The sequence below is a fragment of the Bacillus sp. HU-1818 genome (assembly GCF_022695965.1).
GTDB lineage: Bacteria > Bacillota > Bacilli > Bacillales > Bacillaceae > Bacillus > Bacillus atrophaeus.
Genome location: NZ_JAAPBE010000003.1, coordinates 288,358 through 346,028 on the forward strand (window position 1 = coordinate 288,358; position 57,671 = coordinate 346,028).

Annotated in this window: 58 protein-coding genes, 1 other RNA gene, 1 pseudogene and 1 other annotated feature (2 of these 61 only partly in view); of the genes and pseudogenes, 48 read left to right on the forward strand and 12 right to left on the reverse strand. The window is 44.7% G+C overall.

From position 1 onward, the window contains the following. Window positions 1–401, reverse strand: the 5' portion of a protein-coding gene (locus GXP75_RS11870; protein WP_061572679.1) for a hypothetical protein. 250 nt of this gene lie to the left of the window's left edge; 401 of the gene's 651 nt are visible here — the first part of the coding sequence; it begins with the start codon at window positions 399–401; its stop codon lies beyond the left edge, outside the window. 276 nt (window positions 402–677) lie between these two features. Here GXP75_RS11870 and GXP75_RS11875 point away from each other — a divergent pair. The 8 genes and pseudogenes from GXP75_RS11875 to yajC form a co-directional block, all read left to right on the forward strand. Next, window positions 678–986 (forward strand): annotated as a pseudogene (locus tag GXP75_RS11875) (MFS transporter); the annotation flags it as partial. Window positions 987–1,075: 89 nt separating this feature from the next. Further along, a complete protein-coding gene (locus tag GXP75_RS11880) occupies window positions 1,076–1,558 on the forward strand; it encodes a BofC C-terminal domain-containing protein (protein WP_373687805.1) in 483 nt (160 codons plus the stop codon). A gap of 146 nt (window positions 1,559–1,704) precedes the next feature. Beyond that, window positions 1,705–2,310, forward strand: a complete 606-nt coding sequence (ruvA, locus tag GXP75_RS11885) for a Holliday junction branch migration protein RuvA (protein ID WP_010789345.1) — start codon at window positions 1,705–1,707, stop codon at window positions 2,308–2,310. A 10-nt stretch (window positions 2,311–2,320) separates the two neighbouring features. Next, on the forward strand, window positions 2,321–3,325 hold the full coding sequence (gene ruvB, locus GXP75_RS11890; protein WP_106044035.1) for a Holliday junction branch migration DNA helicase RuvB: 1,005 nt from the start codon (window positions 2,321–2,323) through the stop codon (window positions 3,323–3,325). Continuing rightward, window positions 3,318–3,518 (forward strand): DUF2905 domain-containing protein, encoded by a 201-nt coding sequence (locus GXP75_RS11895; RefSeq protein ID WP_242556876.1) that lies wholly within the window; start codon window positions 3,318–3,320, stop codon window positions 3,516–3,518. The genes ruvB and GXP75_RS11895 overlap by 8 nt, the downstream gene beginning before the upstream one ends. Before the next feature lie 32 nt (window positions 3,519–3,550). Continuing rightward, entirely contained in the window at window positions 3,551–4,579 is a 1,029-nt protein-coding gene (gene queA / locus GXP75_RS11900) for a tRNA preQ1(34) S-adenosylmethionine ribosyltransferase-isomerase QueA (RefSeq protein WP_242556877.1), read from the forward strand. A gap of 27 nt (window positions 4,580–4,606) precedes the next feature. Beyond that, window positions 4,607–5,752, forward strand: coding sequence for a tRNA guanosine(34) transglycosylase Tgt (tgt, locus tag GXP75_RS11905; protein WP_061572682.1), 1,146 nt, complete (start codon window positions 4,607–4,609; stop codon window positions 5,750–5,752). A gap of 44 nt (window positions 5,753–5,796) precedes the next feature. Further along, window positions 5,797–6,060 carry a preprotein translocase subunit YajC gene (gene yajC, locus GXP75_RS11910; protein WP_003325287.1) on the forward strand — a complete coding sequence of 88 codons (264 nt, stop codon included), beginning with the start codon at window positions 5,797–5,799 and terminating at the stop codon, window positions 6,058–6,060. 52 nt (window positions 6,061–6,112) lie between these two features. Here yajC and GXP75_RS11915 read toward each other — a convergent pair whose 3' ends face one another. After that, complete coding sequence (locus GXP75_RS11915) at window positions 6,113–6,499, reverse strand: TIGR04086 family membrane protein (RefSeq protein ID WP_242556878.1); 387 nt, start codon at window positions 6,497–6,499, stop codon at window positions 6,113–6,115. 206 nt (window positions 6,500–6,705) lie between these two features. On the opposite strand from GXP75_RS11915, the gene GXP75_RS11920 reads away from it, so the two are divergent. Then, window positions 6,706–7,365, forward strand: coding sequence for a DUF421 domain-containing protein (locus GXP75_RS11920; protein WP_242556879.1), 660 nt, complete (start codon window positions 6,706–6,708; stop codon window positions 7,363–7,365). Between the two features lie 3 nt (window positions 7,366–7,368). Here GXP75_RS11920 and spoVB read toward each other — a convergent pair whose 3' ends face one another. Continuing rightward, window positions 7,369–8,925 carry a stage V sporulation protein B gene (gene spoVB, locus GXP75_RS11925; RefSeq protein WP_242556880.1) on the reverse strand — a complete coding sequence of 519 codons (1,557 nt, stop codon included), beginning with the start codon at window positions 8,923–8,925 and terminating at the stop codon, window positions 7,369–7,371. A 113-nt stretch (window positions 8,926–9,038) separates the two neighbouring features. On the opposite strand from spoVB, the gene GXP75_RS11930 reads away from it, so the two are divergent. The 8 genes from GXP75_RS11930 to dtd all read left to right on the forward strand — a co-directional run bounded on the left by GXP75_RS11930 (window position 9,039) and on the right by dtd (window position 18,478). Beyond that, on the forward strand, window positions 9,039–9,335 hold the full coding sequence (locus GXP75_RS11930; RefSeq protein ID WP_003325291.1) for a post-transcriptional regulator: 297 nt from the start codon (window positions 9,039–9,041) through the stop codon (window positions 9,333–9,335). A gap of 38 nt (window positions 9,336–9,373) precedes the next feature. After that, complete coding sequence (secDF, locus tag GXP75_RS11935; RefSeq protein WP_242556881.1) at window positions 9,374–11,593, forward strand: protein translocase subunit SecDF; 2,220 nt, start codon at window positions 9,374–9,376, stop codon at window positions 11,591–11,593. A gap of 197 nt (window positions 11,594–11,790) precedes the next feature. Beyond that, on the forward strand, window positions 11,791–12,288 hold the full coding sequence (locus GXP75_RS11940) for a cation:proton antiporter regulatory subunit (protein ID WP_003325293.1): 498 nt from the start codon (window positions 11,791–11,793) through the stop codon (window positions 12,286–12,288). Between the two features lie 76 nt (window positions 12,289–12,364). Next, complete coding sequence (locus GXP75_RS11945; RefSeq protein ID WP_242556882.1) at window positions 12,365–12,703, forward strand: LapA family protein; 339 nt, start codon at window positions 12,365–12,367, stop codon at window positions 12,701–12,703. A 67-nt stretch (window positions 12,704–12,770) separates the two neighbouring features. After that, window positions 12,771–15,131, forward strand: coding sequence for a single-stranded-DNA-specific exonuclease RecJ (gene recJ / locus GXP75_RS11950; RefSeq protein ID WP_242556883.1), 2,361 nt, complete (start codon window positions 12,771–12,773; stop codon window positions 15,129–15,131). Between the two features lie 5 nt (window positions 15,132–15,136). Next, window positions 15,137–15,649: an adenine phosphoribosyltransferase gene (locus GXP75_RS11955; RefSeq protein ID WP_003325297.1), complete on the forward strand. Its 513-nt coding sequence runs from the start codon at window positions 15,137–15,139 to the stop codon at window positions 15,647–15,649. 168 nt (window positions 15,650–15,817) lie between these two features. Then, the gene (relA, locus tag GXP75_RS11960) at window positions 15,818–18,022 is read left to right on the forward strand and encodes a GTP diphosphokinase (RefSeq protein WP_003325298.1); all 2,205 of its coding nucleotides are present in this window, start codon (window positions 15,818–15,820) and stop codon (window positions 18,020–18,022) included. A 12-nt stretch (window positions 18,023–18,034) separates the two neighbouring features. Beyond that, complete coding sequence (dtd, locus tag GXP75_RS11965; protein WP_061572688.1) at window positions 18,035–18,478, forward strand: D-aminoacyl-tRNA deacylase; 444 nt, start codon at window positions 18,035–18,037, stop codon at window positions 18,476–18,478. A gap of 32 nt (window positions 18,479–18,510) precedes the next feature. Here dtd and GXP75_RS11970 read toward each other — a convergent pair whose 3' ends face one another. Beyond that, the gene (locus GXP75_RS11970) at window positions 18,511–20,067 is read right to left on the reverse strand and encodes an N-acetylmuramoyl-L-alanine amidase family protein (protein WP_242556884.1); all 1,557 of its coding nucleotides are present in this window, start codon (window positions 20,065–20,067) and stop codon (window positions 18,511–18,513) included. Between the two features lie 135 nt (window positions 20,068–20,202). Here GXP75_RS11970 and GXP75_RS11975 point away from each other — a divergent pair, with 135 nt between their 5' ends. From GXP75_RS11975 to GXP75_RS11995, 5 genes are all read left to right on the forward strand, one after another. Beyond that, on the forward strand, window positions 20,203–20,373 hold the full coding sequence (locus GXP75_RS11975) for a YrzK family protein (RefSeq protein ID WP_003325301.1): 171 nt from the start codon (window positions 20,203–20,205) through the stop codon (window positions 20,371–20,373). A 58-nt stretch (window positions 20,374–20,431) separates the two neighbouring features. Continuing rightward, window positions 20,432–20,673: a binding site (T-box leader), on the forward strand. Between the two features lie 91 nt (window positions 20,674–20,764). Next, window positions 20,765–22,039: a histidine--tRNA ligase gene (gene hisS, locus GXP75_RS11980; protein ID WP_061572690.1), complete on the forward strand. Its 1,275-nt coding sequence runs from the start codon at window positions 20,765–20,767 to the stop codon at window positions 22,037–22,039. Window positions 22,040–22,053: 14 nt separating this feature from the next. After that, window positions 22,054–23,832, forward strand: coding sequence for an aspartate--tRNA ligase (aspS, locus tag GXP75_RS11985; RefSeq protein WP_242556885.1), 1,779 nt, complete (start codon window positions 22,054–22,056; stop codon window positions 23,830–23,832). 69 nt (window positions 23,833–23,901) lie between these two features. Beyond that, window positions 23,902–24,094: non-coding RNA, 6S RNA (gene ssrS, locus GXP75_RS11990), on the forward strand. A 79-nt stretch (window positions 24,095–24,173) separates the two neighbouring features. Continuing rightward, window positions 24,174–24,938, forward strand: coding sequence for a tRNA threonylcarbamoyladenosine dehydratase (locus GXP75_RS11995; RefSeq protein WP_003325305.1), 765 nt, complete (start codon window positions 24,174–24,176; stop codon window positions 24,936–24,938). A 240-nt stretch (window positions 24,939–25,178) separates the two neighbouring features. Here GXP75_RS11995 and GXP75_RS12000 read toward each other — a convergent pair whose 3' ends face one another. Further along, window positions 25,179–26,447: a replication-associated recombination protein A gene (locus tag GXP75_RS12000; protein ID WP_242556886.1), complete on the reverse strand. Its 1,269-nt coding sequence runs from the start codon at window positions 26,445–26,447 to the stop codon at window positions 25,179–25,181. A gap of 201 nt (window positions 26,448–26,648) precedes the next feature. Here GXP75_RS12000 and cymR point away from each other — a divergent pair, with 201 nt between their 5' ends. The 8 genes from cymR to GXP75_RS12040 all read left to right on the forward strand — a co-directional run bounded on the left by cymR (window position 26,649) and on the right by GXP75_RS12040 (window position 33,453). Beyond that, a complete protein-coding gene (gene cymR / locus GXP75_RS12005) occupies window positions 26,649–27,065 on the forward strand; it encodes a cysteine metabolism transcriptional regulator CymR (protein WP_106044046.1) in 417 nt (138 codons plus the stop codon). Between the two features lie 18 nt (window positions 27,066–27,083). Continuing rightward, the gene (locus GXP75_RS12010; RefSeq protein ID WP_242556887.1) at window positions 27,084–28,226 is read left to right on the forward strand and encodes a cysteine desulfurase family protein; all 1,143 of its coding nucleotides are present in this window, start codon (window positions 27,084–27,086) and stop codon (window positions 28,224–28,226) included. 33 nt (window positions 28,227–28,259) lie between these two features. Next, window positions 28,260–29,375, forward strand: coding sequence for a tRNA 2-thiouridine(34) synthase MnmA (mnmA, locus tag GXP75_RS12015; protein ID WP_061572694.1), 1,116 nt, complete (start codon window positions 28,260–28,262; stop codon window positions 29,373–29,375). Window positions 29,376–29,465: 90 nt separating this feature from the next. Then, window positions 29,466–30,086 carry a tetratricopeptide repeat protein gene (locus GXP75_RS12020; RefSeq protein ID WP_106044388.1) on the forward strand — a complete coding sequence of 207 codons (621 nt, stop codon included), beginning with the start codon at window positions 29,466–29,468 and terminating at the stop codon, window positions 30,084–30,086. A gap of 33 nt (window positions 30,087–30,119) precedes the next feature. After that, window positions 30,120–32,513 (forward strand): SF1B family DNA helicase RecD2, encoded by a 2,394-nt coding sequence (recD2, locus tag GXP75_RS12025; protein WP_242556888.1) that lies wholly within the window; start codon window positions 30,120–30,122, stop codon window positions 32,511–32,513. 115 nt (window positions 32,514–32,628) lie between these two features. Next, complete coding sequence (locus tag GXP75_RS12030; RefSeq protein ID WP_061572696.1) at window positions 32,629–33,093, forward strand: PRC-barrel domain-containing protein; 465 nt, start codon at window positions 32,629–32,631, stop codon at window positions 33,091–33,093. A 12-nt stretch (window positions 33,094–33,105) separates the two neighbouring features. Next, complete coding sequence (locus GXP75_RS12035) at window positions 33,106–33,297, forward strand: hypothetical protein (protein WP_003325314.1); 192 nt, start codon at window positions 33,106–33,108, stop codon at window positions 33,295–33,297. Between the two features lie 24 nt (window positions 33,298–33,321). Then, on the forward strand, window positions 33,322–33,453 hold the full coding sequence (locus GXP75_RS12040) for a YrzQ family protein (protein ID WP_003325315.1): 132 nt from the start codon (window positions 33,322–33,324) through the stop codon (window positions 33,451–33,453). A gap of 37 nt (window positions 33,454–33,490) precedes the next feature. Here GXP75_RS12040 and GXP75_RS12045 read toward each other — a convergent pair whose 3' ends face one another. From GXP75_RS12045 to GXP75_RS12060, 4 genes are all read right to left on the reverse strand, one after another. Further along, the gene (locus tag GXP75_RS12045; protein WP_061572697.1) at window positions 33,491–34,147 is read right to left on the reverse strand and encodes an amino acid ABC transporter permease; all 657 of its coding nucleotides are present in this window, start codon (window positions 34,145–34,147) and stop codon (window positions 33,491–33,493) included. 18 nt (window positions 34,148–34,165) lie between these two features. Beyond that, the gene (locus GXP75_RS12050) at window positions 34,166–34,816 is read right to left on the reverse strand and encodes an amino acid ABC transporter permease (RefSeq protein WP_061572698.1); all 651 of its coding nucleotides are present in this window, start codon (window positions 34,814–34,816) and stop codon (window positions 34,166–34,168) included. A 61-nt stretch (window positions 34,817–34,877) separates the two neighbouring features. After that, window positions 34,878–35,705 (reverse strand): transporter substrate-binding domain-containing protein, encoded by an 828-nt coding sequence (locus GXP75_RS12055; RefSeq protein ID WP_277990736.1) that lies wholly within the window; start codon window positions 35,703–35,705, stop codon window positions 34,878–34,880. Between the two features lie 22 nt (window positions 35,706–35,727). Beyond that, window positions 35,728–36,456 (reverse strand): amino acid ABC transporter ATP-binding protein, encoded by a 729-nt coding sequence (locus tag GXP75_RS12060; RefSeq protein WP_242556889.1) that lies wholly within the window; start codon window positions 36,454–36,456, stop codon window positions 35,728–35,730. Between the two features lie 235 nt (window positions 36,457–36,691). Between GXP75_RS12060 and GXP75_RS12065 the strand changes: the two genes are divergently transcribed. The 13 genes from GXP75_RS12065 to GXP75_RS12125 all read left to right on the forward strand — a co-directional run bounded on the left by GXP75_RS12065 (window position 36,692) and on the right by GXP75_RS12125 (window position 50,015). Then, window positions 36,692–37,753: an AI-2E family transporter gene (locus GXP75_RS12065; protein ID WP_242556890.1), complete on the forward strand. Its 1,062-nt coding sequence runs from the start codon at window positions 36,692–36,694 to the stop codon at window positions 37,751–37,753. A 337-nt stretch (window positions 37,754–38,090) separates the two neighbouring features. Further along, on the forward strand, window positions 38,091–40,727 hold the full coding sequence (gene alaS, locus GXP75_RS12070; RefSeq protein WP_242556891.1) for an alanine--tRNA ligase: 2,637 nt from the start codon (window positions 38,091–38,093) through the stop codon (window positions 40,725–40,727). 83 nt (window positions 40,728–40,810) lie between these two features. Then, complete coding sequence (locus tag GXP75_RS12075) at window positions 40,811–41,077, forward strand: IreB family regulatory phosphoprotein (protein ID WP_003225903.1); 267 nt, start codon at window positions 40,811–40,813, stop codon at window positions 41,075–41,077. 7 nt (window positions 41,078–41,084) lie between these two features. Continuing rightward, window positions 41,085–41,501, forward strand: coding sequence for a Holliday junction resolvase RuvX (ruvX, locus tag GXP75_RS12080; RefSeq protein WP_003325323.1), 417 nt, complete (start codon window positions 41,085–41,087; stop codon window positions 41,499–41,501). Window positions 41,502–41,513: 12 nt separating this feature from the next. Further along, a complete protein-coding gene (locus GXP75_RS12085) occupies window positions 41,514–41,795 on the forward strand; it encodes a DUF1292 domain-containing protein (protein WP_003325324.1) in 282 nt (93 codons plus the stop codon). Between the two features lie 151 nt (window positions 41,796–41,946). Next, the gene (gene mltG, locus GXP75_RS12090) at window positions 41,947–43,050 is read left to right on the forward strand and encodes an endolytic transglycosylase MltG (protein WP_242556892.1); all 1,104 of its coding nucleotides are present in this window, start codon (window positions 41,947–41,949) and stop codon (window positions 43,048–43,050) included. A gap of 151 nt (window positions 43,051–43,201) precedes the next feature. Beyond that, entirely contained in the window at window positions 43,202–43,855 is a 654-nt protein-coding gene (locus GXP75_RS12095) for an O-methyltransferase (protein WP_242556893.1), read from the forward strand. Between the two features lie 5 nt (window positions 43,856–43,860). After that, entirely contained in the window at window positions 43,861–44,790 is a 930-nt protein-coding gene (locus GXP75_RS12100) for a peptidase U32 family protein (RefSeq protein ID WP_061669881.1), read from the forward strand. Between the two features lie 17 nt (window positions 44,791–44,807). Beyond that, window positions 44,808–46,076, forward strand: a complete 1,269-nt coding sequence (locus GXP75_RS12105) for a peptidase U32 family protein (protein WP_242556894.1) — start codon at window positions 44,808–44,810, stop codon at window positions 46,074–46,076. Between the two features lie 6 nt (window positions 46,077–46,082). After that, a complete protein-coding gene (gene udk / locus GXP75_RS12110; protein ID WP_003325330.1) occupies window positions 46,083–46,718 on the forward strand; it encodes a uridine kinase in 636 nt (211 codons plus the stop codon). Between the two features lie 248 nt (window positions 46,719–46,966). Further along, on the forward strand, window positions 46,967–47,443 hold the full coding sequence (gene greA / locus GXP75_RS12115) for a transcription elongation factor GreA (protein WP_003325331.1): 477 nt from the start codon (window positions 46,967–46,969) through the stop codon (window positions 47,441–47,443). Between the two features lie 52 nt (window positions 47,444–47,495). Continuing rightward, window positions 47,496–49,244, forward strand: coding sequence for a peptidoglycan D,D-transpeptidase FtsI family protein (locus GXP75_RS12120; protein ID WP_242556895.1), 1,749 nt, complete (start codon window positions 47,496–47,498; stop codon window positions 49,242–49,244). Between the two features lie 72 nt (window positions 49,245–49,316). Next, complete coding sequence (locus tag GXP75_RS12125; RefSeq protein ID WP_242556896.1) at window positions 49,317–50,015, forward strand: YrrS family protein; 699 nt, start codon at window positions 49,317–49,319, stop codon at window positions 50,013–50,015. A 49-nt stretch (window positions 50,016–50,064) separates the two neighbouring features. Here the strand turns inward: GXP75_RS12125 and GXP75_RS12130 are convergent, their stop codons facing one another. Further along, window positions 50,065–50,268: a YrzA family protein gene (locus tag GXP75_RS12130; RefSeq protein WP_003325334.1), complete on the reverse strand. Its 204-nt coding sequence runs from the start codon at window positions 50,266–50,268 to the stop codon at window positions 50,065–50,067. A 195-nt stretch (window positions 50,269–50,463) separates the two neighbouring features. Here GXP75_RS12130 and GXP75_RS12135 point away from each other — a divergent pair, with 195 nt between their 5' ends. From GXP75_RS12135 to GXP75_RS12155, 5 genes are all read left to right on the forward strand, one after another. After that, window positions 50,464–51,105: a class I SAM-dependent DNA methyltransferase gene (locus GXP75_RS12135; RefSeq protein WP_106044058.1), complete on the forward strand. Its 642-nt coding sequence runs from the start codon at window positions 50,464–50,466 to the stop codon at window positions 51,103–51,105. Between the two features lie 19 nt (window positions 51,106–51,124). After that, window positions 51,125–51,820, forward strand: coding sequence for a 5'-methylthioadenosine/S-adenosylhomocysteine nucleosidase (mtnN, locus tag GXP75_RS12140; protein WP_010789313.1), 696 nt, complete (start codon window positions 51,125–51,127; stop codon window positions 51,818–51,820). 62 nt (window positions 51,821–51,882) lie between these two features. Then, window positions 51,883–52,806 carry an O-acetylserine dependent cystathionine beta-synthase gene (locus tag GXP75_RS12145; protein ID WP_242556897.1) on the forward strand — a complete coding sequence of 308 codons (924 nt, stop codon included), beginning with the start codon at window positions 51,883–51,885 and terminating at the stop codon, window positions 52,804–52,806. 1 nt (window position 52,807) lies between these two features. Next, the gene (locus GXP75_RS12150; protein WP_242556898.1) at window positions 52,808–53,947 is read left to right on the forward strand and encodes a bifunctional cystathionine gamma-lyase/homocysteine desulfhydrase; all 1,140 of its coding nucleotides are present in this window, start codon (window positions 52,808–52,810) and stop codon (window positions 53,945–53,947) included. An 87-nt stretch (window positions 53,948–54,034) separates the two neighbouring features. Further along, complete coding sequence (locus GXP75_RS12155) at window positions 54,035–54,265, forward strand: YrhC family protein (protein ID WP_003325340.1); 231 nt, start codon at window positions 54,035–54,037, stop codon at window positions 54,263–54,265. A gap of 41 nt (window positions 54,266–54,306) precedes the next feature. Here the strand turns inward: GXP75_RS12155 and GXP75_RS12160 are convergent, their stop codons facing one another. Further along, on the reverse strand, window positions 54,307–54,786 hold the full coding sequence (locus GXP75_RS12160; RefSeq protein ID WP_003325341.1) for a helical membrane plugin domain-containing protein: 480 nt from the start codon (window positions 54,784–54,786) through the stop codon (window positions 54,307–54,309). A gap of 20 nt (window positions 54,787–54,806) precedes the next feature. After that, window positions 54,807–57,671, reverse strand: partial view of a formate dehydrogenase subunit alpha gene (gene fdhF, locus GXP75_RS12165; RefSeq protein ID WP_242556899.1) — the 3' portion only. The gene runs 78 nt beyond the window's last position; only the last 2,865 of its 2,943 coding nucleotides appear in the window; its start codon lies off the right edge, out of view; its stop codon occupies window positions 54,807–54,809.

Consider the following 57,671-nt stretch of genomic DNA (forward strand, 5'->3'; position numbering starts at 1 on the left):
GACGGATTCAGCCCCGCAGCCCTTGCTTCGCTGAGAGCGTCTTCCACTTGCTGTATCATGCCATCATTTATTGAAATCCCTTTTGTCAGGCAATTATAGAAAGTATAGCCTTTAATATATTCCATTAATATAAATGTATCGCCGGTTTCATAAATGTCAGGATAGTAAGGTGATCCGGACAGTTTTTCATATATCTTCGCTTCTTTTAGTGCAGTCGCTTGAAATTCAGGAAAAAACACTTTGAGAGCCTTTTGTTTATCACCATCTGTGAAAGCAAACACATAAGCGCTTCTTCCTTTTCCGATTAAGGTTAATTCATCGGGTTTTTCTTTGAGTTTATCCATTCTGCTGTTTGAGTGGTATATAACTGAATGAGCCAGTGCCGCAGCTTTTGTAAGCATTTCATTCACCTTCTTTGCTCTATTTTATGCAGTTGTCTATAGGAAAATCCTTAACTGTTAAGGAAAAGAGCTATTTATAGTGTATCTGGTCTTGGGGGCGATGGCTATATATATGCATTGATTGTCATCAAAGCGAAATAGTGAAGTGAATATTTGCCAGCATCGATTCAAAAGCGCTTATGTAAAGCACTTATAACCCTGAAATTAAGCGCTTTCTAAAAAGGAAGCCAAGGGGGAAAGAGATAAAGTTGCTGGAATCATTGGGCCTGGCGAATCGGAGCGTGTCTTGCCGGTTATATTCCGCTAAGTGCTCTTATGCCGACTCTTGCCCCTTATAATAAAGGGGCGGCGATGTCTGTGTTAAATCTCGGTTCAGGTTTATGTGCTTTTATCGCACCCGGCATCGTCAGTCTTTATATCGGTCCGTTAGGTGCGGGCGGCGTGATTTGGATTTTTGCAGTTTTATATTTTTTCAGCGCATTTCTTACACAATTTCTGAAGCTGCTGTCCGGTGCTGTCCATACGGAGAAAAGGGCGGTCAGCAGGGTGGTGAAAACAAATTTCAAGAAAATGGTTAAGTCGTAATGCCTTTGGTCAAACTAGGCGTAAAGCTGATTTGATCTAGTGTATATAAAGAGGTGTTAATGGTGAAACAAATTTTCAGCGTGCGTCTTATGATGGCGGTTTTCTGTGCAGCCGCGGCTTTGCTGTTGTGTACATCTTCCGTATTTGCTGCTGAAGTTGAGCACTATGAACCGCTGCAGCTTCATGTGCAGCTTGAAAAAGTGTATTTGGACGGAGATGTAAGCATTGAGCATAAGCACGAGACGGTTCTTGCCATGGAGGATTTCTGGGCGGCATATGCCGGGTGGACACTCGTTGAACAAAAAAAAGGATTTGTCCTTTTTCGGAAACAAGTGGATGATATTTCTCCCCTCAGCAAGGTAAACGGTTATATCGGGATAACGGACGACGGGGTAATTTCCACCTTTCACGGACGCCCTGATTCCGTAGCTGAACCGATTCAATCTTTTTTTCAAATTGATTTAGAAAGATTGGAGAGCCGGATCCAAAAAAACTTGCAAAACGGCATTCCATTTCGCACAAAAGCCGAATTTGAACACGTCATCGAGAATATAAAGACATACAGCGGATGACCCGTGCTGCTTGACGTTTTAAGACATGCTCCCATGTCTTTTTTTTCGTGAAAAGATCGATTCGAAAGGGAACATACGTTAACATTTCTATAAGACTTTGTCTGTTTTTATGGTACAATGAAGAACAGTCAAAGAGGTGAATATGGGTGATTGAATTTGTTAAAGGGACGATTGATTATGTATCTCCCCAATATATTGTGATAGAAAACGGCGGAATCGGCTATCAGATTTTTACGCCGAATCCGTTCATATACAAGGAGAGAAATCAAGAAACAATCTTTACGTACCATCATATCAGAGAGGACGCTTTTTCTTTGTACGGCTTTTCCACGCGGGAAGAAAAAGCGCTTTTTACGAAGCTTTTAAATGTGACGGGCATCGGGCCTAAAGGCGCCCTTGCCATTCTTGCGTCCGGTGACCCTGGGGCTGTCATTGAAGCCATTGAACAGGAAGATGAAGCTTTTTTGGTGAAATTCCCAGGCGTCGGCAAGAAGACGGCGCGCCAGATTATTCTCGATCTAAAAGGGAAGCTCGCCGATGTTGTGCCTGAAATGATTGAAAATCTGTTTAACCATGAGGACAGAATCGAAAAGCATACGGCTGAGACGGCTCTTGATGAGGCGCTTGAAGCATTGCGTGTCCTCGGCTATGCGGAAAAAGAAATTAAAAAGGTGCTTCCTCATCTAAAAGAGGACACAACGCTTACCACTGATCAATATGTGAAAAAAGCATTACAAAAACTATTAAAGTAAGGTGATGTTCATGGATGAACGGCTTGTCTCAAGTGAAGCAGACAACCATGAATCAGCGATAGAGCAAAGCCTGCGGCCGCAAAGTCTGGTTCAATATATCGGCCAAAAAAAGGTGAAAGAAAATCTGCGCGTATTCATTGACGCGGCAAAAATGAGAGAAGAGACGCTTGATCATGTCCTTCTTTACGGGCCTCCGGGACTTGGGAAAACGACGCTTGCTTCCATCGTTGCCAATGAAATGGGTGTGGAAATGCGGACCACCTCAGGGCCGGCGATTGAAAGGCCGGGAGATCTGGCAGCCATTTTAACGGCTCTGGAACCCGGAGATGTGTTATTTATTGATGAGATTCACAGGCTCCACAGGTCGATTGAAGAAGTGCTGTATCCTGCTATGGAGGATTTTTGTCTTGATATTGTGATCGGAAAAGGACCTTCCGCCCGTTCCGTCCGCCTTGATCTTCCGCCCTTTACGCTCGTCGGCGCAACGACAAGGGTAGGTCTGTTGACGGCGCCTTTAAGGGACCGGTTCGGCGTCTTGTCACGTCTTGAATATTATACACAGGAAGAGCTGTCCGATATTGTCGTGAGAACGGCTGATTTGTTCGAAGTGGAAATCGACAAACCGTCAGCGCTCGAAATTGCGAGACGTTCAAGAGGAACGCCGCGGGTTGCCAACCGGCTTCTCAGGAGGGTTCGCGATTTTGCCCAAGTGTTAGGCGACAGCCGCATTACGGACGATATTGCCCAGGATGCGCTGGAGCGGCTTCAGGTTGACAGGCTTGGACTGGATCATATTGATCACAAGCTGCTGAGGGGCATGATCGAAAAATTCAGCGGCGGTCCGGTCGGCCTTGATACCATTTCCGCGACAATTGGCGAAGAACCTCATACAATTGAAGATGTATATGAGCCGTATCTTCTGCAGATCGGGTTTATTCAAAGAACGCCGCGCGGACGTATCGTAACGCCGGCTGTATATCATCATTTTAATATGGAGGCTCCCCGGCATGATTGAATTTCCTAAGATATTAATGATTCTTGGGGCTGTTTTGCTGATTGCCGGTGCAGTGATCCACTTTGTCGGAAAGGTGCCGGGGGATATTTTTGTTAAAAAAGGGAATGTTACTTTTTTCTTTCCGGTTGTGACTTGTATTATCATTAGTGTGGTATTATCAATTTTAATCAACCTTTTCGGCAGAATGAAATAATTAAAGACTACTGACAGAATAAAGGTGAAATTATGAAAGTCGAGTTATTTGATTTTGAACTTCCAGAACGTTTAATTGCCCAAGTGCCTCTTGAACAGCGTGATGCTTCAAGGCTTATGGTGCTTGATAAACATACAGGCGGGCTGTCAGACAGCTCGTTTAAGGAAATTGTCAGCTTTTTCAAGGAAGGGGATTGTCTTGTTCTGAACAATACCCGCGTTTTGCCTGCCCGTTTATTCGGAGTAAAAGAGGATACGGGCGCCAAAGTTGAACTGCTTTTATTAAAGCAGGAAACAGGTGACAGATGGGAAACCCTTGTCAAGCCGGCGAAACGCGTGAAAAAAGGAACCGTTCTGACTTTCGGCGACGGCTTGTTACAGGCAGTGTGCACAGAAGAGCTGGAACACGGCGGGAGAAAAGTTGAATTCCGCTATGACGGGATCTTTTATGAAGTGCTGGAATCCCTCGGAGAAATGCCGCTTCCTCCGTATATTAAAGAGCAGCTCGATGACAGAGAGCGGTACCAAACGGTGTTTTCTAAAGAAATTGGGTCTGCTGCTGCACCGACAGCGGGACTCCATTTTACGGAAGAGATATTAGGTGAATTAAAGGAAAAAGGCGTTCGGATCGAGTTTATTACTCTGCATGTCGGACTTGGCACGTTTCGTCCTGTCAGTGCCGATGAAGTAGAGGAGCACAATATGCACGCGGAGTTTTATGAAATGTCTGCAGAAACAGCCGATGCTTTAAATCATGTAAGGGAAACGGGCGGACGGATTGTGTCGGTCGGTACGACATCAACGCGCACGCTTGAAACCATTGCCGGGGAGAATAACGGTACCTTTAAAGCTTCGAGCGGATGGACGTCTATTTTTATTTACCCCGGATATGAATTTAAAGCGATTGATGGAATGATTACGAATTTTCATCTGCCGAAATCATCGCTTATTATGCTTGTCAGCGCACTTGCTGGGAGAGAACATGTACTTCGCGCGTACAACCATGCGGTGGAAAAGGAATATCGCTTTTTCAGCTTCGGTGATGCGATGCTGATTATCTAATTTGAAAGACAGGAGGCCTCATATAAAGTGGCTGAACAACCAATACGCTATGAATTTATAAAAGAATGTAAACAAACGGGAGCACGTTTGGGAAGAGTGCATACTCCGCACGGCTCCTTTGAAACACCTGTTTTTATGCCGGTCGGCACACTGGCGACAGTCAAAACGATGTCGCCTGACGAACTGAAGGCAATGGACGCGGGAATTATTTTGAGCAATACCTACCATCTTTGGCTGAGACCCGGCCAAGACATCGTCAAGGAAGCGGGCGGCCTTCACAAATTTATGAACTGGGACCGTGCAATTTTAACGGATTCAGGCGGTTTTCAGGTCTTTTCGTTAAGTAAGTTTCGTAATATAGAAGAGGAAGGCGTTCATTTCCGCAATCACTTAAACGGAGATAAGCTGTTCCTTTCACCCGAAAAAGCAATGGAGATCCAAAATGCGCTCGGATCCGATATTATGATGGCGTTTGATGAATGCCCGCCATATCCGGCTGAATACGATTATATGAAACGGTCTGTTGAGCGGACGAGCCGCTGGGCGGAGCGCTGCCTTGAAGCCCACAGCCGTTCAGACGAACAGGGTCTGTTTGGCATCGTGCAAGGCGGAGAATATGAAGAATTACGGACACAAAGCGCGAAGGACTTGATTTCTCTTGATTTTCCGGGCTATGCTATAGGCGGACTGTCTGTCGGCGAACCGAAAGATGTCATGAACCGGGTGCTTGAGTTCACAACGCCTCTTTTACCGAAAGATAAGCCGAGATACCTGATGGGTGTCGGATCTCCTGATGCTTTGATTGACGGGGCGTTGCGCGGGGTTGACATGTTCGACTGTGTGCTGCCGACCCGTATTGCGAGAAACGGAACCGTGTTTACGGCTGAAGGGCGTCTCAATATGAAAAATGCAAAATTCGAAAGAGATTTCCGCCCGATTGATGAAGAGTGCGATTGCCATACTTGTAAAAATTACTCACGTGCTTACATCAGACATTTAATTCGCTGTAATGAAACATTCGGTATCCGATTAACAACTTATCATAATCTTCATTTTCTGTTAAACTTAATGGAGCAAGTAAGACAGGCCATTCGCGAGGATCGCCTGGGTGATTTCAGAGAAGAGTTCTTTGAGCGTTACGGCTATAACAAGCCAAATGCGAAAAGCTTCTAAATAAAAAGCCTCATGGCTATTTTGTTTCGAAAGGGGTGAAACAGATGACAGGTACATTAGGCACTTTGGTTCCTATTATTTTAATGTTCGCGGTTCTTTATTTCCTATTAATTCGTCCGCAGCAAAAGCAGCAAAAAGCTGTGAAAAGAATGCAGGAAGAACTGAAAAAAGGCGATGCGGTTGTGACAATCGGCGGATTGCACGGCACCGTTGATTCGATCGACGAGAGTAAAGTCGTGATTAAGACTGGTGAAAATACCCGCCTTACATTCGACCGGCGCGCGATCAGAGAAGCTTCCGCTGAATAACAGCGAAGCTTATACATAACGAAAAAAAGAGCGGATTTCCGCTCTTTTTTTGTTATGACAATCTGCTGCCCCGCAAATTCACTCCAAAAATGCCGCCGAGCATACAAATTCCTAAAAAGCCGAGATGAAAGAGAAGCTGTTCGCCGGTAAATGTTTTCCCAAACCCCAAATACTGAAATAACAAAATGATCAATGAAAAACATATAGAGGTCAATGCGCCGATCATCCAGCCTTTTTCCTTTGCTTTTCCTCCTGAAATAAACCCGCCGATAAATAAAGAAAGGAACGAAAGGGCGGTGACGAGCCAGTTGAACGATGACTCTTGCAGCGAAGTAGCTGTAAGTAAAAGTGAAATGGCCAAACTTGTGGCAAGCATTGCCGCAAAAATAACAATCAGGCCGTAAAGAATGCCTTTTCCTACTTGTTTTGTTTCCTCCATGAGTGAGTGTCTCCTCTCTGCCTTCCAGCCCAAAGGCTGTCTGGTTCTTTCTTCAACTCACCGCCATACAAGCAGACGGCTCGTCTTTTTAAAAATGTATTCTCTTAAGAGGAGAATTAGACTTGAAAAAAGCATAATTATCACATTGCTTTTTCTTACATAAATCAATGAATTTGATGCAGGCTATGATGAGATGGAGGTGCGCTATGGAAGAAATTTTCATTATTGCGTTTCGGACAATCCTGCTGTATTTTGTGATTCTCATTATTTTCCGTTTAATGGGAAAGCGGGAAATCGGTGAACTCAGTATTTTGGATCTGGTCGTTTTTATCATGATTGCGGAAATTGCGGTTTTGGCGATTGAAGATGTAGAAGATCACCTCTCTCATACGATTGTGCCTATGGTCGTTTTAATGATCATACAAGTATCGTTAGCGTACTTGTCTTTAAAAAGCCAGAAAGTGCGCCAGATACTTGACGGCAAGCCGACCATCATCATTGAACACGGAAAAATTGATGAACGCGCAATGAGATCTCAGCGCTATAATTTTGATGACCTAATGGTTCAGCTCAGAGAAAATAACATTGACAGGATTGCCGATGTGTCGTTTGCTATTCTTGAGCCGTCAGGCAAACTGACGGTCGTCCAAAAAGAGCCTAATGAAAAACATAAACAGCTTGAAACCCCGCTTATTGTGGATGGCGTCATTCAAAAAGAACATGTAGACAGGATAGGAAAAGACGAACAATGGCTTATAAAGATGCTTTCAAAAAGAGGTTATCATAACATTTCTGACATATCGTTTTGCAGCTTTACGGACGGTGCATTTTATGTTGACCTGAAAGACGAGCAAGTCCGGCCTTAACGTTTATCGGGCAACAAACCGACCGATGACGGGAATGCGGCTGAGCTCGTCTTTTTTTATTAAGCGGAACAACAGAAGTAAAATGATATACAGCGCCGCGCTTAATGTGACCCATCCGACGAGATTCACAGCTTCAGACCCGGAGAACCGAATGTAATGTTTCATGATGGAGCTGAGGTAACCGCTGACGAAAATAATGGCGATGCACATTGCGTATTCTTTTATTTTTATGCTGATCGGCAGGACCTTGCTCACAGTAGCCGCATGTAAAAGCGTAACAAGCACCATGCCGGTTACAATAGCCAAGGCCGCTCCCATAATGCCGAGAGACGGTCTGGTTGCAAGGGCGAAGATAAGGCCTGTTTTCACGACCGCTCCTATTAAACTGTTCATCATGGCAGCCCCCGCCAGATTAAGCGCCTGCAACACAGCCTGTAGCGGGCCTTGAAAGTAATAGAGCAGAAAAAAAGGCGCCATAACTTTTATAAATACAGCTGCTCCAGATGAGCCATACATCACGCTCATCAGTTCCTCTGCAAACGTAAATAAAATAACAACAGATATTCCTCCGCTAAGAAGACAAAGCCTCATGGCTTGTTCCAGCCGGTATTCCACCACCTGCAGCTTTTTTTGCTCCATCCCTTCGCTAATCGCAGGAACCAGCGCTGTCGATAAAGAATACGTAATAAAGCTGGGAAGTGTTAAAACCGTCATTGCAAGTCCTGTCAGCTCTCCGTACTGGCTTGTTGCCGCGGCTGTTGCGACCCCGGCGATAGCGAGGCTCTGAGCGACAACGATCGGTTCGAAAAACCAAGACAGGTTGCCGATAAACCGGCTTCCTGTCGTAGGAAGCGACACACTCATTAATTGAGAAAACGTATCTTTACCGGTTTTAATCGAGTGGAAAAACTGTTTTCTGATTCTGATTTTCTTTTTAAATTTAAAAGCAATGAATAAATAGACCAGTGATGCAAGCTCACCGATAACAGAGGATATCATCGCTCCGGCTGCTGCGTATTCAATTCCGTATGGAAGGAAGATCGTGGTGCAGACGGCGACAAGAGAAATGCGCACAATTTGTTCAAGGACCTGCGAAACAGCGAGCGGGTTCATATTTTGTTTTCCTTGAAAATATCCTCTCAGCACGCTGGAAATCGCTATAATCGGCACAACCGGCGTAATCGCCAGCAGCGGGTAAACCGTTCTGCCGTCTGTCAGCATCGTTTCCGCCATTACCGGAGCAAATAATAAGAACAGCGGGGTAAAGATAAGACTGAGCACCCCGGTAATCGTAAGCGACATGACTAAAATATTCTTTGTTTTTTGATGGTCTCCCCGCGCGCTGGCTTCAGCGACAAGCTTGCTGATGGCAACGGGAAGCCCGAATTGCGTCAGCGTTGTGGCCAAGAAAAAAGTGGGAGCCGCCATCATATAAAGCCCGACTCCTTCTTCACCGATAAACCGGGCGATAACCACCCGGTTGACAAAGCCGAGCATCCTTGTAATCATCCCCGCAGCGATGAGAATAAGTGTGCCTTTTAAAAACGTCTGTTTCGTCATTTTGACCCCCTGCCTTCTCAAACAACCTGTAATCATATACAATAAAGATATGCGTATATATCGTCCAAGCATGACAAGTCTTCTTGAAAAACAAAAAAAGGAGCGTGCAGTTCGTGGATAAACATCCCGCCGGCATATATAAAGACCACTTGAGGCCTTTTCTTTACAGTAAGCTGGAAGAGTTCAAAATCCTCGGGTACGATGATGTTGAGCTTGACAGTTTATGGTCATACTTATTAAATAAAAAGTGGAAAAAGAAAACAGAAAAACAGATTTATGAATTGGCAAGCGATATTTTATCGGTGAAAATTGGCGAATTTATGAACTATGCAACTGTAGAATCATTTAAAACGTCTAATTGGCTGGGCAGTGAAGAAGGTCAAGAAGTTTTGGACGAGCTGCTGAAATAGCACTGTCTGATTTACGTAGGTTAAGGAGGATATACATAATGAAAAAGGGGCGCTTGATTGCGTTTTTCCTAATCGTATTATTAATCGGCACCGGGCTTGGATATTTCACAAAGCCGGCAGCTGAGAATATTACGCTGGGATTAGATTTACAAGGCGGATTTGAGGTTCTGTACGATGTGAAACCCGTCAAAAAAGGTGATAAAATCACAAAAGATGTTCTCGTCAGCACGGTTGAAGCGTTAAACCGCAGGGCCAATGTGCTTGGGGTCAGTGAGCCGAACATCCAGATTGAAGGCAATAACCGGATTCGCGTTCAGCTTGCGGGTGTTACCAACCAAAACAGGGCGCGCGAAATCTTATCTACAGAAGCTCAGCTCTCATTCAGAGATACAAATGATAAAGAGCTTCTGGACGGCTCTGATCTTGTTGAAAATGGCGCGAAACAAACTTATGACGGAACTACAAATGAACCGATTGTCAGTGTGAAACTCAAAGACGCTGATAAATTCGGAGAAGTGACAAAAAAAGTCTTGGAAATGGCGCCGAACAACCAGCTGGTCATTTGGATGGATTACGAAAAAGGCGATTCTTTTAAAAAAGAAGTCCAAAAAGAGAATCCTAAATTTGTATCTGCTCCGAATGTCAGCAAAGAATTAAACACAAAAGACGTGACAATTGAAGGCAATTTTAAAGTTCAGGAAGCTAAAGATTTAGCCAGTATTTTAAATGCCGGGGCGCTGCCGGTGAAACTGACTGAAAAATATTCTACTTCAGTAGGTGCGCAATTTGGGCAGCAGGCGCTGAATGAAACAGTTTACGCGGGTATTATCGGTATTGCTCTTATTTTCTTGTTTATGCTGCTTTACTACCGTTTGCCTGGGCTGATTGCCGTTATTACTCTGTCAGTTTATGTGTATATCACCCTGCAGGTCTTTGACTGGATGAATGCAGTCCTGACGCTGCCGGGAATCGCCGCGCTTATATTAGGTGTCGGGATGGCGGTGGATGCGAATATCATCACCTATGAACGAATTAAAGAGGAACTGAAACTCGGTAAATCTGTCCGTTCGGCGTTCCGTTCGGGGAACCGGCGGTCATTTGCGACGATACTTGACGCAAATATCACTACTATCATCGCTGCCGTTGTGCTCTTTATTTTCGGGACAAGTTCTGTCAAGGGATTCGCTACAATGCTGATCCTGTCGATTCTGACCAGTTTTATTACAGCTGTTTTCCTATCAAGGTTCCTGCTGTCGCTGCTTGTGGAAAGCAGATGGCTTGACCGGAAAAAAGGCTGGTTCGGCGTTAAGAAGAAACATATTATGGACATTCAGAAGACGGACGAATATACAGAGCCGCACACTCCATTTGAAAAATGGGATTTTACAAGCAAACGAAAATTTTTCTTTATTTTCTCAAGTGCTGTAACCATTGCCGGGATTATTTTACTGCTGGTATTTAAGCTGAATCTCGGTATTGACTTTGCAAGCGGTGCGCGGATTGAAGTACAGAGTGATCATAAGCTGACCACCCAGCAGGTTGAGAAAGATTTCACTTCACTTGGCATGAAGCCTGATACTATTGTATTGTCGGGAGAAAAAAGCAATATCGGGGTTGCGAGGTTTGTAGGCGTCCCTGATAAAGAAACAGTTGCCAAGGTGAAAGATTACTTTAAAGATAAGTACGGATCTGAGCCTAATGTCAGCACAGTCTCGCCGACAGTCGGGAAGGAACTGGCGCGAAACGCTTTATATGCAGTGGCTATCGCTTCTATCGGCATTATTATTTACGTGTCCATCCGGTTCGAATACAAAATGGCGATAGCAGCTATTGTTTCATTGCTGTATGACGCTTTCTTTATCGTCGCATTTTTCAGCGTGACAAGGCTAGAAGTAGATGTTACGTTCATTGCGGCGGTTCTGACGATTATTGGTTATTCGATAAACGACACCATCGTAACCTTTGACAGAGTTCGGGAGCATATGAAAAAGCGCAAGCCTAAAACGTTTGCTGATTTAAACCATATTGTAAACCTGAGCTTGCAGCAGACATTTACCCGTTCGGTCAACACTGTCCTTACGGTAGTGATTGTTGTTGTCGTTCTTTTGCTGTTAGGATCAATATCAATTACAAACTTCTCATTAGCGTTATTGATCGGTTTGTTGACAGGTGTCTATTCTTCTCTGTACATTGCAGCGCAAATTTGGCTCGTGTGGAAAGGGAAAGAATTTAAAAAGGATAAACGTATTGAAGAATAGTGAATAAAATCTCAGGCTGTCCGTTTTTCGGGCAGCCTGTTTTTTTATCCTTAACGCTTTTCCAGTATTTTTCTTTACGTTTCATTGAACTTGAAATAGACATTTGCTATAATGACATACGCTTACAATAAAACATATAAATGGTGTCAAGATCATTTTGGTATAAACAGGTTGTAACATGATGTAGGAGGGTTTTTATGAAGGTTCGTGAGTCGGAGCTTCCGGGAATAGGGCAAAAAGTTGAGATTCTGACCAGAAATCAGGATAAAATTTGCATTATTATCCATGATGACGGCAGAAGAGAGCTGTATTATTTTGATGAGAATGATCACGAAGAATGTGTAACATCCGTGCAGTTTAACGACGCAGAAGCGAGACAGCTGTCCGCTATTCTGGGAGGAATGGCGTATAAACCGAAGGCTCTTGAATCTGTTGAGGTGGCGCTTGATGATTTGATCATTGAATGGTTCAAAGTAGAGGCAAAAGCCCCTGCTGTTCAACTGACACTCGGCGACTTGGACGTTCGGCAGCATTATCAGGTTACAGTCATTGCCATCGTGAAAAAAAATCAGCAGAAACAGCTGAATCCGGGGTCTGATACGGTGATTGAAGAAGGAGACACACTTGTCATTTCCGGAGAAAGAAAAGGGCTGAAAAAGCTGATTCAAGAGAAATTAACCGCATCTGAGACTTGATTCTCTTTTGAAAGCCTGTTTAAAACGGGAAGCAAAAGGGAAACTTACCTCAAAAAGCCAGTTTGGGGGAACCAGCATGAACAAACAATGGACGATTATTTTTGCTCTTATATTTACTTTAATTGTTGCTATTTTTGCAGTGATTAACGTAAGGGCTGTTGAAGTAGATTACCTTTTCGGAAGATCAGAATGGCCTTTAATCCTTGTGATTCTCGGATCAGTGTTAATGGGGGCCTTGATTGTATTTTCCGCAGGAATATTTCAGGTTATGAAATTAAAACGTGAAATCAAGACTTTAAGAAAAGAAAGCAAAGCCATACAACAAGACCCTATGCCCGAAACAGAAGGCGTACAGCAGTATGACAGCGAAGCAGTGAAGGCGGATTCGGCGCCTCCGTTGGAGAAAAAGGATTAGATTCTCGAATAACATTTGAAACCCCTCAGCTTGCTCTAGTATAATAGGGTGGTTGAGGGGTGAATTTATGTTAGCGTCAAAAATGCGTTGGGAAATACAGCGACCAGATCAGGATAAGGTCAAATCACTCACAGAACAATTGGACATAACACCTCTTGTGGCATCTTTGCTTGTAAAAAGAGGATTTGATACAGCGGAAAGCGCGAGGCTGTTTTTAAATACAAAAGAAGCTGATTTTTATGATCCCTTTGAGATGAAGGGCATGAAAGAAGCGGTTGAGCGCATTAAACAGGCCATTTCACAGCAAGAGCCCATTATGATATACGGAGATTATGATGCGGACGGCGTCACCAGTACGTCCGTCATGCTGAAAACATTACAAAAGCTCTCGGCTCACGTTGACTTTTACATACCTGACCGGTTTAAAGAGGGCTACGGACCGAATGAGCAAGCCTTCCGCTCGATTAAAGAGCAAGGCTTCTCCCTTATTATCACGGTTGATACGGGGATTGCGGCTGTTCATGAAGCAGAGGCAGCGAAGGAACTAGGACTGGATGTCATCATCACTGACCACCATGAGCCCGGCCCTGTACTGCCTGATGTGTGTGCCATTGTTCACCCGAAGCAGCCGGGATGCGCCTATCCGTTTAAGGAGCTTGCCGGAGTGGGTGTGGCGTTTAAGCTTGCACATGCTCTTTTAGGCGCTTTGCCTGAGGACCTGCTCGATTTGGCGGCAATCGGAACTATAGCTGATCTTGTGCCGCTGCATGATGAAAACAGATTATTAGCAACGTTGGGCATGCAGAAGCTTCGAATGACAAACCGGCCGGGGCTAAAAGCACTGATTAAACTGTCGGGCGGTGACATCGGACAAGCGAATGAAGAAACAATCGGCTTTCAGCTTGCACCGAGGCTTAATGCTGTCGGGAGAATTGAACAGGCTGATCCGGCTGTCCATCTGCTGATGACAGAGGATGAGTTCGAAGCGGATGAGCTTGCAACTGAAATCGACCAGCTCAACAAAGAGCGGCAAAAGATTGTCAGCAAAATGACGGATGAAGCGATTGAAATGGTTGAGCAGCAAGGGCCCAATGGATCTGCCATCGTAGTGGCAAAGCCCGGCTGGAACCCCGGGGTTGTCGGCATTGTGGCTTCAAAGCTTGTTGACCGTTTTTACCGTCCGGCCGTTGTTCTTGGAATTGATGAAGAAAAGGGCATCGCGAAAGGATCGGCTCGAAGCATTAAAGGCTTTGATTTATTTAAAAGCCTTTCTTCTTGCAGAGACATCCTTCCCCATTTCGGAGGACATCCGATGGCTGCGGGAATGACACTTCATGCCGATGATGTATCTGACTTGAGGGACAGGCTCAATCAAATCGCGGATGAGACGCTGACGGAAGAGGATTTTATTCCGGTTCAGGAAATTGATCTCGTATGCAGCGTAGAGGATATTACGGTTGAGAGCATTTCTGAAATCAATCTCCTGTCTCCCTTTGGCATGCAGAATCCGAAACCGCATGTGATGGTGGAAAATGCGCTTTTAGAAGACGTGCGGAGAATCGGAGCCAATAAAAACCATATCAAAATGACGGTCAAAGACCAATCGGCAAAGCTTGATTGTGTCGGCTTTCATAAAGGGGAGCTTGAGACAGGTATTGTGCCTGGTTCAAGAATCTCATTAGTCGGCGAAATGTCGATTAACGAATGGAATAACAGAAAAAAACCCCAGTTAATGATAAAGGATGCAGCCGTTTCTGAATGGCAGCTGTTTGACTTGCGTGGAAAACGTACGTGGGAAGAGACAATAGTTGCGCTTCCGTCTGAAAAACGGGTCATTGTTTGCTTTAAGGAGGAAACGAAACAGCTGCTTCAAAACGAAGAGCTGCGCCATCAGCTTCACACGGTGAGCTCGGAGCAGGAAGCCAGAGACCTTGAACTGGACAGCGCGTATGTGGTATTCCTTGATGCGCCGCCTTCATTAGATCTGCTTTCAAGTTTGGTAGAAGGAAAGAGACCCGAGCGTGTCTATTTTATCTTTATGAATAACGAGGAGCATTTTCTGTCAGCATTTCCGACCCGGGATTATTTTAAATGGTACTACGGTTTCTTGCTGAAAAGAGGAACTTTCGATCTGAAAACACACGGTTCAGAGCTTGCAAAACATAAAGGCTGGACAAAAGACACAATCAATTTCATGACAAAGGTGTTTTTTGATCTCGGTTTTGTTAGAATAGAGAATGGCGTGCTGTCTGTTATTTATGATGTGAAAAAACGCGATTTGACAGACTCGCAAACCTATCAGGCAAAACAGCAGCTGATGGAACTGGATCAGAAGCTGAATTATTCTGCGGCTGAAGAGCTGAAGGAATGGCTGAATAAGCTGATGAATCAAGATTCAGAGGCTTATGAAAGTACGAGGAGGACATAAAACAGATGGATTTAAAGAAATATGTAACAATTGTGCCGGACTACCCGAAAGAGGGCGTGCAATTTAAAGATATTACAACATTAATGGATAAAGGCGACGTATACCGATATGCGACTGACCAGATTGTTGAATACGCTAATGAAAAACAAATTGACTTAGTTGTCGGGCCGGAAGCAAGAGGCTTCATCATCGGCTGCCCGGTGGCATACGCGCTTGGCGTAGGTTTTGCACCCGTTCGTAAAGAAGGCAAGCTTCCCCGTGAAGTCGTGAAGGTAGATTACGGCCTCGAATACGGCAAAGATGTGTTAACCATCCACAAAGACGCGATTCTTCCTGGCCAGCGTGTGCTCATCACAGATGACCTTTTGGCAACAGGAGGCACAATAGAAGCGACGATCAAGCTTGTTGAAGAGCTTGGCGGCGTAGTAGCGGGTATCGCTTTCTTAATCGAGCTTACGTATCTAAATGGAAGAGAAAAGCTTGATAAATACGATATTTTAACGTTAATGCAATACTAGGCTAAACCGCATAAAGGAAAAAAGCACTCTCTATCTGGGTGCTTTTTTCCTATTATCTGATTATTTGTTTATGTAATCTTTGGAGATTGAACTTCTTCTCTTTACATCTATCGTTTTTTTCTTGATAATAAACTACAATACAGTTTACATTTAAAAAAAGGTGATTCCATGGCGAACGAACAAGTATTAACTGCCGAGCAAGTGATTGACAAAGCGCGCAGTTATCTAACCGATGAGCATATTGCATTTGTAGAAAAAGCATACCTGTACGCTGAAGACGCTCATCGCGAGCAGTACCGGAAGTCAGGTGAGCCATATATCATCCATCCGATTCAAGTGGCGGGCATTCTCGTTGACCTTGAAATGGACCCTTCAACCATTGCGGGAGGATTTCTCCACGATGTGGTGGAAGATACGGATGTAACGCTTGATGACCTGAAGGAAGCTTTTTCTGAAGAAGTGGCAATGCTTGTGGACGGGGTGACAAAGCTCGGTAAAATTAAGTATAAATCTCAAGAAGAACAGCAGGCGGAAAATCATCGCAAAATGTTTGTCGCTATGGCTCAAGATATCCGGGTCATATTGATCAAGCTGGCGGATCGCCTCCACAACATGCGGACGCTGAAACATCTGCCGCAAGAAAAACAGCGCAGAATTTCTAATGAAACGCTGGAGATATTTGCTCCTTTGGCGCACCGCCTCGGGATCTCAAAAATCAAATGGGAGCTGGAAGACACCGCACTCCGTTATTTGAACCCTCAGCAATATTACAGAATCGTCAACCTCATGAAGAAAAAACGCGCGGAACGTGAACAGTATGTCGAAGAGGTTGTCGATGAAGTGAAAAACCGAGTCGAAGAGGTCAACATCAGCGCAGATTTCTCCGGTCGGCCGAAACATATATACAGCATTTACAGAAAAATGGTTTTGCAAAATAAACAGTTCAATGAAATTTATGACCTGCTGGCGGTCCGTATTCTTGTAGGGAGCATAAAGGACTGCTACGCCGTACTCGGCATTATCCATACTTGCTGGAAGCCGATGCCGGGCAGGTTTAAAGATTATATCGCCATGCCGAAGCCGAATATGTATCAGTCCCTTCATACGACAGTGATAGGACCTAAAGGCGATCCTTTAGAAGTGCAGATCAGAACCTTTGAAATGCACGAAATTGCTGAATATGGAGTCGCGGCGCATTGGGCTTACAAAGAAGGAAAAGCGGCGAATGAGGAAGCCACATTTGAGAAGAAGCTTTCCTGGTTCCGCGAAATCTTAGAATTTCAAAATGAATCAACTGATGCGGAAGAATTTATGGAGTCCTTAAAAATCGACTTGTTTTCGGACATGGTGTTCGTCTTTACGCCAAAAGGCGACGTCATTGAGCTGCCGTCCGGCTCAGTCCCGATTGACTTCTCATACAGAATCCACTCGGAAATTGGCAACAAGACGATCGGCGCGAAGGTCAACGGGAAAATGGTGACGCTGGATCATAAGCTTCGGACAGGCGATATTGTCGAAATTTTGACGTCCAAGCATTCATACGGGCCCAGCCAGGATTGGGTCAAGCTTGCCCAGACCTCACAAGCCAAGCATAAGATCCGTCAGTTCTTTAAGAAACAGCGGCGCGAAGAAAATGTCGAAAAAGGCCGTGAATTGGTAGAAAAAGAAATTAAAAATCTGGATTTTGAAGTGAAAGATGTGCTGACAGCCGAAAATATTCAGAAAGTTGCCGATAAATTTAATTTCTCGAATGAAGAGGATATGTATGCGGCAGTCGGCTACAATGGAATCACCGCCTTGCAGGTTGCAAACCGCCTGACGGAAAAAGAGAGAAAGCTTCGTGACCAGGAAGAACAAGAAAAAACCGTTCAGGAAGTCACAGCGGAGCCAAAATCATATCCCCAAGGCAGAAAACGGGAAGCGGGCGTGCGCGTTAAAGGAATCGACAATCTCCTTGTCCGTTTGTCCAAATGCTGTAATCCGGTGCCGGGCGACCATATTGTCGGGTTTATTACGAAAGGCCGAGGGGTTTCCGTCCATCGCGATGACTGTCCGAATGTCAAGACGAATGAAGCGCAAGAGCGACTGATACCTGTAGAATGGGAGCATGAATCACAAGTTCAGAAGCGTAAAGAATATAATGTCGAAATTGAAATATTAGGCTATGATCGCCGCGGATTGCTAAATGAAGTGCTTCAGGCTGTAAATGAAACAAAAACGAACATTTCATCCGTTTCAGGCAAATCGGACCGCAACAAAGTGGCGACGATTCATATGGCGATTTTTATTCAGAATATCAATCACTTGCATAAAGTTGTCGAACGCATCAAGCAAATAAGAGATATATATTCTGTTCGCCGAGTCATGAATTAAAGGAGACAGACAATGAAATTAGTTGTTCAGCGTGTAACAGAAGCGAATGTGACGGTGGACGGCGCTGTTATCGGTCAAATCGCCAACGGCGTTATGGTGCTTGTCGGCGTGACTCATGAGGACACGGAGGAAGATGCCGTTTATTTAGCGGACAAAACCGCCAATCTCCGTATCTTTGAAGACGGTGATGGCAAGATGAATTTGTCGTTGCTTGATGTAAGAGGAGAGGTTTTATCCGTTTCTCAATTTACACTTTACGGAGAAACAAAAAAAGGACGCCGCCCCAACTTCATGAATGCCGCAAAACCTGATCAGGCCCTTGGTCTTTATGAAAAATTTAACGAATTGCTGAGGGAAAAAGGGATAAAGGTAGAGACGGGGAAATTTGGTGCTATGATGGATGTACAGCTCACAAATTCAGGTCCGGTCACATTGATTATTGATTCTAAACTGTAAAAAGCTGCCCGAAGGCAGCTTTTTTTGTCGTTCTAATTAAAATATTGTTCCAGCCCGCTTTCAATCCCGTCTGTTACTTTTTCTTGGAATGAGCCGCTATGTACGATGGATTCTTCTTGCGGATGGCTTAAATACCCAAGTTCATACAGCATGGCGGGTTGTTTATTTTCCCTAAGCACATAATAGTCGCCAAACAGCACGCCGCGATCCGGTATAGGGGAGCGCTTGGCTACTTCTGAATGAACATCGGAGGCAAGCTCCCGATCCTTCGCAGGACTGTAATAATAGGCGGTGCTGCCTCTTACAGAAGTGTTTGCGTAGCTGTCATAGTGAATGCTGATGAAGGCATCTGCATTTCGGTAGTGTGATGTGGAAACACGAGACTGTAAGCTGACAAACGTATCATCCTGACGCGTCACATACACATTCGCTCCCGCCGATCGCAGTTTGCTAGCAAGAAGATTTGCCGTCTTAATCGTTAAGTTCTTCTCGAATTTACCGGTATAGCCGATCGTTCCGCTGTCTTTTCCGCCGTGACCCGGATCAACCACAATCGATTTGTTTTGCAGAGAGCCACTGCCGGAAGAAGATTTGGCTACGGGTGCTTCACCAGATTCTTCGTCTTTTTTCGACGTTTGAACCACCCAGTTGGCTACGTACGCCGTTTGCCCGTTCTCAAGTGTTACTTCATACCAGCTTCCCTTTGTGCCGGTGATCGTGTATGAAGAGCCTTTTTCAGCCCGTTCGACAATAGAGGCGGATGTCGAAGCCGAACTTCTTAAATTGGTTCCTCCATAAACGATATACGCTTTTTTCGCTGAGGAAGAGCTGCTGCTGCCGCCGGATGAGCTGTTCGATTGGTTTGAGCCTGTCACAATATAATGACTGGCAACCCATCCTCTTTGCCCATTTGCTTCAATTTTCAGCCAGCCGTTCTCCTCGGTTAAAATGGACAGTTTTGTTCCCCGTGTCAACTTAGTAATGATGGCTGAATCATGCGAGGCCGAACTTCTGACATTCAGGGAAGAAACGCCGACTGTGCCGCTTTTGGACTTGTTTTGCGAAGCGTTTGCTTGCCCGCTCTCCTGTGAGCCTCCTCCGCGGTTGGATGTGTATACAGAAGCAACCCATCCGGTCACACCTTGATATGAAATTTTAATCCAGCTATTGTCCTTTTCAATCATCTTTGCCTGCTCACCTTGCGGGAATTTGCCGATGACCTCATAAGAAGTGCCCGGTCCTTTTCTGATTCTTAAATCAGAATCGGTCGATGTGACAGTTTCACTGCCGGCTGATGCACTGCTGCTTTCTCCTGTTTTCTTTTTAATCAGCCAAGAAACAACCCAGCCCTTTTCTCCGGAGCTAAGCTGAATTTGCACCCAGTCCCCGTCCTCCTTCAGGATAGGGTAGCTTTCTCCTTTTTTAACTTCAGCCGTGATCCCGTAGCTCAGCCCGGGGCCGCTTCTGACGTTCATCTCGTCTGTAGCGATAACAGCTTCTCCCTGTGCGGCTGTAACCGTGCGCGGAGGGGAGAATAACGCTGCGATAATAACAAAGCATAAAATAAGAATAGTGCATTTCTTATTCATGGCTTCCTCCTTTCTGAAAAAACATTGAACAAGTACATTCTTGTTTATTATCGTAAATTCCTTGCTGAATGTTAAATAAAATGAAAATGATTTGTTTATACTACTTATAAATAAGGTGAAAAAGGTGTGCAAATCATGAAATATCATCCAAAACTAGGACGAGCTTTACACGACAAAGAAGCAAATACGCACTTCAGCGACCACGTTGATTCTGAAACTATCGGCTATCTTGAAGAGACTTCTTCAGAGCTCGGTCTTGCGTCTAAAGAAGCAGTGCGGCGGAAAAACACCCGGAATAAAGCTTGACAGAGAACGGCAATCCCATTATTATAATAGAAATTGATGTACATATAAATGATGAATTGTTGAACCTGTAATGGAGAAGAGTAGGTCAGACTGCATGTAAAGAGAGGAACCGCCTAGGCTGAAAGCGGCTCTGCATCGCATCTTTCTCGAAACAACACTCCGGAGGTTTCCTGCTGAACGCTGTGCTTTTATTGCAAACGTCATTAGGCAGAGAACGTGAACCTGCGTTAAAGGATTGAGCGGGAACATTTCATATGTTCCAACTAGGGTGGCACCACGGGTATAACTCTCGTCCCTACTATACATGTATAGTAGAGGCGGGAGTTTTTTGATTTCATCATTTTAAACATACGGTATCTTTAATAAAGGAACTTAACAAGGAGGGCTACATATGGCATATAACATTCCAAGAGGAACACAGGATATTCTGCCGGGTGAATCAGACCGGTGGCAGTACGTTGAACAAATAATGAGGGACACATGCCGCACATATCAGTATAAAGAAATCCGCACGCCGATTTTTGAACATACCGAGCTGTTTGCAAGAGGGGTCGGAGAATCCACTGACATTGTACAAAAAGAAATGTATACCTTTCAGGACCGGAAAGGAAGAAGCCTGACGCTTCGTCCGGAGGGAACAGCGGCGGCGGTTCGCGCATTTACCGAAAATAAATTATTTGCAAATCCCGTACAGCCGACAAAGCTGTATTATGTCGGTCCGATGTTTCGTTACGAACGTCCGCAGACGGGGCGTTTCCGTCAGTTTTATCAATTCGGAATCGAAGCGATTGGCTCCAAGGATCCTGCAATTGACGCTGAAGTCATAGCGCTTGCGATGAGTATATACCAAAGAGCGGGCCTAAAAAATGTTAAGCTTGTACTTAACAGCCTTGGTGATAAAGAAAGCCGGACTAGTTACAGAGAAGCGCTGGTCAAACACTTTGAACCGCGCATTGATGAATTCTGTTCGGACTGCCAATCACGGCTGCACACGAATCCGCTCAGAATTTTAGATTGTAAGAAAGACAGAGATCATGAACTGATGAAGACTGCGCCATCTATTCTTGAATATTTAAACGAAGAATCAAAAGCATATTTCCAAAAAGTCCAGCAGTATGTAACAGAATTAGGCATTCCGTTTGAAATCGACCCTAATCTTGTGAGGGGGCTTGATTACTATAACCATACTGCATTTGAAATTATGAGCAACGCGGAAGGATTTGGCGCGATCACAACGCTTGCCGGCGGCGGACGTTATGACGGCTTGGTTGAGCAAATCGGAGGCCCTGAAGCTCCGGGAATCGGTTTTGCCATGAGTATTGAACGCTTGCTTGCGGCCATTGATGCGGAAAAGACAGAACTTCCTGTCAGCCAGGCTATTGATTGCTACATTGTCACGCTTGGAGAAAAAGCGAAGGATTATTCCGTCTCTCTTGTGTACAAACTGAGAGAAGCAGGCATTTCAAGTGAAATTGATTACGAAAATAAGAAAATGAAAGGCCAATTTAAAACGGCGGACCGTCTGAACGCGCGATTCATTGCGATTTTGGGAGAAGATGAGCTTGCTCAAAATCGAATCAATGTAAAGGATGCGAAGACCGGGGAACAGCTGGAAGTGGCTCTTGATGAATTGATACGTTTTATGAAAGCTAACCAACTGGGGTAAAGGAGAGGAACGCTTTGTTTGAAAGAACATTTTACTGTGGTGACATCACTGAAAAAGCAATAGGCGAAACCGTTAAACTTAAAGGATGGGTGCAAAAAAGACGTGATCTCGGCGGCTTGATCTTTATAGATTTGCGTGACCGTTCAGGGATTGTTCAAGTGGTATTTAATCCTGACGTCTCAAAAGAAGCTCTGGAAGTAGCTGAAGGAATCCGTAACGAATACGTCCTTGATATTCAAGGGACCGTAGTAGCGCGTGAAGAAGGTACTGTTAACAAGAATTTAAAAACAGGAGCCATAGAAATTCATGCTGACGAGGTGGCTGTGCTAAGCGCAGCTAAGACACCGCCTTTTGCCATCTCTGACCAAGCCGATGAGGTTTCTGAAGACGTCCGCTTAAAGCACCGTTATTTGGACCTCCGCCGGCCGGCGATGTTTAATACGCTGCAAATGCGCCATAATGTGACGAAAGCGGTACGCCATTTCTTAGACGAAAATGGGTTTCTCGATATTGAAACACCGATTTTAACAAAAAGCTCACCTGAAGGAGCCCGTGATTATTTAGTGCCGAGCCGCGTGCATGAGGGTGAATTTTACGCGCTTCCTCAGTCGCCTCAGCTTTTCAAACAGCTGCTGATGGTTTCAGGGGTAGACCGCTATTATCAAATCGCCCGCTGCTTCCGTGATGAAGATTTACGTGCGGACCGCCAGCCTGAGTTTACGCAGATTGATATCGAAATGTCCTTCATGAGCCAAGAGGAGATCATGGCTTTGGCAGAGGATATGATGGCGAAGGTCATGCGTGAGACAAAAGGGATAGAAGTATCTCTTCCGCTGCCACGAATGACTTATGAAGATGCCATGAATCTATACGGCTCCGACAAACCGGATACCCGTTTTGCCATGCTTTTGACTGATGTGTCTGATATTGTGAAAGATACAGAATTTAAGGTATTCTCCTCCGCGGTTGCAAACGGAGGCGTTGTCAAAGCAATCAATGTGAAGGGTGCTGCAGCAGACTATTCAAGAAAAGATATTGACGCTCTCGGCGCTTTTGCTGCGAACTACGGAGCTAAGGGCCTTGCCTGGGTTAAAGTTGAGAAGGAAGGCGTAAAAGGGCCGATCGCGAAATTCTTTGATGAAGAAAAGCAGGCTAAGCTGATTAAATCACTCGATGCAAACGATGGAGATCTTCTCCTGTTCGGAGCAGACCAATTTGAAGTTGTCGCTCAATCACTTGGCGCACTTCGTTTGAAGCTTGGGAAAGAGCGCGGCCTCATTGATGAAAGTCTCTTTAATTTCTTATGGGTGATTGACTGGCCGCTGCTCGAGCATGACGCGGAAGAAGGCCGTTTTTATGCCGCTCACCATCCATTTACAATGCCGGTGCGTGAGGATCTTGACCTCGTTGATACCGCTCCGGAAAACATGAAGGCGCAAGCCTATGACCTTGTTTTGAATGGTTATGAGCTTGGCGGCGGATCGATCCGTATTTTCGAAAAAGAGATTCAGGAAAAAATGTTTAAGCTTTTAGGCTTCACAAAAGAAGAAGCGCATGAGCAATTTGGATACTTGATGGAAGCTTTTGAATTTGGCGCGCCGCCGCATGGCGGTATCGCACTGGGTCTTGACCGTTTGGTGATGCTGCTTGCCGGCCGCACGAATTTAAGAGACACCATCGCGTTCCCGAAAACTGCAAGTGCAAGCTGTCTGATGACAGATGCGCCGGGAGAAGTGAGCGAAGCGCAGCTTGACGAACTGCATCTTGCGGTGAATAGAAAAGTGAAGAATTGAATGTGTAAATTGCATCTCTCAATTCTTGAAAATCAAAAACGGCTGTGATATGATTTTTACAAGTTAAATAAAGTCCTGATGTGTTAGTTGTACACCTAGTTTTGACCGAACATTTTTTTGATTTGGGAGCCCATATTTTTAAATGGCGTACATGCCTCTTTTCATTCGTTAAAGAGGACTTACAAGATTTAGAAAAGGGCACCCACCTGCTGAGAGCGGGTTCAAAACAAAGGAAAGCGGCAACGGCACAATTGGGACTTTATTTTTTGTGCGCTAAAAAAACGGCTGACTTTATCAGCCATTAAGATAAGAAATCAGAATACGAATGTGGAGTGAGGTTCTTGTTACACCAGTTTTCTCGTAATGAATTAGCTATTGGAAAAGAGGGGCTCGAGACGCTCAAAAACAGCACAGTGGCTGTATTGGGAGTCGGAGGCGTCGGATCTTTCGCAGCGGAGGCTCTTGCGCGTTCAGGAGTGGGCCGCATTCTTCTCGTAGATAAAGACGATGTAGACATTACAAACGTAAACCGCCAGCTTCATGCGTTGCTGTCAACTGTCGGCCAGCCGAAAACGGATTTGATGAAAGCGCGGATTGCCGATATCAATCCCGATTGTGAGGTTATCGCTTTAAAAATGTTCTACACGGAAGAAACCTATGAACAATTTTTTGACTATCACCTCGACTATGTCATTGACGCGTCAGACACGATTCATTATAAAATACACTTAATTAAAGAATGCCTGAAAAGAGACATTCCTTTAATCTCCAGTATGGGCGCGGCGAATAAGACTGACCCGACGCGCTTTCAAATCGCTGATATTTCCAAAACCCATACGGACCCTATCGCAAAGGTCATTCGAACAAGGCTTCGTAAAGAAGGCATTAAAAAAGGTGTCCAAGTGATCTTTTCTGATGAAAGTCCGATTGTCATCCGTGAAGATGTCAGAAAAGAAGTAGGGAATGACAACGCGGACATCCGCAAAGCGAAAATGCCGCCGTCTTCCAATGCATTCGTGCCGTCGGTTGCCGGTTTAATCATGGGCGGGCACGTTGTGATGGATCTCCTGAAAGATATTCAAATCACAAGAGTAAAGGACAAATAAAAAGAATCAGTGAAAAGAGGCTGGATATATTCCGGCCTCTTTTTTATGCGTTTGGGTCTTCTTTCGATTCATTTCTCAATGATCAATTAAATAAATCCGCCATTGACCCGGATGGTTTGGCGGAAAAACTTTAATTAAGCTTCGGGTGGCAAACAATGCTTGCCAAGGAGGTGCGGTGCCCGTGCGGAAAGGACAAAAAACTGCACAAAAAAACAAGGACACAATGTTAGTCCTTGTCTGCTATTTTTTTTGTTTCATTAGCTTATCGTATACTTGCTTTAAAGCGGATTCGAATTTCCCGGTCTGCTTTGGTTTGTAATATTGCTTGTTCTTTAAAGGGTCAGGCAAGTACTGCTGTTCAACCCAGCCGTTATCATAGTCGTGCGGATATTTGTAACCGATTCCCCGGCCCAGCTCTTGTGCTCCTTTGTAATGAGCGTCCTTCAGATACTTCGGAACATCGCCGATTTTTCCCGCTCTGATGTCTGCGATGGCTGCTTCAACGGCGAGCACGGCGGAATTAGATTTCGGTGACAGACATAACTCAATCACCGCGTTGGCAAGCGGAATGCGTGCTTCAGGGAAGCCGATTCTCTCAGCCGTCTGGACGGCATGAAGCACTCTTGGCCCTGCTTGGGGGCTTGCCAGCCCGATATCTTCATAGGCGATGACGAGCAGCCGCCTTGCGATGCTTTCTAAGTCGCCTGCTTCAATTAATCTTGCCAAGTAATGAAGGGCCGCATTTGCATCAGAGCCACGGATTGATTTTTGAAAGGCGGACAGCACATCGTAATGAGCGTCCCCATCTTTATCGTGGGCAAAGCTTTTCTTCTGAAGGCATTCTTCAGCAGTTGCCAACGATATGTGAATCGTTCCGTCCGAGGATTCCTTTGTTGATAATACGGCAAGTTCAAGCGCATTTAAAGCGGAGCGGACGTCTCCTCCGCATCCTTGGGCGAAGTGGTCCATTGCTTGATCATCAACCGACACATTGTAGGAACCGAGTCCGTGATGTTCATCTTGAAGCGCTCTTTCCATTGCTTGTTTAATCAGTTCGGGTGTTAAAGGCTCGAGTTCGAAAATTTGTGTCCGGCTTCTGATCGCCGGGTTAATGGCATGGTAGGGGTTGGCCGTTGTCGCTCCGATTAAGATAATCATGCCGTTTTCTAAATAAGGCAGCAGGAAATCCTGTTTGCCTTTATCAAGCCTGTGAACCTCATCAAGAATCAAAATGACCTGTCCTGACATTTTTGCTTCCTGGGCTACAATTTCCATATCTTTTTTATTATTTATGACAGCATTCAGTTTGCGGAACGCAATACTTGTGGAACCTGCGATCGCCGTTGCAATCGAGGTTTTTCCGATGCCGGGCGGTCCGTATAAAATCATGGATGACAAATGCTTCGCCTGAACCATTCTGCCGATAATTTTATCTTTTCCGACCAAATGCTGCTGACCGATAATATCTTCTATTTTCGTCGGACGCATCCGAAACGCCAAAGGCTTCATCATCATCTCTCCTTACATATTAACAGGGTAACGGAAAACGAAGGAGAAGAAAAGGGGGCGGCTCTGCCTTACGTGCGTCCAATGAAAATTCCTTTTCGTTATGTTATAATAACAGTTGGTCTATAAGATACTAAACGGATAATTCATATAAAATTACCAATATAAATTGTAAAATCCAGAAAAAAAACAGAGGTGTTAGAGTTGAAAATATCGACTAAAGGAAGATACGGACTCACCATTATGATTGAGCTGGCCAAAAAGCACGGTGACGGTCCGACCTCATTAAAAACCATTGCCCAGACAAATAACCTGTCAGAGCACTACCTTGAGCAGCTTGTATCTCCGCTCAGAAACGCCGGTCTTGTGAAAAGCATCAGAGGCGCGTACGGCGGTTATGTGTTAGGCAGCGAGCCTGAGGCGATTACAGCCGGTGATATTATCCGCGTGCTAGAAGGGCCGATCAGCCCCGTTGAGGTGCTTGAAGATGAGGAGCCCGCTAAACGCGAACTGTGGATCCGCATCAGAGACGCCGTGAAAGAAGTTTTAGACAGTACAACATTAGAGGACCTTGCCAGTTATACGGACGGAGAGCAAGAAGCCTATATGTTCTATATTTAAATCAGAGGTGTACACATTATGGAACGGATTTATTTAGATCATGCCGCGACCTCGCCGATGGATGAGCGTGTGCTGGAAAAAATGGTGCCGCATTTCTCCGGAAGTTTCGGCAATCCATCCAGCATTCATTCTTTTGGAAGAGAAACGCGAAAATGGGTGGATGAAGCGAGAGCGCAAATTGCGGATCAAATCGGGGCCGCAGAACAGGAAATCATCTTTACGAGCGGCGGCACAGAGGCTGATAATTTGGCGATACTCGGAAGCGCTCTGGCCAGACGGGATCTCGGAAAACATATCATCACCACAAAAGTAGAACATCATGCTGTGCTTCACACATGTGAAAAACTTGAACAAGACGGTTTTGAAGTGACTTATCTTGATGTTGGCTCAAACGGCCGCATCAGTGCAAATCAGGTGAAAGATGCGCTGCGTGATGATACAATCCTAGTGACAGTGATGTATGGAAATAATGAGGTCGGCACTGTACAGCCGATTGCTGAGATAGGCGAATTGCTGAACGGCCATCAGGCTTATTTTCATACCGATGCTGTACAAGCGTTCGGTTTTCTGCCGATTGATGTGAAAAACAGCCATATTGACCTGCTGTCTGTTTCTGGGCATAAGCTAAACGGACCCAAGGGGACAGGCTTTTTATATGCAAATAAAGATGTGAAGCTCTCTCCGCTGCTGTTTGGAGGCGAGCAGGAAAGAAAACGCCGCGCCGGAACGGAAAATGTTCCGGGAATTGTGGGCTTGAAGGAAGCTGTCGTCCTCTCGGGTGAGGAACGGGAAGAGAAAACAGCCATGTACCGGACATTTAAAGAGATCATGATTGATACCCTTACACAGGCCGGAGTTAAGGCCGAGGTCAATGGAGATCGTGAGCACAGTCTGCCGCACATATTGAACCTGTACTTCCCGCAAGTATCGGTTGAAGCGCTGCTGGTGAATCTTGATATGGCGGGCATTGCCGTTTCGAGCGGTTCTGCGTGTACGGCCGGATCGGTTTTGCCGTCTCATGTTCTGACTGCTATGTTTGGGGAGGATAGTGACCGGCTGACCTCTTCTATTCGAATCAGCTTCGGGCTCGGCAATACGGCTGAACAAGTCAAAACCGCTGCCGAACAGACGGCCGCTATAGTTAAACGCCTGACGCAATAAGGCGGAATCAGTTTCTTAATGGAGTGAATGAAAATGGAAAAACGGCCGGAGGATACAAGAGTCGTTGTCGGCATGTCCGGCGGTGTGGACTCGTCTGTGGCAGCCCTTTTATTAAAAGAACAGGGCTATGATGTAATCGGAATTTTTATGAAAAACTGGGATGATACAGATGAAAACGGTTTTTGCACGGCGACTGAGGACTATGAAGATGTTATCCGCGTCTGCAATCAAATTGGTATTCCGTATTATGCCGTTAATTTTGAAAAACAATATTGGGACAAAGTGTTTCAATATTTTCTAGATGAATATAAAGCCGGAAGAACACCGAATCCGGATGTCATGTGTAACAAAGAAATTAAATTCAAAGCGTTTTTAGAGCATGCGCTGTCGCTCGGCGCTGATTATTTGGCGACCGGACATTATGCGCGTGTTGACAGAAGCGGCGGCAAAGTAAGAATGCTGCGCGGCCTGGATGAAAACAAAGACCAAACTTACTTTTTAAATCAGCTTACAGAAGAACAGCTTAGCAAAGTGATGTTTCCGATCGGTGAGCTGCAAAAAAGCCGTGTGCGCGAGATCGCGAAGGAAGCGGAGCTTGCGACGGCGGCTAAAAAAGACAGCACAGGAATTTGTTTTATCGGCGAACGCAACTTCAAAACCTTTCTCAGTCAATATCTTCCGGCACAGCCCGGCGATATGATGACGATGGACGGAGAAGTAAAGGGGCGCCACGACGGATTAATGTATTACACGATAGGACAGCGTCACGGCCTTGGTATCGGCGGAAGCGGAGAACCTTGGTTTGCTGTCGGGAAAGACCTTGAAAAAAACATTTTATATGTCGATCAAGGGTTTCATAATCCGCTTCTGTACTCGGACAAAATTACGGCGGCTGATGTCAGCTGGACCCGGCCCGGCATACTGGACGGCAAAGAAATCTCTTGCACCGCCAAATTCCGCTACCGTCAAGAAGACCATAAAGTCACGGTGAGAATGACGGGAGAAAGCGAAGCGGAAGTGATTTTTGATGAACAGGTCCGCGCCGTCACACCCGGACAAGCAGTTGTGTTTTACGACGGCGAAGAATGCTTGGGCGGCGGGACGATTGATGATGTGTTTAAAGACGGAACGAAACTGTGGTATGTGTAAAAACAATTCTTAAAAACCTCAACATGTGAGTTGAGGTTTTTTAGCGAAAGGAAGATATTGATGGATTATAACCAAACGGGTATAGAGGCGATGCAGGAAGGCGATTTCGAAAAAGCGGCCGAAGCTTTTACGAAAGCGATTGAAGAACATAAAGAAGACCCGATTCCTTATATCAATTTTGCGAATTTGCTTTCGTCTGTCAACGAGTTAGAACGCGCTATGGCATTTTATGAAAAAGCGCTTGAATTGGACAGTGAAGCGGCAACCGCCTACTATGGAGCAGGAAATGTATATGTTCTGAAAGAATCCTATAAAGAAGCCAAAGATATGTTTGAAAAAGCGCTGCAAGCCGGTATGGAAAACGGAGATTTATTTTATATGCTCGGCACGGTTCTTGTGAAGCTTGAACAGCCGAAGCTTGCTTTGCCGTATTTGCAGAGGGCTGTCGAGTTAAATGAGGACGACGATGAGGCGCGCTTTCAATTTGGAATGTGCCTTGCCAATGAAGAATTGCTCGACGAAGCGCTTAACCAGTTCACTATTGTCACTGAACATGATCCCGGGCACGCTGATGCTTTTTATAATGCCGGTGTAGCTTATGCTTATAAAGAAAACAGGGAAAAAGCGCTTGAAATGCTTGATCGCGCGCTCGAGGTTCAGCCGGATCACATGCTTGCGCTTCATGCAAAGCAGCTTATCACACAATCATAACATGCAGGGAAAGCACAGGAGGAGGGAAGGCTCGTGCAGCAGCATCCGGATCAGCTGAAAATGGAGGAAGAACCCTTTTTAAAAGGTGCGGTAACCACTGTCATTTATCATAATGATGCCAATTTATATACAGTTTTGAAAGTGAAAGTCACAGAGACCTCCGAAGCGATTGAAGATAAAGTCGTATCCGTGACGGGCTACTTCCCTGCGCTGCAAGAAGAAGAGACCTACACGTTTTACGGAAAAACAGCCACCCATCCTAAATTCGGGCTCCAGTTTCAAGCGGAGCACTTTAAAAAAGAGATCCCGACCACGAAGGAAGGGATCATCCAATACTTATCAAGTGATCTGTTCGAAGGAATCGGAAAGAAAACGGCTGAAGAAATCGTGAAAAAACTGGGAGACAGCGCTCTTAATCGAATTCTCGCTGACTCCTCAGTGCTTTACGATGTGCCGAAGCTGTCAAAAAAGAAAGCCGATACGCTGGCAGGAGCTCTTCAGCGGCATCAGGGCCTGGAACAAATTATGATCTCGCTGAACCAGTTCGGATTCGGTCCGCAGCTTTCAATGAAAATTTATCAGGCATATGAATCGGAAACACTTGAGAAGATTCAAGAAAATCCGTATCAGCTTGTGAAAGATGTGGAAGGCATCGGGTTTGTGAAAGCCGATGAACTTGGGGGAAGAATGGGGATTTCCGGCAATCACCCTGAGCGGATTAAAGCAGCGATTTTGTATTCCATTGAAACGACATGTCTTTCAGAAGGGCATACGTACATAGAAACAAAGCAGCTTATTATTGATACGCAAAAGCTTTTGAACCAATCATCAGAAGGACAGCTGGTGACAGAGATGGACGCAGCGAATGAAATCATCACGCTTGGCGAAAATAAAGCTATCATGATTGAGAATGACCGCTGTTACTTTCCATCTTTATATTATGCGGAACAAAACGTAGCCAAGCGTGTCCGGCATATTGCAAGCCAAACTGAGTATGAAGACCAATTTCCTGAATCCGAGTTTTTACTGGCGCTCGGTGATCTCGAAGAGCGTACGAAAGTTCAGTATGCGGCAAGCCAAAAAGAAGCGATTCAAAAAGCGCTCTCTTCCCCGATGCTCCTGTTAACGGGAGGACCCGGCACCGGAAAAACCACCGTTATCAGAGGGATTGTGGAGTTATACAGTGAGCTTCACGGCGCTTCGCTTGATCCGTCCGATTATAAGAAAGATGAAGTTTTTCCGTTTGTTTTGGCTGCGCCGACAGGAAGAGCCGCAAAACGAATGAGTGAGTCGACCGGACTTCCGGCCGTGACAATTCACAGGCTGCTTGGCTGGAACGGGGCTGAAGGGTTTACTCATACAGACGAAAATCCGATTGAAGGAAAGCTGTTAATTATAGACGAAGCGAGTATGCTTGATATATGGCTCGCAAACCATTTGTTTAAAGCGATACCCGATCATATTCAAATTATTATAGTAGGGGATGAGGACCAGCTTCCTTCTGTCGGGCCGGGACAGGTGCTGCGGGATCTATTGGCTTCGCAGGTCATTCCTACAGTCAGGCTGACGGATATTTATCGGCAGGCGGAAGGTTCATCTATTGTGGAGCTTGCTCATGACATGAAAAAAGGCTTGCTTCCGGCTAACCTGACAGCGCCGACGAAGGATCGTTCCTTTATTCGCTGCGGCTCATTACAAATCAAAGAAGTTGTTGAAAAGGTCGTCACCAATGCGTTGAAAAAAGGCTACACAGCAAGGGATATACAGGTGCTGGCTCCGATGTACAGAGGAAAAGCAGGCATTAATGAGCTTAACGTGCTGCTGCAGGGCATCTTAAATCCGCCGAAAGAAAAACGGCGCGAAATTAAATTCGGCGATGTTGTTTATAGAACCGGCGATAAAATTTTACAGCTTGTGAATCAGCCGGAAAATAATGTGTTTAATGGTGATATAGGTGAGATTACATCCATTTTCTACGCGAAGGAAAATACAGAAAAAGAAGATATGGCGGTTGTTTCCTTTGATGGAAATGAAATGACCTTCACCAAAAAAGACTTCAGCCAGTTTACGCATGCCTATTGCTGCTCCATTCATAAATCTCAAGGCAGTGAATTTCCGATAGTCGTGCTTCCTGTTGTAAAAGGCTATTATCGAATGCTGAGAAGAAATCTCCTCTATACGGCAATTACAAGAGCGAAAAAGTTTCTCATTTTATGCGGTGAAGAGGAAGCGCTGGAGTGGGGTGTGAAAAATAATGATGCGACAGTCAGACAAACCTCTTTACAAAGAAGGCTGACGCTGCAGGCTGAGGAAATGGATGAAGAACTTAAAGCTCTTCAAAAAGAGCTGCCGTTTAGCGTATACGACGCAAATATCGGCATGGAAGGCATTACGCCATTTGATTTCATGAAAGAAGAACATAGCTAAAGAGGCTTTTCGCAGCATGCGGAAGCCTCTTTGTTTTTGGTGGAAGTCATTTCTTTGTATGCCGCACAGGCACGCTGCAAAACCTAAAGGTGTTCGGAAGGTGGTTGATCACACTTTGAGAACATGTCATGAGGTAGAAGGGCGATCTGTTTACGAAAAAAGCACCTCTTTTTTTCTGGGAACCATTTCAGATATCTGTTTTTCCTTTGAAGGAGATTGTCTTGGTTTTATTCTTGAACAGAAACGATTTTTCCATCACCGTCATGCGCTTTTACAGGCTGCTGATGTGGCGTATATCCTTGACGACAGCGTCATTGCAAATATCGGTTCAGAGCAGCTTAAACCTCTCCCGAAGGATTGTTTAACATACGGGGAGCTTAAATTGCAGCTGGTTAAAACCCAAAAGGGAGACATTTTGGGTTTATTGGAAGATGTATACTTTTGTTTGGATAAGGGCATAATCGTAGCATATGAACTCTCGGACGGCTTCTTTTCTGATTTGACGGGAAGCAAACGCCAAATCCAAAAAGCGGATGCGCTTGTTGAAGCGGGGAAAGACGGCATCGTCCTGAACGGATAAGAGGTGTTGCGCGTGCTTTTATGCCCGAACTGCAAAAGTAAAGATATCGGTAAGATCGGCGTGAACCAATATTATTGCTGGGGCTGTTTCATTGAGTTGACGGTGGCAAAGGGAAAAATATCGACTCATCAAGTAGAAGAAGACGGAACGTTAAGCAGTCTTGATGATCTGTTTACAGATGATGAACGCACCATGAATCTTTAAACATGATGAAGGGGGAACTTTGCTATGAACAAAACAATGACCTCTCTTTTAACACTGGGAGCCGGCGCGCTGATGTACAGAATGGCATCACAATATGATATGCCAAATAAAAAAACGATGAAACGAATGAGAAAACGCATGAACAAAATGTTTTAATGAGAAAAAGGATACTCTGCAAAAAAAGAGTATCCTTTTACATTTGTTTCAATTCGAGCTTTCTGGCGGCGAGGGACAGGCTGTAATTGACTGCAAAATACATGAAAGCCGCAAGTAAAAAGATCGGAAAAAAGTAACTGCTGTCAGCGCTTTGCCCATTGATGATTTGCGCATTATGAATGAGCTCCGGCAGCGCGATAACAACGGCAAGCGATGTATCCTTTAATAAAGAAATAAATTGGCTTACAATCGGAGGGACCATACGGCGGAGAGCCTGCGGCATAATGATAAGAAACAGAGTTTGTACATAAGACAGTCCGGATGAGCGCGCTGCTTCCGTTTGCCCTTTTTCCACCGATTTCAGTCCGCTGCGGATGATTTCAGACAGCATAGCTGATTCAAAAATCGTTAAAGCCGTTATAGCTGCGGCGGTAATTTCTAATTTAATTCCGATTTCAGGCAGAGCGAAGTAAGTAAAGAAGATAATTAACAACAGGGGAAGATTCCTTATCGTTTCTACGACGACAGCGAGAATGTTGGAGACAATCGGGATGTTTGCATAGCGCAGTGTCCCGATTACGCCTCCGAACACAAAGCTGAGAACAATGGAAATAAATGCAACATATAGGGTAACGAGAAAGCCGTCTAATAAAAATGTCAAATGGTCTGGCGAATAGGCTTCGATGAAATTCATGGGTTTCTCCCTCCTTTATTAATAGCTTCTTTCAAGCCGTTTTTCCAAATATGTGACACCAAGGCTCAGAGGTATGGTGAGCACGAGGTAAAACAACGCGACAAAAATATAGACATCAAAGACGACCAGTGTGTTTGAAGAGACTAAATCTGCCTGATACATCAGATCCAGACCGGCTACTACGCCAAGGATGGATGAGTTTTTGACAAGATTTAAAAACTGATTTCCAAGAGGCGGCATAACAATTTTAATCGCTTGCGGCAAAATGATATAAAGCATAGCTTGGCTGTATGTAAAACCCGATGATCTGGCCGCCTCCATCTGTCCTTTTGACACAGATTGAATTCCCGCTCTGATCGCTTCTGCAATGAAAGCCGACGTGTAGATCGTCAGCGCGATGGTGCCTGCTTGAAAACCGTCCAGCTTTACTCCGGCGTTAGGCAACCCAAAGAAAAATACAAATGTAATTAATAGGAGCGGAATATTGCGGATAAATTCAACATAGGCCGTTCCGATCCATTGCAGCGGTTTAAAGGTTGTAATCCTCATAACCGCAACGAGCACGCCCAGTACAAAACTTCCGGCTAAGGCGATGACACTGGCAAGCAAAGTATGATAAAAGCCGTCGAGATACATGTCGAGGTTATCGGTTAGAATAGAGAAGTTCATGCGCTTTTCACTCCTTAATGAATCAGGATGAGCACGCTCTGCTCATCCCGGATGTGGTTAGCTACTGTTCTGGGTCTTCTTTAATCCACTTTTTATAGATTTCATCATATCTTCCGTCAGATTTCATTTTTTTCAAAGAAGCGTTGATTTCTTTCACCAGTTCCGATTGGCCTTTTTTAACGGCTATGCCGTAAGGTTCATCTGTAAATGTTTTTCCCGTCAACTGGTAATCTTTATTTTCATCGGCCATACCGTATAAGATGGCATTATCTGTTGTGAGGGCTTCGCCTTGGCCGGATTTTAAGGCTGTGAAGGCTTCCGCATAATTTTCAAATTCCAGCACAGCGGCATCAGGTGCTTTTTCTCGGATATTTTGTGAGGAAGTAGAGCCTTTAACTGCAAGAACTTTTGTCCCTTTATTAAGGTCTTTTACACTTTTTATGGGGCTTCCTTTTTTCACTAGAAGCGACTGGCCTGCTTCAAAATACACATTGGAGAAGTCGACTTCTTTTTTTCGTTCATCCGTGATCGTCATCGTGGCTACGATCGCGTCAATGTCGCCGTTTTGCAGCATCGGAATTCTTGTTTTAGATGTGACTTCCTTAAACTCCGCCTTGTTTTCATCACCTGCTATATCTTTCGCCAGTTGTTTGGCAATGTCAATATCAAAGCCTTCAATGTCTCCAGAGCTTGGATTTTTCAGTCCGAATAATCTTGTATCTGTTTTAACGCCGAAAACAATTTTGTCGTTGTCTTTGATCGCTTCTAATGTGTTTTTGCTGTCTTTTGATGATCCTGAGCTGGATTCCTTGCCTCCGCAAGCTGCTAAAAGAAGAATCGCCGCCAATGAGATGAATCCTATTGATAATAGTTTTTTGATACGTGACATTTGTTCGTCCCCCGTTTCATTTTTAGTGATTTAATATCCGGCTTAAAAATAAACGCGCCCGTTCCTCGCGCGGGCTGGCATAAAACTCAGCCGGGGGTGCCTCTTCTAAAATCTTTCCCTCGTCAATAAATACGATTCTATCGGCCACTTCTCTGGCAAATCCCATTTCATGTGTAACCACGACCATTGTCATGCCTTCTTTTGCGAGTTTTTTCATTACATCGAGCACTTCTCCGATCATCTCGGGGTCGAGTGCGGACGTCGGTTCATCAAACAGCATGACTTCGGGCTTCATGGCCAGGCCTCTGGCGATTGCGACCCGCTGTTGCTGACCGCCTGATAGCTGGGATGGATAGGCGTCTGCTTTATCGGGAATCCCGACTTTTTGCAGGTAGTATTGAGCGGTTTCCTTTGCTTCTTCTGCGGATTGTTTAAGGACTTTCATCGGAGCGAGCATGATATTTTGCAAAACCGTTTTGTGGGGATACAGATAGAAATGCTGAAACACCATCCCGATATTCCGGCGCACTTTATTGATGTCAGTTTTTCTGTCATTAATAACGGTTCCATTAACGGTGAGAGTTCCGTCATCTATTGATTCGAGCCGGTTAATACATCTGAGCATGGTGCTTTTGCCGGAACCGGAAGGACCGATGACAACCACAACTTCTCCTTTCTTTATTCGAAGATTAATCTGTTTTAATACATGAAAGCTGCCATAATGTTTGTTCACTTCTTCAAATGAAATCATTGCAAACCTCCTGTATTTTGTGTTGGTTAATTATGTAAGTATTATGACTCTTGCTGTCAAGAAAAATAACATTGTATTGATATTATATAGAGCAAATGTAACGTTAGTCAAACTATTTTGTAATTTCAGATAATTAATTATGAGAAATGGCTATTACTTAAGGCTGGGCGTCTTTAGTCTTGGGAAGGGAATAATTCGGCCCATTCGTCAAAAGATAAGGGGGAGGTGATGGGTGATGATGCAAAAACCGCTGCGGCTTTTAATTTGGGCGGCTGTTTGTTTACTTGTATTGTTGATAGTATATGTATTCATTAAGCTGGAAATGCTATGGGCGCCATTTTGTCTTGTCATAAAATCTATTTTGATACCGCTTATAATCGCCATTTTTATTTCTTATCTATTACTCCCTATTATTGAATGGCTTCATAGATCAGGCCTTCCGAGAACACTGAGCCTGCTGATTATTTATCTGCTTTTTTTCGGCGGGATCGGTTATGGGTTGTATAAAGGGGTCCCGGTTTTGATTGAACAGCTTACCGACTTGTCAGAGAGCATTCCCGGGATTGCTGAGACTTATGACGGATTGTTATTGAAACTTCATGATCATACCGACGAATGGCCGGACGGCATACACAGCCGAATGGACCGGTTTATTCAGCGGACGGAGGAATTTGTCGCCAAAACGATAGAAGGGACGATAAGGAGCATCCGATTTGTCTTTGATTATATTCTCATTGCGGCCACGATTCCTTTTCTCGTTTTTTATATGGTAAAGGATATTGATCTCATGAAAAAAACCGTCTGGTATTTAACGCCAAAATCTTGGAGAAAAAGAGGCAGTGCTTTTTTGCGGGATGTGGATGATTCTCTGGGTGATTATATTCGCGGACAGCTGCTGGTCTGTTTTTTAATCGGTTTGGGGGCCGGGGTGTCGTTTTGGTTTTTTGATCTGCCGTATCCGCTAATCCTGGGGCTCATTATCGGGCTTACAAATGTCATCCCTTATTTCGGGCCTGTTATCGGAGCTGTCCCTGCGCTGCTGATTGCAATGGCTGTCTCGGCGAAGGCTGTGATAACCGTCATCATCACTATTTTGATATTGCAGTTTTTAGAAGGCAATATTCTCAGCCCGCTGATTGTCGGCCGAAGCCTCAAGATGCATCCCGTTGTGATCATGCTTGCGCTTCTTGCCGGAGGAGAGCTGGCGGGCATCATTGGTATGATCGTTGCGGTGCCCGCCGCGGCTGTGCTGAAGGTGATGATGATCCATTTTTTGCGGATGAGGACGGAGCATTGACATCGGAAGCCTGCTTGTCTATAATTTCGAGTAGAATACATACGAATCTCGAGTGACGGATCTGAGTACGACGAAGCCCTGTTAAAGAGAGAAGCTCCATTTGCTGAAAGGAGCTTTAACAGAAGATCGGAGGAAGCTAATCCTGAGTGCAGTTAAAAGCTGCCGCAAGTCCTGCGTTACAGGATCAAAGGTGACGGGGAATATTCATTTTTTCTCCGTAATCAGGGTGGTACCGCGAGACAGCTCTCGTCCCTGTGTGAACGTGTAGTTTGCATAGGGAGGGAGCTTTTTTGCTGTCGCTGAAGAGAATTTCGATTTCAATAGAGGAGGACATATAATGAAACACTTAACTTCTGCTGAAGTGCGTCAAATGTTTTTGGATTTCTTTAAGGAAAAAGGCCATGCGGTTGAACCGAGCGCGTCATTAGTGCCGCATGAAGATCCTTCATTGCTATGGATCAACAGCGGGGTAGCAACTTTGAAAAAATATTTTGATGGAAGAGTTGTGCCGGAAAACCCGAGAATTGTTAACGCGCAAAAATCAATCCGCACAAACGATATTGAAAATGTCGGGAAAACAGCCCGCCACCATACATTCTTTGAAATGCTCGGCAATTTTTCCATCGGAGATTATTTTAAAGAAGAAGCCATCACTTGGGCATGGGAGTTTTTGACAAGTGATAAGTGGATCGGTTTCGACGAAGAGCTTCTTTCTGTGACGGTTCACCCAGAAGATGATGAAGCGTATGAGCTGTGGGCGAAAAAAATTGGTGTTCCGGAGGAGAGAATCATCCGTCTGGAAGGGAACTTCTGGGATATCGGAGAAGGCCCGAGCGGACCAAATACCGAAATTTTCTATGACCGCGGTGAAGCGTATGGTAACGATCCGGCTGACCCTGAACTGTACCCGGGCGGAGAAAATGACCGCTATCTTGAGGTGTGGAACCTTGTTTTCTCTGAATTTAACCATAATCCGGACGGCACGTACACACCGCTGCCGAAGAAGAACATTGATACCGGCATGGGGCTTGAACGAATGGTGTCTGTCATCCAGAATGTACCGACAAACTTTGATACTGACTTATTTATGCCGATCATCAAGGCGACTGAAACGATTTCCGGTGAGGCGTATGGCCAAGATGACGTAAAGAACACTGCGTTTAAAGTGATCGCCGACCATATCAGAACAGTTGCCTTTGCGGTAAGTGACGGAGCGCTTCCATCTAATGAAGGACGAGGATATGTGCTGAGAAGACTTCTCCGGCGGGCTGTACGCTATGCCAAAACGATCAATATCAACCGCCCGTTCATGTATGACCTGGTTCCGGTTGTTGCTGAAATTATGGTGGACTTCTATCCTGAAGTTAAAGATAAGGAAGAATTCATCGCTAAAGTGATCAAAACCGAGGAAGAACGTTTCCACGAAACCTTAAATGAAGGGCTTGCGATCTTGTCAGAAATGATTAAGAAAGAAAAAGACAAAGGCAGCAGCCTCATCTCTGGAACAGATGTCTTCAAACTTTATGATACGTACGGATTCCCGGTCGAGTTAACTGAAGAATACGCGGAAGACGAGCAAATGAAAGTTGACCATAAAGGCTTTGAAGAAGAAATGGAAAAGCAGCGCGCTCGGGCCCGAAACGCTCGCCAAGATGTCGGAAGCATGCAGGTGCAAGGCGGAGCTTTACGCGATGTGACAGTTGAAAGCACGTTTGTCGGCTATACAAATACAAAGTCTGACTCAAGTGTTGTTGAGCTTCTGCAAGACGGTGAATTAATTGAAGAGGCTCATGAAGGCGAAACCGTTCAAATCCTTCTAAACGAAACACCTTTCTATGCGGAAAGCGGCGGTCAAATCGGCGATAAAGGCTATTTGAGAAGCGCTCAGGCTGTTGTGAGAATTACAGACGTGCAAAAAGCGCCAAACGGGCAGAATGTGCATGAAGGCCTTGTGGAAAGCGGAACGCTTCAAAAAGGAATGCATGTGACAGCGGAAGTAGAAGACCATATGAGAAGCGGCGTTATTAAAAACCATACAGCCACTCACCTTTTGCATCAGGCGCTTAAAGATGTATTAGGCTCACATGTCAACCAGGCGGGATCACTCGTTACTGAAAACCGCCTGCGCTTTGATTTCTCACACTTCGGCCAAGTGACGAAAGAAGAGCTGGAGCGGATTGAAGTGATCGTAAATGAAAAGATCTGGGAGAGCATTCCTGTCAGCATTGATTTAAAACCGATCAACGAAGCGAAAGAAATGGGCGCCATGGCTTTATTCGGCGAAAAATACGGAGATATCGTGCGTGTCGTTCAAGTTGGCGGTTACAGTCTTGAGCTTTGCGGCGGCTGCCATGTCAAAAACACCGCTGAAATCGGCTTGTTTAAAATTGTGTCTGAATCCGGAATCGGTGCGGGAACTAGACGGATTGAAGCTGTCACGGGGCAGGGCGCTTACCTTGAGATGAACAGCCAAATCGGACTATTGAAACAAGTAGCCGGGGAATTGAAGACAAATGTGAAAGATGTGCCAAAACGCGTCGCTGCACTTCAGGCTGACCTGAAAGAGGCACAGAGAGAAAATGAATCCCTTCTTGCGAAATTAGGAAACGCAGAAGCAGGCGCAATTCTTTCTAACGTAAAAGACATCAGCGGCGTAAAGGTTCTTGCTGAAAAGGTGAACGCCAAAGATATGAATCATTTGCGCACAATGGTGGATGAGCTAAAAGCGAAGCTCGGTTCAGCGGTTGTTGTACTAGGCGCGGTTCAAAATGATAAAGTGAATATTTCAGCAGGCGTCACAAAAGATCTGATTGACAAAGGCCTTCATGCAGGAAAGCTTGTGAAACAAGCTGCAGAAATGTGCGGAGGCGGCGGAGGCGGCCGTCCTGATATGGCTCAGGCGGGCGGAAAGCAGCCTGAAAAACTGCAAGACGCATTAACTTCTGTGGAAGAATGGGTGAAATCCGTTTTATAATTCGTTTATGTAGTGTAGAATGATGGTAAGATAAGGACTCAGGCTGAACTTTGCCTGCGAATTTGGGAAAGAGGTGCAAAACGGTGAGCTCGTTTGATAAAACGATGAAATTTAATTTCTCCGATGATTCTGCCGAAACAAACGTAAATGAGGTGCTGATTACGGTCTATGACGCGCTTCAGGAAAAAGGCTATAATCCCATCAATCAGATTGTCGGATACTTGCTGTCAGGTGATCCCGCTTATATTCCAAGGCATCGTGACGCTCGTAATTTAATTCGCAAGCTTGAAAGAGACGAATTAATCGAGGAATTGGTAAAGTCATACTTAGAACAGCATAAAGAGGCGTAAACTACACATGAGAATATTAGGGCTTGATTTGGGAACGAAAACACTTGGCGTTGCGCTGAGCGATGAAATGGGCTGGACCGCTCAGGGCATTGAAACGATAAAGATTAATGAGGCGGAAGGCGATTATGGATTGCCCCGTTTATCAGAACTGACAAAAGACCATACTATAGATAAAATCGTGCTGGGCTTTCCGAAGAATATGAACGGAACTGTCGGTCCGAGAGGCGAAGCCAGCCAAACATTTGCGAAACTGCTTGAAACAACGTACAATGTTCCTGTTGTGCTGTGGGACGAGCGTCTTACCACAATGGCGGCTGAAAAAATGCTGATTGCTGCTGATGTCAGCAGACAAAAACGAAAAAAAGTCATTGATAAAATGGCGGCTGTGATGATTCTTCAGGGATATCTGGACAGCTTAAACTAAGAGGTGAAAAAAATGGAACATGGCGAAAAACAAATTACAATTGTAGATGATCAAGGTAACGAACAGCTTTGCGAAGTGCTGTTTACATTTGAAAACGACGAATTCGGAAAATCTTACGTTCTTTATTACCCGATCGCTTCTGAAGGTGAGGAAGAAATCGAAATTCATGCTTCAAGCTTCACGCCAAACGCGGACGGAGAAGACGGTGAATTAACACCGATCGAAACCGATGAAGAGTGGGATATGATCGAAGAAACATTAAACACGTTTCTTGCTGAAGAGGACGAAGAGTAAAAAAAAGCGAAAAGGCCGGGGCTTGCACATGAGCTCCGGCCTTTCGTTTTCTTTCGAAAAAGTGAAGCTGCCGATCGGCGGCTTTTTTTTGTAATAAATTGCCGAAAGAACTTGAATCATGTAGTATAAGAACTGATGGGAGGAGACCTGTATGTATATCAATCAGCCAAAAAAAACATTTCTCAAAAGAATAACAGCCGACAATAAAAAAAGAACGATTGCGCTGGCCTCCATTATTGTGTTTGTTTTAGTAATAGGCGGAGCATTCTTATATGGGAAATCACTGCTGGAGCCAGTCAAAAAAGGCAGTAAAACAACAGTGAATGTCAATATTCCGAGCGGATCATCCGTATCTGCCATTGCCGATATATTAAAAGAAAATAATGTGATTAAAAGCGAGAAGGCTTTTCAATATTATGTGAAATATAAAGGCGCCTCCGGCTTTCAAGCGGGGTATTACCATTTAACCAAAGGAATGGATTTGAACACCATTATCAAAAAGCTCACAAATGGAGGAACAAATTACGCGTTTCAAATTACTGTTCCTGAAGGTAAACAGCTCACGCAGATTGCATCGGCAATCGCTAAGGAAACGAAATACTCGGAAAACGACATTATCGCTAAACTGGATGACCAAACATTTATCAGCAAGCTGAAAAAACAATATCCTGACACGATTACAGATGATGTTTTAAATAATGATATTAAGCATCCTCTGGAAGGGTATCTGTTCCCTGCTACATATCCATTCACAGATCCGGATGCGTCTCTTGAAGACATTATCACGGCGATGATTAAGCAAACAAACTCATATGTGGAGACGTACAAATCTGAATTGTGGAAGAAGAAGCTCTCCATCCATGAGGCACTCACAATGGCTTCTCTTATAGAAGAAGAAGCGACGGCGAAAGTGGACCGCCATAAAATCGCAAGCGTCTTTTATAACCGGCTTGAAAAAGACATGCCGCTTCAAACGGATCCGACCGTTTTATATGCAGCCGGCAAGCATAAAGACCGTGTGTTTTATAAAGATTTAAAAATAGATTCGCCATACAATACGTATAAGAATAAAGGGCTGCCGCCCGGACCGATTGCCAATGCGGGCGAATCTTCATGGGATGCGGCGCTCAACCCGGACAAAACCGATTATCTTTACTTTTTGGCCAAATCAAATGGCGAAGTCGTATTCACCAAAACGTTAAAAGAGCATAACAAAGCGAAAGAAAAGTATATTACAAATAAAGACAGTGAATAAGGGGAGGGCAAAAGCTCTCCTTTTATTCGCATTCCGTAACGTTTTATGGTAAAATATATCGGGTTGTTTACTTATGTATAAATGTTGAGTTCAGAGAGTGCCCGGTGAAAAGCCAGGGGCACTCCTTTTTAGGACGGGGAGGCAATTTGTCGTGAATGACCGGTATGAACAAATAAATGACTATATAGAAGCGTTGCTGAAGCCTCAGCCGGATAAAGTAAGAAAGCTCGAAACATATGCGGATGACCATCATGTTCCGATTATGGAGCAAGCAGGCATGGAAGTGCTGCTTCAAATCTTGTCTGTGAAACAGGCGAAAAAAATATTGGAAATCGGAACGGCAATCGGGTATTCCGCCATTCGTATGGCACTCGAACTGCCAGAAGCCGAAATATATACAATTGAGCGACATGAAAAAAGACATGGAGAAGCCTTGAACAATGTAAGGGACTTTCAGCTGGAGGATCGGATTCATTTGTTTTACGGAGATGCGCTTGAACTGGCAGATGAAGTTCGTCCGGCGGCGCCGTATGACGTGATATTTATCGACGCGGCAAAAGGCCAGTACAAAAACTTTTTTCATCTATATGAACCGATGCTTGCGTCGGACGGGGTGATTATAACAGACAATGTGCTGTTTAAAGGTCTGGTTGCGGAGGATTACAGCAAAATCGAACCAAAGAGAAGGCGTCAGCTGATCTCAAAAATTGATCATTACAATCAATGGCTGATGGACCACCCTGACTATCAAACAGCAATTATACCCGTCGGGGACGGACTGGCCATTAGTAAAAAGAAGAGGTGAACGTGATGAAAACACCGGAGCTTTTGGTGACACCGACAAATACAGCGGATATTTTGCCGCTCATTCAAGCTGGAGCGACAGCGTTTTTAGTTGGAGAACAGAGATACGGCCTGAGATTGGCAGGCGAATTCACTAGAGAAGATATTCAAACAGCCGTCAATATCGCCCATAAAGAAGGGGCAAAAGTATACGCGGCGGTAAACGGATTATTTCACAATGACAAAGTGGCAGAACTAGGTGACTACCTCGCTTTCTTATCTGAAGCGGGCGTTGATGCCGCGGTGTTCGGCGATCCGGCCGTCCTCATGGCTGCGAGAGAATCAGCACCGGAGTTGAAGCTTCACTGGAGTACAGAGACAACGGGAACCAATTATTATACATGCAATTATTGGGGACGAAAAGGCGCGGTCCGCGCAGTGCTGGCTAAGGAATTAAATATGGACAGCATTGTGGAAATTAAAGAAAACGCCGAAGTCGAGATTGAAATTCAGGTCCACGGCATGACATGCATGTTCCAATCAAAGCGTTCATTAGTCGGCAATTACTTTGAATACCAAGGCAAGGTCATGGATATTGAAGGAAAGAAAAAAGAAACCGGCCTGTTTTTGCATGATAAGGAACGTGACAACAAATATCCAATTTTTGAAGATGAAAACGGAACACATATCATGAGCCCGAATGATGTATGCATCATTGACGAACTGGAGGAGCTGATCGATGCCGGCGTTGACTCTTTCAAAATCGACGGGGTATTAAAATCCTCCGAATATTTGATTGAAGTGACACGGATGTACAGAGAAGCGATTGATTTATGCATCGAAAACCGTGACGAATATGAAGATAAAAAAGAAGGCTGGATTGAACGGATCGAAAGCATACAGCCTGTTAACAGAAGCATAGATACCGGATTTTTCTTCAAAGAAACGGTTTATTAATAGAAGGGGGTTAAGCTATGAATGCCGTAAATGATAAGATTTCCAAAATTGTGAATGGTAAGCGCGTGATTACGAAAAAGCCCGAGCTTCTCGCTCCTGCTGGCAACCTTGAAAAGCTTAAGATCGCTGTCCATTACGGCGCGGACGCGGTATTTATCGGAGGCCGGGAATACGGGCTGCGCTCAAATGCTGACAATTTTTCATTGGAAGAAATCGCTGAAGGCGTAGAGTTTGCAAAAAAATACGGTGCGAAAATCTACGTAACAACCAATATTTTTGCCCATAATGAAAACATAGACGGCCTTGATGAATATTTAAAAGGTTTAGGAGAAGCCGGGGTTGCGGGTATCATCGTAGCGGATCCGCTCATTATCGAAACCTGCCGCAGAGTCGCTCCTCATGTAGAAGTTCATTTAAGCACGCAGCAGTCTCTTTCAAACTGGAAAGCTGTGCAGTTCTGGAAGGAAGAGGGGCTTGACCGTGTTGTGTTGGCACGTGAGACAAGCGCGATTGAAATCAGAGAAATGAAAGAGAAAGTTGATATCGAAATCGAATCTTTCATCCACGGCGCTATGTGTATTGCGTACTCCGGACGCTGTGTATTGAGCAATCACATGACGGCAAGAGATTCAAACCGCGGAGGCTGCTGCCAGTCTTGCCGCTGGGATTATGATTTATATCAAACTGACGGCGCGAACGCGGTTGCTTTATATGATGAGGAAGATGCTCCGTTTGCCATGAGCCCAAAGGATTTAAAACTAATCGAGTCCATTCCTCAAATGATCGAAATGGGCATTGACAGCTTAAAAATCGAAGGCCGAATGAAATCCATTCACTATGTGGCGACAGTCGTCAGCGTGTATCGCAAAGTGATTGACGCGTACTGCGCTGATCCGGAGAACTTTGTCATTCAAGAAGAATGGCTCACTGAACTTGATAAATGCGCCAACAGAGACACGGCAACAGCCTTTTTTGAAGGAACACCGGGTTATGAGGAGCAAATGTTCGGCGAGCACGGAAAGAAAACGACATATGACTTTGCCGGCTTGGTACTCGACTATGATGAAGACACAAAAATGGTCACGCTCCAACAGCGCAATTTCTTCAAACAGGGAGATGAAGTGGAATTTTTCGGCCCTGAAATTGAAAACTTTACACACAAAATAGAAAACATTTGGGACGAAGACGGAAATGAGCTTGACGCTGCCCGCCATCCCCTTCAAATTGTCAAATTTAAACTGGACAAAACGATTTATCCGAGCAACATGATGAGAAAGGGGAAGTAATCACTAATGGGTAAGAATCCTGTAGTCATTGGAATCGCAGGAGGTTCTGGTTCAGGAAAAACGAGTGTCACGCGATCTATCTATGAACAGTTCAAGGGCCACTCGATTTTAATGATCCAGCAAGACCTTTATTATAAAGACCAAAGCCATCTTCCGTTTGAAGAAAGGCTGAACACAAACTACGATCATCCGCTTGCGTTTGATAATGACTATTTGATCGAGCATATTCAAGAGCTATTGAATTACCGTCCGATTGAAAAGCCGATTTACGATTACAAGCTTCATACACGGTCAGAAGAAACCGTTTCGGTAGACCCGAAAGATGTCATTATCCTAGAAGGCATTCTCGTACTAGAGGATAAAAGGCTTCGGGATTTAATGGACATCAAGCTTTACGTGGACACGGACGCCGACCTCCGAATTATCAGACGGATGCTGAGGGATATTAAAGAGCGGGGCCGTTCCATTGATTCTGTCATCGAGCAATATATTTCCGTTGTAAGGCCGATGCACAACCAATTCGTAGAGCCGACGAAGCGCTACGCCGACATTATTATCCCTGAAGGCGGACAAAACCACGTCGCAATTGATCTGATGGTCACGAAAATACAAACTATTCTTGAACAAAACGCAATTTTGTAATACCATAGCATAGACATAAACAACTCTGACCATATTATGTATAGACTGGAAGGGAATGTGTGATTCCCTTCTTTCCCTGTTTATAAACGCGAAATATTTGCAGAAGCTCATGATTCAGTTTAAGATAAACAGTACCAATATGGGAGAGAAGAACGAGGACTGCCTGTGTTCTCATTCTTGTATTTTTCAGTTTATGCTCTCATACATAATCGATAATGTTGAGGGACATCCAGAAGGAGTGAAGGGACATGGCACAAGAAAAAGTTTTTCCAATGACAGAAGAAGGAAAACAAAAACTTGAACAAGAATTAGAGTATTTGAAAACGGTTAAACGCAAAGAAGTAGTCGAGCGTATCAAAATAGCGAGAAGTTTCGGAGACCTTTCTGAGAACTCTGAGTACGACTCAGCGAAAGAAGAGCAGGCATTCGTGGAAGGGCGCGTCACCACTCTTGAAAATATGATCCGCAATGCAAAGATCATCGAGGATGACGGCGGCAATTCAAACATTGTCGGTTTAGGTAAAACCGTTACGTTCATCGAACTTCCTGACGGCGATGAAGAATCTTATACCATTGTCGGAAGCGCTGAAGCGGACCCGTTTGAAGGGAAAATTTCAAACGATTCTCCGATTGCAAAAAGTTTGATAGGCAAACAAGTAGGCGATCAAGTGACCGTGCAGACACCAGGCGGCGAAATGCTAGTGAAAATTGTGAAAATTTCATAATATCCGTTTAACAATGAAACACCTCGTCCACAATGTGGGGGAGGTGTTTTTTATGAACGTATCTAAAAGAATGAAGCGGGTTGTGGTTTGTTTTCTTATTGTATTTTTTCTTCTTCTTGTAAGACTCGCGGAAATTCAGTTGTTTTTCACAGAATCATTTTCAAAGCTGAACATTAACCTGATTCAGGAGAGCGTGAACCAACGAACGGAAGAAGTTCTGATTTCTGACGGCAGGGGTTCTTTTCTGGATCGGAATGGCGAGGCGTTAACCGGCAAGAAACAGCCGGCGATCGTCTTATTTCCTTTCCTTATTACGCAGGATTGGCCGATCAAGAAAGCCGCCGATATTCTCGGCATTTCCCAAGATGAGCTACAACACGAACTGAAACAGGCAAAAAAACCAGTCATTTTAAGTAAAAGAACAATAAAAGATCTTTCTAAACAATCTGTTAAACAAATCAATTCTTTGAAATATCCCGGCATTTACGGCGTATATATGGAAGAGGACGATAAACCAAGCCTTGCCTCCCATACCATAGGAATGACCAATCAGGACCCGTCGCTGCTCAGAAGTAAATATCCCGACAAAAATGACCTGCCGATTCAAACCAAAATCGGCACTACAGGCTTGGAACGGACCTTTGATGAATTTTTGCTTCCGGAAAAAGACACCAAGCTTTTGTATCATGTGGATGGAAAGGGAAACCCTTTGTTCGGCATGGACGTCAAATATACAGCGGAAGCCAATTCGTTTTATCCGCTGCAAGTCAAAACAACACTAGATCAGGACATCCAACAGGCAATGGAAGATATTGTTGACAAACAAGGTCTGAAAAAAGGGGGAGCGGTCCTGCTCGATATCGAAAAAAGCAGTGTATTGGGGATGGTGAGCAGACCGAATGCTGATGTATCAAAGCAAAGCACACTGCAAAATTACATGCTGAATCCGATCTATCCGGGGTCCGTGTTCAAAACAGTTATCGCCGCAGCAGCGATTGAACGTGATGCAGTCAAACCGAATCAAACCTTTAACTGCAACCTCAACCTGTACGGCGAACCGGGTGATGACAAAGGCAGCCTCACCTTTGACGAAAGCTTTGCCCAAAGCTGTAATTACACATTTACGAGTCTGGCCGAGGAGCTTATGAAGAAAGACGAAACAGTTATTGAAGACATGGCTGAAAAGCTTGCGCTGACAGATCGTGCCGGCTGGGAAGGGAAACTGTACCACGAATCAGATTTTCGGCAATTTTATAATGAACAAAGCGGTGTAATATGGGGGGATCAAAAGGATAAAACTGTAAAAAAGGCCATTGCCCAAACTGCAATCGGGCAAAAAAATGTAAAAGTCACTCCGCTCGAAGTCGCCAATATGATGGCAACCATCGCCCGCGGCGGTGAAAAAAAACAAGTGAAAATCGCCGATCACATTGAATACAAAAATGGGACCACCATGGTGAACTTTAAAGACCAAAAGATAGGCGGAAAAACGATTGACCGATATACGGCACAGCAGCTACAAAAAGTGCTCCGGCAAGTCGTCACGTCTGAGTCAGGCACAGGCAGAAGGTTTCAGGATCTGCCTTATGAAGTAGCGGGGAAATCAGGTACGGCACAGACAGGCAAGATGTCGAAGGATAAAAAAACGCTTTATCAAAAGTGGTTTGCCGGCTATTTTCCAGCGGAGCATCCTAAATACGCTTTGGTTGTTTTGCACATGGACACGCCGGGAGATAAGGCTCTGACAAATGCAGTGTTTTATGATATTGTTAAAAAAGTACATGAAAATGAAATAAACTAGACATAGAAGAACGTCTCAGCCCATGTTAAAATATATGCTGAGCCAAGAGGGATATAAAGGAGTGCAGAATTATTGAGCAATCATAAACAATCTCGATTTGAAAACCGTGATAAGCGCAGAAAAGCAAATTTGGTGCTTAACATTTTAATCGCAGTCGTTTCTATTCTTATTGTAGTAGTGGCGATTAACCTCTTCATCAACAGTCCTTCAACCAATGATGTTGCTAAGGACACTGAAACGAACCAGACAAAGGAATCTCCTGCATCAGGAAAGACGGAAAAAAAATCAGATGAAGATATAAAAGACAGTAAAAAAGATACATCTGACAGTGACAAAGATTCCGATTCAAAACAAGATGATTCATCGAAAAGTGATGATTCCGATTCGAAAAAAGACTCAGACACGGACTCGGACCAAACAACAGATGACCCATTTAAAGATGCAACAGTAACAGAAGGCGGTTCATCCAGCAATGTGGAAAAAACGATCGTAAACAAAGACTGGAAGGCAGTCGGAACAGAGCAGTCCGGAGAACATACAGCAACATATGACTCTTCTTCACAAGACTGGTCTGAAATGCTCAAAGCTATTTCTTACGCCACAGGGGTTTCAAAGGACCAGATGACGGTACTGTGGCTTGGCAATAACGGAAGCCCTCAGGATGCAAAAGGAAAAATTTTGGACAAAACGAGCGGCGCTAAATATCAAGTAACGATTACGTGGGAAGATAAAAAAGGGTGGAAGCCGACAAAAGTAGAGAAATTAAAATAAACAAAAAGCAGCTGGATGATGTCTCAGCTGCTTTTTTGTTCTCGAAATCTCACGCCTCAGCTGCAAAGTGTACAACTGCGCTATAATAAATTCTGTCATCCACTACCGCACTTTGGTGAGAGACAGAACGTACCCGAAGCAAGATCGCCTGATTGTTTTCGATTTGGGTATTGATTTTCTTTTCAAGCTCCTGTAATGAAGCGGCTTCAAAAAACTCTACTTTATCTTTGATCAGATCCAATTGAAAATTCATCTTAACAGACCCTCCAGCTTTTACAAGATCATATGAAAGTATAAACGGTTCGCTTCATTCAAGCAATATATTTTAATTATCATGACCTGAGATATTTTAGTACCTTCTTCAAAAAAGATATGGTAATATAGGAACTGTTCCATCGATAATTCATACTATACTTATAGGAATTATAAAATATGGAGAGTGAAGAAAATGGGCCGTGAATTTATTCCTTTATTTGAGGATTGGGCAGCTACCTACGACCAAACCGCAAGCGGATTTGATATTGAATATAAAGAAGCCTTCAGAGGCTACGAGCAGATTCTTAATGGCATTGTCACCCGTTCCGGGTCACACGTTTTAGAATTTGGCCCGGGCACAGGAAACTTAACAATCAAATTGCTAGAGGCAGGAAAAACAGTATTTGGTGTCGAGCCGTCTCCGGCGATGAGGAAATTAGCGGCTGACAAGCTGTCAGGCCAATCTCTCATTGTTGACGGTGATTTTTTAGATTTTCCTGAACCGCCCTTTGCTGTCAATACGATTGTCAGCTCGTATGCTTTTCACCATTTAACAGACGAAGAAAAACGGACGGCTGTAAAGCTTTATGGCAAATACCTTAAAAGGCATGATAAAATAGTGTTTGCCGATACCGTCTTTGAACATACTGATGCTTATAAGCAGGCTATCCAAAACGCCCGCCATCAAGGTTATCATCATTTGGCACAGGATTTGGAGACGGAGTATTATCCAACACTTGATACGTTGAAAGAGATTTTTTCAGCTGAAGGATTTGCCGTGCAATTCATTCAGCAAAACGATTTTGTTTGGATATTGGAGGCGATCAAACGGTAAAGTGAAGGGAATGTTATAGATGAAACTAGCAGTCATCGGAGCAATGGAAGAAGAAGTAACCATTTTAAGAAGCAAGCTTGAAAATGCGAAACAAGAAACAATCGCGCATTGTGAATTTACAACAGGGCAATATGAAGGAATCGACGTTATTCTTTTAAAATCAGGAATCGGAAAAGTGAATGCTGCGATCAGCACAACGCTTCTTCTTGATCGTTATAAGCCCGATTACGTGATTAACACAGGCTCAGCAGGCGGATTTCATCATACACTGAATGTAGGAGACGTGGTCATTTCAACAGACGTGCGCCACCATGATGTCGATGTCACCGCTTTTGATTATGAATACGGCCAGGTTCCAGGGCTTCCGGCTGCCTATCTTGCAGATGAAAAACTGATAAATATCACAGAGGAAGCCGCTTCAGAACTGAACGGCATTCAAGTCGCAAAAGGAACAATAGCTACAGGCGATTCTTTTATGAACGATCCTAAGCGGGTGGAAGCGGTACGCGCCATATTCACTGATTTATATGCGGTTGAAATGGAAGCTGCTGCCGTGGCTCAAGTTTGCCATCAATTCACAACGCCATTTGTTGTCATCAGAGCTTTATCAGATATAGCAGGAAAAGAGTCGGATGTCTCATTTGATCAATTTTTAGATCAGGCTGCCCGTCACTCAACAGATCTGGTATTAAAAGTAATCAAACGAATTCATTAAACGGGGGAGCGTTCTCCTCCGTTTTCCCTAAAAACGAACCTCTTTAAAGGAGGAGGACATATATGAATGTCATAACGGACATAACTGAGCTGATTGGAAAGACTCCGCTGCTTCGGCTGACAAACTTTCAGGTCCCGGAGGGTGTTGCGGTTTATGCCAAGCTTGAAATGATGAATCCGGGCGGAAGCATTAAAGACAGACTCGGGGACATGCTGATTCAAGAGGCGCTTGCTTCGGGCAGAATTCAGCCTGGAGGCGTCATTATCGAAGCCACAGCCGGCAATACGGGCATCGGACTTGCTCTCAATGCCAGAAAACACGGATTGTGCGCCATTTTTTGCGTGCCGGAGCATTTCAGTATCGAAAAACAAAAGATTATGCAGGCGCTCGGAGCAAAAATCGTCCATACACCAAAAAAAGACGGAATGCAGGGCGCGATTGAGAAAGCCATTTTGCTGGAGAAGGAAATTGAAAATTCCTATTGCGTTTTGCAATTTAAAAACCGAGTAAATCCATTGACTTACTATAAAACTCTAGGGCCTGAATTATGGGAAGCCCTTGACGGCAATATTCATACCTTTGTTGCCGGAGCAGGCTCAGGCGGCACTTTTGCAGGAACGGCCGCCTTCTTAAAAGAAAAAAATGCTGACATAAAAACGGTGATCGTCGAACCGGAAGGCTCCATTTTAAATGGCGGAGAGCCTCACGCCCATAAGACGGAAGGCATCGGAATGGAATTTATCCCTGATTATATGGATAAAAGCCATTTTGATGCAATTTACACGGTGACAGACGAAAATGCGTTTTCATTCGTTAAAGAAGCAGCGGAAAAAGAAGGACTGCTGATCGGAAGCTCATCAGGAGCAGCGCTTTTTGCGGCCTTGGAAGAAGCGAAGCGAGCGCCGGCCGGCACAAACATTGTCACTATATTTCCTGACAGCAGTGATCGTTATATCAGTAAAAACATTTTCGAAGGAGGAATATAATATGAAGAAAAAAACATTGATGATTCATGGCGGGATTACTGGTGATGAAAAAACAGGCGCGGTTTCGGTGCCGATTTATCAGGTGAGCACTTACAAGCAGCCAAAGGCGGGGCAGCATACGGGTTATGAGTATTCCAGAACTGCCAATCCTACAAGGACGGCTCTGGAAACCCTTATCGCCGATCTTGAAGGCGGTGAGGCGGGCTATGCGTTCAGCTCAGGAATGGCAGCCATCAGCGCCGTTATGATGCTGTTTAACAGCGGAGATCATGTCGTCTTGACAGATGATGTCTACGGCGGAACGTACCGGGTGATGACAAAGGTGCTGAACCGTCTTGGCATCGAATCTACATTCGTTGATACAAGCAGCAGAGAAGAAGTGGAAAAAGCCATTAGGCCGAATACAAAAGCTATTTATATCGAGACGCCGACAAACCCGTTATTAAAAGTAACAAACCTCTCACTCATCGCCGATATCGCCAAGCAGGCAGGGGTTTTATTCATTGTGGATAATACATTCTACACTCCGTACTTTCAGCAGCCGCTCCAATTCGGCGCTGATATTGTACTCCACAGTGCTACAAAATATCTCGGCGGCCACAGTGATGTAGTCGGAGGTTTAGTCGTGACGGCATCGAAAGAGCTTGGGGAAGAATTGCATTTCGTGCAAAACTCCACCGGCGGCGTGCTCGGGCCTCAGGATTCATGGCTACTCATGCGGGGCATCAAAACGCTGGGGCTCAGAATGGAAGCGACAGACCAAAATGCGCGTAAGATTGCAGACTTTCTTGAGAATCATCCCGCTGTTCACACATTGTATTATCCGGGATCTTCCAACCATCCGGGCCATGAGCTTGCCAAAGCGCAAGGTTCAGGATTTGGCGGAATGATTTCCTTTGACATCGGAAGTGATGAGCAAGTAGATGACTTTTTAGGGAAACTGAAGCTGTTTACCATTGCAGAAAGCTTAGGGGCGGTTGAAAGCTTAATTTCTGTTCCAGCCAGAATGACTCATGCCTCTATTCCGCGGGAGCGCCGCCTTGAACTTGGCATCACAGACGGGCTTGTCAGAATTTCAGTCGGTATAGAAGACGCGGAAGATTTGTTAGCAGATTTGGACCAGGCCCTCGCTTCTATATGATAAGGAATGGATAGATTTACATTCTCTGTCGCCTGTCAGGATATATTATAATATTCATATACTATGAATATGGCAGGTGACGCTTTTATGGATAAGAAAAGAATGAAATCTTTGAAAGAGGACTACAAGCATTTTGCGTTTACCTTGCTTGCAGTCAGCACTTTTTTATATATAGGCGCGGTTCTTCCTGATCAAGGCTTGAGCTTAGCCCAAAAATCAATCATGATGATAACGGATTGCTTGTTTCTGACAGGCGCTTTCTTTTGCGTGAATCGTTCACTTATTTACAAAAAACGTATAGAACAAGCGGATGAATAAAAAAAGAGCCATTGTCTGTTTTAAGACAATGGCTCTTTTTGTTAGTCGCGCAATTCTTTTCCCATGCCCTTTAAAAATTGAAGACCGAAGCCGACCGCACGATTAATATCTGGATCGTTCATCGCTTTTAACAGGTCAAGAACGCCTACCTTTTTATCTTCTTTTAAGAAGCTTTGCGCTTGCTCTGTACCTGCCAAGACACTCTCCAAGAGTTTCCCTGTAAAGGCAGGATCAGCTTTTGTTAAAGCCCCGCCTGCTGCCATCATCGTATTGATCAGGTTTGTGACAGGCTCTCGAGAAACTTGACCGAGCGCGATTTTTGCGATTTCTTCCTTCGCTTGCAGCATGCTGTTTGCTGCATCAAATACGCCGAGGCTGTTAAGCTCTCCCATTAATTTCATCGTTTTAGAAACGGAATCTTCGTTTTCCGCAAGCAGTGCTTTTAGTTCTTCAAGTTTTTCAAGCTTTACTTGTTCCTCTGTTTTTGTTTCTTTTTGAATCGTTGAAATAGGTATGGCCATTATCGTTTTCCTCCTTTCTGTCAGTCTGTAAGATGGACATATCCGGGACGGTTCCATTTCCGTTCCGCTTCGACCCCATTTTGCGGATAGCGTTTTTTGTTCCGCGGATTGGTTTTTGGCAGCGGCGGAATCTCACATGAACCAAGCACTTCCATACGGACTTTGGTTTGCTTATAGGCTGGCGTGTGAGTGCGTGTATCGTATGCCGGCCCAGTCAGAAAGTTAATGGCCGAATCTTTGTCTGTTGAATTCATCGGAAGGTACAATTCATTCGAACGAACACGGTCTGTGATCAGCGCATTTAATTTTACCGCGCCATAAGGCGAAACAAGCCGCACCATTGTGCCGTCGCAAACCCCGCGTTCTTTTGCAAGCTCAGGGGAAATTTCAACAAATACATCCGGAACTTTCGATTGGATTCCTTTTGATTTATTGGTCATATTTCCCTCATGGAAATGCTCAAGCATCCGCCCATTGTTGATGTGAAGGTCGTATTCTGCAGGGAATACTGCTGGCTCCACCCAATCGGCCAGCGCAAAGCGGGCTTTTTTATCAGGGAAGTTAAACCCATCTTCATAAAGAAGCGGTGTGCTTTCGCCTGTGAAGCTGCCCCATAGGAAGCTGTTCCAGCCCTCAAGGACATCATAGCTTGCTTTTCCAAACAACGGAGAAAGGCTTGCCATTTCTGAGAAAATGTCGCTCGGATGACTGTAATTCCAGTTAGCGCCCAAACGATTTGCAACTTCTTGAATGATCCACCAGTCCGGTTTCGCCTCACCAAGCGTCGGAAGCGCTTGATACAGTCTTTGTACACGGCGTTCAGTATTTGTAAAGGTTCCCTCTTTTTCAAGAGAAGGAGCGGCAGGTAATACAACATCAGCGTATTGTGCCGTTCTTGAAAGAAAAATGTCCTGTACAACAAAGAAATCAAGGCTAGACAGAATGTCATGGACATGATTGGCGTTTGAATCCACAAGCGCCATATCTTCACCTACAAGATACATCGCTTTCATGCCGCCTTCTTCAATTGAATGAAGCATTTCAATATTATCAAGGCCGGGCTTGCCGTCAATGGTTACGCCGTAAGCTTCTTCAAATTTTGCGCGCGCCTTATCGTCTGTAATGTGCTGATAACCCGGCAGCCATCCCGGCAGCGTGCCCATGTCACAGGCTCCTTGTACATTGTTATGGCCGCGAAGAGGATATGCGCCAGCGCCCGGACGTCGGTAATTGCCTGTAGCGAGAAGCATGTTTGAAATGGCTGCGGATGTGTCGGAGCCGCCTGTGTTTTGGGTAACACCCATTCCCCATAGAACACAAGTGCCGTCTGCATCGCGAATCATTTCTGCAATTTGGATGATCGTCTCTTTCGAAAGGCCTGTAATGCTTTCCGCGTATTCAAGTGTATATTTTTCTAAAGTTTGCTTATAATCGTCAAAGAAGTTTACGTTCTCATCAATAAATGCTTGATCGTGCCAGCCTTGATCGATTATGTATTTTGTCACAGCCATTAACCACACTTGGTCTGTACCTTGCTGTGGGCTGATAAAGAGATCAGAGCGTTCTGCCATTTCGTTTTTGCGAAGATCGGCAACGATGAGTTTTTGGCCGTGAAGCTTGTGGGCCCGTTTCACGCGAGTGGCAAGCACCGGATGGCCTTCCGCCGGATTGGCGCCGACAATGATGACAAGACCGGCTTTTGCAATGTCTTGAATCGTTCCGGCATCGCCGCCCATGCCGACAGTGCGGAATAAACCGTCAGTCGCCGGAGATTGGCAGTAGCGGGAGCAATTGTCCACGTTATTGGTTTCAAAGACCTGACGCGCTAATTTCTGAATCACATAGTTATCTTCATTTGTAATTTTAGAAGAAGAAATAAATCCGACAGAGCCATTCCCGTATTGCTCCTTAATGGCGCCGAGCCTGGTTGCGACAACATCAAGCGCTTCTTCCCAAGTTGACTCGACAAATGTTCCGTTCTTCCGGATTAAAGGTTTGGTGATACGCTCTTCTGAGTTGACGAAATCCCAGCCGAATTTTCCTTTGACACAAGTGGAAATTGCGTTGACCGGTGCGTCAGAAACAGGCTGGATTTTTAATATATCCCGTCCTTTTGTCCAAACCTCAAACGAACATCCGACACCGCAGAACGTGCAGACGGTTTTCGTTTTTTTCGTCCGTGTGTCGCGCATGGCGGCCTCCACTTCAGAGATGGCGAAGATGCTGCTGTATCCTGGTTCAACATTTTTGACAAGATCAACCATCGGCTCCATGACATCTTCTTTAATGCCTGTCATAAAACCTGCTTGGCCGAGCATTGATTTCTCCATAAGTGCGTTACAAGGACACACCGTTACACATTGTCCGCAGCTGACGCATGAAGATTCATTAATCGCCACGCCTTGATCCCAAATGACCCGCGGGCGTTCCCGTTCCCAGTCAATAGATAGTGTTTCATTGACCTGCAGATTTTGGCAAACCTCTACGCACTGTCCGCAAGCAATACACTGGTTCGGATCATAGCGGTAAAACGGATGTGACATATCAACCGCGCATGAAGGATCTTCTTTAGGCGTATAAGGATATTTTTGGTGTTCAATCCCCATCATCTCCGCCGTATTATGCAGCGTACAGTTGCCGTTGTTATTATCGCAAACCGTACAATAGAGCAAATGATTTTCAAGAAGACGGTCCATTGCTTCGGTCTGTGCTTCTTTCACTCGTTCCCCTGAGAGACTGACAGACATCCCGTTTTCAGCAACGGTCGAACAAGACCGCTTCAATTGTCCGTTTACTTCAACGATACAAGTATCACACGTTTGGATTGGATCTACTTCGGGAACATGGCAGATTTGAGGAATCTCAATCCCGTTTTGATTCAAAAT

What these genes read in the sequence shown, in the direction of transcription:
- GXP75_RS11880 (WP_373687805.1), top strand. Translation starts at nt 1,076, where the DNA reads ATGATGGCGGTTTTCTGTGCAGCCGCGGCTTTGCTGTTGTGTACATCT.
- ruvB (WP_106044035.1), top strand. Translation starts at nt 2,321, where the DNA reads ATGGATGAACGGCTTGTCTCAAGTGAAGCAGACAACCATGAATCAGCG.
- GXP75_RS11895 (WP_242556876.1), top strand. Translation starts at nt 3,318, where the DNA reads ATGATTGAATTTCCTAAGATATTAATGATTCTTGGGGCTGTTTTGCTG.
- queA (WP_242556877.1), top strand. Translation starts at nt 3,551, where the DNA reads ATGAAAGTCGAGTTATTTGATTTTGAACTTCCAGAACGTTTAATTGCC.
- yajC (WP_003325287.1), top strand. Translation starts at nt 5,797, where the DNA reads ATGACAGGTACATTAGGCACTTTGGTTCCTATTATTTTAATGTTCGCG.
- GXP75_RS11915 (WP_242556878.1), bottom strand. Translation starts at nt 6,499, where the DNA reads ATGGAGGAAACAAAACAAGTAGGAAAAGGCATTCTTTACGGCCTGATT.
- GXP75_RS11920 (WP_242556879.1), top strand. Translation starts at nt 6,706, where the DNA reads ATGGAAGAAATTTTCATTATTGCGTTTCGGACAATCCTGCTGTATTTT.
- spoVB (WP_242556880.1), bottom strand. Translation starts at nt 8,925, where the DNA reads ATGACGAAACAGACGTTTTTAAAAGGCACACTTATTCTCATCGCTGCG.
- secDF (WP_242556881.1), top strand. Translation starts at nt 9,374, where the DNA reads ATGAAAAAGGGGCGCTTGATTGCGTTTTTCCTAATCGTATTATTAATC.
- GXP75_RS11940 (WP_003325293.1), top strand. Translation starts at nt 11,791, where the DNA reads ATGAAGGTTCGTGAGTCGGAGCTTCCGGGAATAGGGCAAAAAGTTGAG.
- GXP75_RS11945 (WP_242556882.1), top strand. Translation starts at nt 12,365, where the DNA reads ATGAACAAACAATGGACGATTATTTTTGCTCTTATATTTACTTTAATT.
- recJ (WP_242556883.1), top strand. Translation starts at nt 12,771, where the DNA reads ATGTTAGCGTCAAAAATGCGTTGGGAAATACAGCGACCAGATCAGGAT.
- GXP75_RS11955 (WP_003325297.1), top strand. Translation starts at nt 15,137, where the DNA reads ATGGATTTAAAGAAATATGTAACAATTGTGCCGGACTACCCGAAAGAG.
- relA (WP_003325298.1), top strand. Translation starts at nt 15,818, where the DNA reads ATGGCGAACGAACAAGTATTAACTGCCGAGCAAGTGATTGACAAAGCG.
- dtd (WP_061572688.1), top strand. Translation starts at nt 18,035, where the DNA reads ATGAAATTAGTTGTTCAGCGTGTAACAGAAGCGAATGTGACGGTGGAC.
- GXP75_RS11970 (WP_242556884.1), bottom strand. Translation starts at nt 20,067, where the DNA reads ATGAATAAGAAATGCACTATTCTTATTTTATGCTTTGTTATTATCGCA.
- GXP75_RS11975 (WP_003325301.1), top strand. Translation starts at nt 20,203, where the DNA reads ATGAAATATCATCCAAAACTAGGACGAGCTTTACACGACAAAGAAGCA.
- hisS (WP_061572690.1), top strand. Translation starts at nt 20,765, where the DNA reads ATGGCATATAACATTCCAAGAGGAACACAGGATATTCTGCCGGGTGAA.
- GXP75_RS12000 (WP_242556886.1), bottom strand. Translation starts at nt 26,447, where the DNA reads ATGAAGCCTTTGGCGTTTCGGATGCGTCCGACGAAAATAGAAGATATT.
- GXP75_RS12010 (WP_242556887.1), top strand. Translation starts at nt 27,084, where the DNA reads ATGGAACGGATTTATTTAGATCATGCCGCGACCTCGCCGATGGATGAG.
- mnmA (WP_061572694.1), top strand. Translation starts at nt 28,260, where the DNA reads ATGGAAAAACGGCCGGAGGATACAAGAGTCGTTGTCGGCATGTCCGGC.
- GXP75_RS12020 (WP_106044388.1), top strand. Translation starts at nt 29,466, where the DNA reads ATGCAGGAAGGCGATTTCGAAAAAGCGGCCGAAGCTTTTACGAAAGCG.
- GXP75_RS12040 (WP_003325315.1), top strand. Translation starts at nt 33,322, where the DNA reads ATGAACAAAACAATGACCTCTCTTTTAACACTGGGAGCCGGCGCGCTG.
- GXP75_RS12045 (WP_061572697.1), bottom strand. Translation starts at nt 34,147, where the DNA reads ATGAATTTCATCGAAGCCTATTCGCCAGACCATTTGACATTTTTATTA.
- GXP75_RS12050 (WP_061572698.1), bottom strand. Translation starts at nt 34,816, where the DNA reads ATGAACTTCTCTATTCTAACCGATAACCTCGACATGTATCTCGACGGC.
- GXP75_RS12055 (WP_277990736.1), bottom strand. Translation starts at nt 35,705, where the DNA reads ATGTCACGTATCAAAAAACTATTATCAATAGGATTCATCTCATTGGCG.
- GXP75_RS12060 (WP_242556889.1), bottom strand. Translation starts at nt 36,456, where the DNA reads ATGATTTCATTTGAAGAAGTGAACAAACATTATGGCAGCTTTCATGTA.
- GXP75_RS12065 (WP_242556890.1), top strand. Translation starts at nt 36,692, where the DNA reads ATGATGCAAAAACCGCTGCGGCTTTTAATTTGGGCGGCTGTTTGTTTA.
- alaS (WP_242556891.1), top strand. Translation starts at nt 38,091, where the DNA reads ATGAAACACTTAACTTCTGCTGAAGTGCGTCAAATGTTTTTGGATTTC.
- ruvX (WP_003325323.1), top strand. Translation starts at nt 41,085, where the DNA reads ATGAGAATATTAGGGCTTGATTTGGGAACGAAAACACTTGGCGTTGCG.
- GXP75_RS12085 (WP_003325324.1), top strand. Translation starts at nt 41,514, where the DNA reads ATGGAACATGGCGAAAAACAAATTACAATTGTAGATGATCAAGGTAAC.
- mltG (WP_242556892.1), top strand. Translation starts at nt 41,947, where the DNA reads ATGTATATCAATCAGCCAAAAAAAACATTTCTCAAAAGAATAACAGCC.
- GXP75_RS12100 (WP_061669881.1), top strand. Translation starts at nt 43,861, where the DNA reads ATGAAAACACCGGAGCTTTTGGTGACACCGACAAATACAGCGGATATT.
- GXP75_RS12105 (WP_242556894.1), top strand. Translation starts at nt 44,808, where the DNA reads ATGAATGCCGTAAATGATAAGATTTCCAAAATTGTGAATGGTAAGCGC.
- udk (WP_003325330.1), top strand. Translation starts at nt 46,083, where the DNA reads ATGGGTAAGAATCCTGTAGTCATTGGAATCGCAGGAGGTTCTGGTTCA.
- greA (WP_003325331.1), top strand. Translation starts at nt 46,967, where the DNA reads ATGGCACAAGAAAAAGTTTTTCCAATGACAGAAGAAGGAAAACAAAAA.
- GXP75_RS12120 (WP_242556895.1), top strand. Translation starts at nt 47,496, where the DNA reads ATGAACGTATCTAAAAGAATGAAGCGGGTTGTGGTTTGTTTTCTTATT.
- GXP75_RS12130 (WP_003325334.1), bottom strand. Translation starts at nt 50,268, where the DNA reads ATGAATTTTCAATTGGATCTGATCAAAGATAAAGTAGAGTTTTTTGAA.
- GXP75_RS12135 (WP_106044058.1), top strand. Translation starts at nt 50,464, where the DNA reads ATGGGCCGTGAATTTATTCCTTTATTTGAGGATTGGGCAGCTACCTAC.
- mtnN (WP_010789313.1), top strand. Translation starts at nt 51,125, where the DNA reads ATGAAACTAGCAGTCATCGGAGCAATGGAAGAAGAAGTAACCATTTTA.
- GXP75_RS12145 (WP_242556897.1), top strand. Translation starts at nt 51,883, where the DNA reads ATGAATGTCATAACGGACATAACTGAGCTGATTGGAAAGACTCCGCTG.
- GXP75_RS12150 (WP_242556898.1), top strand. Translation starts at nt 52,808, where the DNA reads ATGAAGAAAAAAACATTGATGATTCATGGCGGGATTACTGGTGATGAA.
- GXP75_RS12155 (WP_003325340.1), top strand. Translation starts at nt 54,035, where the DNA reads ATGGATAAGAAAAGAATGAAATCTTTGAAAGAGGACTACAAGCATTTT.
- GXP75_RS12160 (WP_003325341.1), bottom strand. Translation starts at nt 54,786, where the DNA reads ATGGCCATACCTATTTCAACGATTCAAAAAGAAACAAAAACAGAGGAA.